Here is a 55685-nt window from a genome sequence, read left to right on the forward strand (position 1 = left end):
TGGCCACTGCGGCCTGACGCCAATTCGGCATGTCGGTCGACGAAGAGAGACGAGATCGCTTCGGCGGGTAGGACCCAAACGCAGCCGTTCATGGCTTATTTTCGCGTCCTCTACTCCGGACGCTTGTTCATCTAAGCTGCGACCCTTTACCCCTCCTAGAAGTGCCCGGTCCCGCCCCTGAGGTGAGCTGGGTCGCAAACCGACCAGAAGGCTTAGATTTCAATCGCAGGCTCTGTGGCATAGTTCAGCGCAAACGCGGGAGACTGAAAAGATCGCCTCCAGCACCCTTCGTCATACGAAACAGGCACTCTGAGCACGGCGCAGTGGTCTCAACGACTGGACAACGCGCTTCTATTGAAGCTGGCCACAAGCAACGTGGGTCACTCGCTCGGTCGCGGTAGCACTTTTACTGCGGCCCAATAGAACCTCTCCTTGCCGATCTTCGACACAGTGCCGACGCGGACGGTATCTCCCCTGTAGGCCGCACCTAGGCTACTGCTCATCACGAGCGGTGCATCCTCATCGGGAAGCCGGGTTCGCACGTTCACGTCCTGCCTCACGCGATACTCCTCACCCGGCTTTGGCACTTTGTCGGTGTCGATGATCGCTCCCGCCTGCGCATACCGGTTGACAGCCCACGTGTTACCGTCGCGCTGCCCAAGATAGATGTAGCCAGCGCTGCCCTCCCGAACCCGCGGAACCGGAAGGATGTGGTATTGTACCTCGTGTTTAGGCTTCGGTGAGGGGGCGGGCAGAGGAGCGATCTGCGGGTTTGACACCGGGGCTGTGACGACAGGGGGTTCGATGGGGCCTTCAGTTGCTGCGGTCGGCCCGGTTGTCGGCAGTGATGGTTGAGCACGGCTGTAATGGTAGCTCTGAACGTCAGCGAGAAAGACGCCGAGAAGGAGGAGGGTGGCACCGACCAAAAACAGGAGAACCTGTCGTTGGAGAGCGGCAAGGGGGGGGAAAGTGATGCCGAGCAGTGACATACCTCCGCCAAACACGGCTGCAACTAAGCAAGCCACGCCCGTGCCTACGAGTATCTTATCCATTAGCCCGCCCCCACGCGCCACGACATGATCCGACTATAGGCGCAGCCTGAAGTGGAGTCACTTATGGTGCCACATCGCTCAATGAGAAGTGTCCGGGACCGCCTTCTGTCTAACAGGGTCGTTGTAGCGGAGACCCAAAGTCGGCCATTCGTGCTGCATCGGTCGGTCCCCGAAACCTGCTGTCCATTCATGTCAGTGGCCCGGCCGTTTCGGCCCATCGTGCCAATAACTCGAACGGCTTGGTTTGGAACATTCCCGACGTTCGCACGCGACGTATCGAACGACAGCTCGTGTCAGAAGCCGACGTCGCACGTCGGTCCACCCGGCTCGTCGCCCGCCCAAACTGTGTTCATTCAAACTGGGCCGAAAATCGCGTTGCTTCGCTTACTCCCGCCGGTAGACTGTGAAGAGAATCGGCGCGTTGCGGGCGCGGCGATCACCGGGGGGCTTGAGGTTCTAGATGCGTTATTACGTCACGGTCGATGGTGGGGCAGATGGATTGTGGCTGAGCCTTGGTGCCGCGAAAAAGATCCGCGAGAATGCAATTGCCAATCTGAGGCGGTTTCGCGTCGAAAGCGGCTACGACTATGTTGGTCTTGAGATTTCCGGTGAGAGCATCGGATATTTCCAAGACCTGACCCTGGAAGGGATTGAGCGACGCGTAAAAGCGAAACGCAATTCTGGCGCCGGCGGGCTTCTGGCCTCGACGCGACTTGTCGTGTCGCCGTCGCCGGTTGATGACAGCAAGCTATTGTCTTCGCTGAACCTCGTTCTCGCGCTGGAAGCGGGCGACGCGTTCAGCTGGAAGGCTGGCTCGTCTAATTTCTCCAGCGTGATAACCGTGGACAAGGAGAAGCGGTCGCTCAAGATCAACGCGATCGTTCAGGACCTCCTGCAAGACCTGATGGTCGCTAATTCCGACAGCCTGCAAGCGGTCATTCACAAGATCAAGACACATCTGACAGAGGCAAAGCTCACTGAATTGGCTGCGCAGGCTGCGGGACCAGGAGAGGAACCAAAGGCGCCGTCGCCTGATGAAGTTGAAAAGCAGCTCGACACGATCGGCGAGCCGCTTTTCCTCGAGGCAAAAGCCAAGTTCGCGCGGTCGACGGCGGCCGCGCTGCCAAACGGATCGCTATTTTCCGCGTTCGATCCCGATCGATACGCCGCTTTCTCTTCGCTCGCGCGCAACGACCTTCACTCGACCATGGATGCCGCAGCCGCGCGCGCGCTCGGCGAATTTTGGACGCAATTTCTCGAAAAGACGTTTTCGGCGCAGTTCCTCACCACCGAAGAAGCCGTTAGGCTCGTGCGAACTGGCTCGTTTAGGCGCGCCCGCACAGAACGCCAGAATGGCGAAGGCCAAAAGCCGAAAGCCCGCGTCCGCCGTCACGATTTGTCGGAGGGCGACCTCACGAAGGTGATCGGTGACAAGCGCGTGGTCACAACCAGCGGCTGCTACGTGCTGTGCGTTCTAAACCGCTCGACACGCGGCGAGCATGGCGATCTCAGCATGTTGTTCGGCAAGTCATCGGACGACGCGCTGCGCCGGCTCACACTTTGCACGGAACAGCGATACCAGAAAATGATCCCTTTGGTCCGAAAGGGTTTTGTGACCCCGATCCGCTTATTCCTCAAGGCAGCTTAGGGGAGCGTTATGGCGACGACAAATTTCATTGGAGTTGTCGATCTCACCGTCCGCCTTTCAAGCATGAATCCGCTTGAATACATTAACCCCAACGAAGCGAGCCGACGATTCGAAAGACACATCATATCGGCTTGCACATATACTTTGAGCGCATCGGAAAATAAGGAACACCTGCAGAGCGCTGGAATTATAATCGATGGCATCACTGCTAAATATTTTCAATTTCAGAGTCGTGATGATTTAATCTCATTTGTGCTCAAATTGCGATCGCTCCTTATAAACGACAAGCTCCCCTGCAAAATTTGCGTGGCCAAAGGAACGCTGAGCAGCTCTCACCTTGCGGATACTTTTGAACCCATTCTTAGGCGGCTGGACGGCGGCGACGACACAGCCGCAGACATCCTGTTCAACGAACTCGGAACCGATAGTCGCGATGAGATCAAGGCGTTGTTCAAGCTCTATCGGGCGCCCCGTATCGAGGAAAATGCTGTCACACTCGGCGCTCAGTTGGAGGCCTTCAAAGGCTTTGGGTTGTTTGCAGACACCGCTTTGGTAGCCGAGATCGGCGGCGCCCAGACGTTCATCAATCACTCACCCAGGCGACTATTGCCGTCATCACGTCACTCGGACAATCTTGAGTATCTCGACTTTCAATTTCCGGGCGACGAAAGCGACGTAGTCGTCAAGCTGAAGCGCAAACCAGCCGAGGCGATCGAGGATGTCGATGATTACGATGAAGCCGATCAAGACGATGACGACCAAGCAGACCTAGTTGGCGCAGAAAGCGAAGCGGAGGAGATTGTTGAGGCGCCGCCTACCGGGTCGATCGTTCTGATCGACGATATCATGGACTTACTAACTCGCTCGTTTAAAGCCGATGAGAGCAACGGGATCTATTATGTCTCCATACTGACGACTATTGTTAGATCATCGCACTATAAGGCGATGAAGTATCTCCCGCGGTCGCGGAAGCTGGACGGCAGGCTGCATGCGGCGGGTTGGCAGCGGGTCCCGCCGATCTTTTTCACCATATTGGCACGACGCCCGCGCAACATGCTCAAGCGAATTAGCGGCTTCGATCTGGTTCTGGGTGCGTTGATCGACGAGATTTTCTCCGGCCTGTCGGGGCAGCGGGCCAGCGCAAAGTCAGTTGGGCAGGACGTCCGGAATGATGGATGGAACAGAACGACCTTCGCGACGGCAATCGCTGATCTGGAAGTGGCCTATGGTGAGAATATGCTGAGAAAGGTCTTGCGTTGTCCTTCTAACGTGCTGCGCGACGACCGGAAGCGCGAGGTTCTGTCTATTCTCTCTGAAAAGAAGTGAGCCTGCTTGGCCGGATGTTGATTGCTCTCGCTGCGATCGTTATCCTCTTCATCGGCGGCTACTATCTCTCCCTGATCGGCAGTACCGACACTTTCACCTGGCTACCCACACCGAAATATGTTGGGGAACTGGGCGCGAATATTGGAGTCGCCGGCTTTGACGCGTTGGTAGTCGGCGGGATTGCTGGCTTTGTCTCTGCGGAGATCGCCACCGATCGACAGCGCCGTCGGCGGGCCCATCGTTTGCAGTTGCGACGCGGACCCAAGCGGTCGCTGTTAATCAAGACCGAAGCGGACACCGGGCTGACGCACCTACCCCTTTGGGGCTTCTCGTTTTCCGGCCAGAAAGTTGAAGACGCTATTGTCGACAGCGCACGGTTTGGAGCGCCCAAGGCTGGTGAGACGGCATCGACGTTTAACAGGGTTGAGTTTCACGATTGTGTTATGACGAAGGTGAGTTTCTCCGGCCGAGCCGGCAGCAGCACACTAAGTGACAGCAGTTTCATCGATTCTGACCTCTTGAAATGTGACTTTCGAGGGACGACGATAACTGCCGACCAAGTAGCGGATGCATTTGACGGGTCGACGCTTCGCCAATGCAAATTTGATGGCGCCGTTATCACGGGTGTCCGGTTTGATGGGGCAACACTGGACAACTGTAGCTTCTGGCGCGCCGAGTTAGATGGCACGCTTCTTAGCAAGGCAGTCTATGATCCGCTGATTGCAATTGGGGCGATCGTGAACCACCCGACGGGCCGTGCTGGCCACGTCCTTGTCGTCAGTTGGTATCGCTATCAGAGACTGCGCTTCTCCGCCTGGCTTCGGCAACATGGCTTTTCCAATCAGCGCTAGGCTTGAACGAGCGCCTGCACCGGGCGAACGGCTGGACCGTGGTGACGGTCACGGAACTGCTCCCCGATGCGCTGTTCTTCGAGCATCTCGCCAATCGGCGATTCGTAGCTGGGCGCTTTACGCGAGGAAAATTTCGTGACCTTCCATCAGCGGCAGATCGTCATCCTTGACATACGGCGGTTGCAGCACATGGTCGGCTTCACGCCGGGCTATCTTGATCTGCGTCAGTCTGACACTGCCGGGGAGGCTGGCGTCCGTTAGGCGGCTGAGTCCGACGCGATCCGTCCCAGCGTCGTCTCCACGGCGCGCTGAATATCCGCAAAAAGGGCGGCTGCCGTGCCTTTCGCCGATGCTGATAGGCAGCCGTTGCGGAAGCTGTGGCGCCATAATGTATGATAGCGTTCGAGCGTGACAATCGGCGGGCTCAAAGCCGAAAGTCCGGTTTGCGCGACCCGAGTGGCGGGTTCCAGCAAAGGCTGGCGCTCACATCAACGACGCTGAATGTCTTGAGTTGGTCGTAAGCCGCCCTGCCCGCTGACAGCCAGCGAGACCCAATCCAAGACATTGGCGCCGGTTTTCTAGCTTCCCAGATTCTGCCGTTCGTTCACCCCGTCCCAACGGCAGCTTTCGGAGGCTGGAATAATTCTGTCGAATGGTGGGAGTGGTAGTTAGCAGACGTAGAAAGGGCGCTCTCGGCATGCACCGGAGCGCCCCGCTTCGTTGACCGATGTCGAATCAGGCGAAGCTGACGCTCACCCGCTGGCGACGGCGCATTGCTCCACCGATCAGCCCAAAGCCACTGATGAACATGGCCCATGTTGCAGGTTCGGGAACGGCGTTAGTCGAGGTCGCCGTAAGCCGAAAATTCGCGTCCTGACCTGGAAAGGGGATGAAAGTCGCGTTCGGGTCGTATGCGACGTACACGTTGCCGCCCTGGTAATTATCCGAACCGGAGCCAACGGTTGAATATTGCGAGTTAGTATACAGAAAATACTGCTGACCCGCATTCACGCTGAACGCCGGATCAAACTGGTATGCACCGCCGCTAACCGACGCTGATTGCGCAAGTAATCCGGGCGAGGCCGAAGAAAGGCCCTCAGGTGTGCCGGCGTATGCGCTTTGAAAGATGAAGGCGCTTCCTGAAGCTTGGGCTGGACCAGTCTCGTTGAAAAAGTTGAACGCAAGGCCGTTGAACGAGCCTGTTCCTGAAACAGTGAAGGACTGACCGTAAATTGCAACTCCGCCGTCGGACGTTCCCCCAGTATTTCCCGCGACTACGACCGCATGGCTCGCGCTCGCCATCAAGAACGCTGCGACCGAGCCCCATACTGTCTTACCCATGCTTACCCCCCTCCGACTCGGGCGAGGACCGCGCGAGCGAACAGCCCCTAACAGACGGTAAACAGCCGGTAAATGCGTGGCTGATGCAGGTTTGCGGCAACAGCTGCCGCAAGCCAAATGTCAGCTCATGGGGCGAAAGCCGACTGGCAGTTCGGCGGCCGGGTCGACCCATAGCCGGCCATTCAGCGCGCTCATCGCCGTCCCTGAACGCGGACGTTTGTTCATGTTGATCAACTGCTAATCTGAACGGGCCAGACGGTCGCCTCGAACAATGAACATATTTGGCTCCAACGGAAGACGGTACACCTACAAGCGTACCCGACGCCCGTTCATAGATCTCAATTGCGAGCTGCGGACTAACCTCTTGTCAACCAAATGCTTCGTCGCCCATCCTCCCGATCATGGGTTCGTCTTCGCCGTTCGGGCTCAGCCCTCGCGAGATCCAGGTCATGCGACTCGTAGATGCTGGCCTCGAGACGAAGGAGATAGCGCGGGAGCTCAACGTCGCGCCCGCCACGGTCAATAACCAAGTCCAGTCGGCGAAGGCGAAAATCGGGATCAGCAGTCGCCGCAAAGCCGCGCGCGTGCTTGTCAACGAATTCGACGGGCATGGTGAGCGGATAACTAGTGAACCGAAAACCCTTCCCGGCGATGCAGAAAAATGGCCAAATCAACCCGTTAGCAACGACGGGGAACCACAAGCGAGCGGACAGGCCGACCATCCCGCAAAGGAGTACGCCGTCTTCGACACTTCAGTCCTGATCCGGCCCGAGCCGGTCCCCGATCACGGGAGACGCAATCGATATGACACCCTGACGAGGGTGGGGATGATCCTGATGCAGGTCGCGCTCTGCGCGATCGCCACTGCCGTCATGCTTTGGATCTACGACCGAAGCTGAATCTCAATGACCTTTCACCGCAGGAACGCGGTCGCATTGGCGACCGCGAAGGGAGAAGCTATGTCCAAGAGAATGACCGGGGTCGATGTCGCTGTTGCCCGCAGCCTCCGCGATCTTGAAGCGGCGCATGACGCTACGATCGTGGCCAGCGCCAAGGTGATCACGACGATCATGGACGCGCGGCAGCACCACGGCTTTCGCCAGGGCGAAGGCTACGGCGCTCTGGCGCGCATAAACGGCGTGATCGGCAACTCCATCACCATGATGGAAGAGAGCCTCCGGGCGCATGGCGAAATTGCCGTCCTCGGCCGCGATCTCGGCCTGCCGATCACCGGCGCGGGCGATGTCTGTCAGAACGTCGTGATGCCGATGTTCACCTCCGGCCAGGCTGCCAATAGCGAAGCAGCCTGAGTGAAGAGCCGACCCTCCCTTGACGCAAACAGGTCCGACAGGGAGGGTCGGCCCCATGTCCCCTATGATCAGATCGGCGGTCGCGCTCGCGGTCCTGCTCCTGACCTTCGCTTATGCTCTCGTTCGCGGGGGCCGGCCGGAGCGACAGGCAGCCGGGATTTTCGCGGCCGCGGTTGTCTTGACATGGTTGTTGATCTCCCCGCTCGGCCGCCGCTTTCAGGGTCCAGAGTGGGGCGTTGGCGTTGCGGATACCCTGATGTTCGCCGGCTTCGTCTGGGTCGCTCTCACGGCGGACCGATATTGGCCAACGTCGCTGGCAGCGATTGCAGGCGTGGTCGTGCTTTTGCACATTGGGACAATCGTGAACCCCTTCACGCTGCCCACCCGCTACAAGGACGCAACGCAGCTTTGGTCGTATCCGGAGTGCCTGACAATCGTGCTGGGCACGCTTCGGCATCGTGCTCGCATCAATCGAGCGTCGCCCGAGCATCGGATAGGGTCTCTTCTACCCGGGAAGCGCTCTCGTGACCGAAGGGCGACCGGCCAGTCTTAGCCTCGTCCCGTACGATGACGGCGACGCGAGCGATTTTTGCAACGCCGTTGACCTCGCGAATAGGATGTATCGTTTCCGGCGGAAACGCGATGGCGCCTTTCTTGGCGGGCTCTTCGCCGATCCGGCCTGGGATATGCTGCTGGATCTGCTGATCTCCGAGCGGAAGGGGCAGTCGCCGTCTGTAAGCAGCCTCTGCGTCGCGGGAGCTGTGCCGGCGACGACAGCCCTCCGCTGGATCGCAACGCTTGAAGAACTCGGGCTTATCGTGCGGACCCCGAAGCCAAATGATGCCCGGAGCTCGCAGTTGCGCTTATCAGTGCGTGCGCGGCACGACCTGATCGCCCTGCTCAATCAGTTCTAGTTCGGCTCGGAGGCGATCGAGCGCCAATGTCATATGCGGGATTGCGAGGATTCCCTTGCCAACGCCGTCGAGCCGATCGATCAATGCTTCGAGCTCGATGGCAATCGTCGAGAGCAGAAGCTCCTCAGTCATATGCGGCCTTCATCGACATGATGGATGAGCTAGCAACCGATACAGCCAGTGCGAAAGATTTAGCGCCATTTTTGTTGCTGAGGGGAGATGTCCATGAACGGCGAGGACAAGGTCGCCTCAGCGGCGGCTCAGACAGATCACTTCGCCACTGGCAAAGTCGCATTGGCCGGCGTAGCAGCTCTGTGCAATGAGCTTCAGGCGTCCGGCCTGATTGACCAATATGCTTTGGGGCGCATCCGAGCGTTCTTGCTTATCTCGATCGAGAAATCGGTTGGCACCGTCAACCTGCGGGGTCATCTGACTCGCGAGGTCGCCCGTCATTTCGAGGATATGGGTCTTCGGCTCGACTGACTTTGATCATTGCGACGCATTTGGACCGATTGGTAAGCGCGCGACGGATTTCCAGTTAACTCACCGCTCACGTGTTCTTGGAGCGAATTTTGTATTCCGCGCGCTCAGTCTTGCATCAACACGCCCAGCCGACCGGCTCGCACATAGGTAATCAGGTCGCGAGCCCACCCGAGCTCATCATCTCTAAGGATCTTGTCCAGCTCGACCAAAGCGTGGCGCCGGTCTGCGCCTGCCATAGTGAGGAGATGGGCATGGACCCCCATCGGCATGACTGCCGTCCGCTCTAAGGTCTCGTGAGGCGGCATCAATGCTCCTTCCCCCGCAATGATGCCGCCTTCGATTAATCCGCACAACAACATTGGGCTCAGCCGCATGAGCAAGACCGATCTGGCTCCGTTCATGGACCTGGCGCCCTTCGTCAGCTGCGCGAGAATGGCCGCGGCACCCAGATCGGAGGCGGCTGAGACCCGCAATGTCACCAGCCGACCGACCTCTACACCACCTTCAGCGACAAGGACTTCCTGCTCGGTCCGAATGCGGCGCAGACGATCCTCTCGCAACGGCGCGACTGGCGAGCGCGACGCTGCGCTTGCCGCCGCCACAACCCACAAACCGATATTGAGCGCGCTATCCGCGTGTCCCAATTTGGGACTTGGGTTCATGGGGACCTGCATCAGCGACAAGCCGCCACTTAGAAGCATTTGAAACCGTTGCGCGCCGGCAATCGGCCATCCGGCGCGCAACGGCCTTCGATCAAGCCTTGAAGAGCGTTGAATAATCCATTGCTGCGAGGTCGGTGAGCAGATCCGGGCCGGTCGGCTCCCATCCCAGCCGCGCGCGCGTCCTCGCGCTCGACGCAATCATGTCGAGCGCGGCGAACGGCGCCATCCAGCCGAAATAGCGCTCGACCTCGTCGGCCGCGACCGAGCGGACCGGCAGCCCGGTACCCTTTCCGAGCGCCGCGGCGATTGCGCGTGCCGTGACGCCCTCCTCTACCGACGCATTGTAACGCGCGCCCGGCTCGCCCTTCTCCAGCGCGAGGACGTAAAGCTTCGCGACGTCGCTGACGTGCGCCGCAGACCATCGCGTCTGTCCCTCGCCGACATAGGCCACCGCCCCGGCTCGGCGCGCCTCGGCGACAAGCGGCGTGATCAGCCCGGCCTTGGTGGTGTCGTGCACCTGCGGCAGCCGGATGGTGCGCACATCGATGCGTCGCGCGATCAGCGCCGCGCCGGCGAGCTCCGTCGCGATGCGCGGATTAGCGTGGCGCGGGTTGAGCACGTCCTCGATCGCCGGGCCGCCATTCAGCGGCGTGCCGATGCCGACGCCCGAGGTGATCAGGATCGGTTTCTGGGTCCCCTCCAGCGCTTCGCCCATCGCGGCGATGTTCCGCTCGTCCTTCTTGGTATTCTCGAAGAAGGTCGCGAAATTGTGATCGAACGCGCAGTGAATCACTGCGTCAGCCAATGCCACGCCGCTGGCGAGCGTCTCGGGGTGGTCCAGGTCGCCGCGATGGACGTCCACGCCGGCCGCTTCGAGCTGACGGGCGCCGGCATCGGAGCGGGTGAGGCCGAGCACCCGGTGACCGCGATCGAGCAGTTCGGGAATGACGTGCGAGCCGATGAAGCCGGTCGCGCCGGTCAGAAACACGCGCATGAGAAATCTCCTTTTGGGCGGAGCGGCATATCGCGACCAGGTTGAACCTGTTAAAGTAGTGACGTTATCATGGTATAACGTTCAACAGGATCGATCATGGCTAGCGAGGCACCGAACCAGCTCGGCATCTATTTGCGCGATCGCCGGGCCCGGCTCGACCCAGCCGCGTTCGGGTTCGGCGGTGGCCGCAGGCGTACGCCCGGCTTGCGCCGTGAAGAAGTGGCGAGCCGTGCCAATATCAGCCCGACCTGGTACACGTGGCTGGAGCAGGGCCGTGGCGGTGCTCCATCGGCCGACGTACTCGACCGTATCGCCAAGGGCATGATGCTGACCGAGCCGGAACGCGAGCATCTCTACATGCTTGGCCTCGGCCGTCCGCCTGAGGCGCGCTACCAGCCGGTTGACGGCATCACCGCCCGGCTGCAGCGCGTGCTCGACGGGATGGTGCTGAGCCCTGCGATCATCAAGACGGCGATGTGGGACGTCGTCGGCTGGAACCGGGCGGCGACACTGTTTCTGACCGACTATGCCAAGCTGCCACGCGAGGAACGCAACATCCTCCGCCTGATGTTTGGCAGCGATCATGTCCGCGCTCGAAATGAGGACTGGGACGGCATGGCCCGCTTTGTGGTCGGTGCCTTTCGCGCCGACGTGGCGCGCGCGGGCGCCAGCACCAGCGCCGCTGTCATTGAGCTGGTCGTCGAGCTGTCGCGCATGAGCCCTGAGTTCGAGGCGCTGTGGCTGGACAACGAAGTGGTGGCGCATGGCGAGGGCATCAAGCGCATCCATCACCCAGCCGCGGGGCTGCTCGCGATGGAATTCTCCTCTTTCGCAGTCGAGGGACGACCGGAGCTTGGGATGATTATTTACAACCCCGCCTCGCCAGCGGACGCCGACCGCCTGCGCTTGCTTCTAGACGCTCCTGAAAGCTGACTAGAATCAACAATGTCAGTTCGGGGCATTCCGACCCATAGCCGGTCATTCGCCCGCCTCCAGGCGCTTCCCAAAATCGGACGCTCATTCAGCTTTAGGCTTGGCTCGGATTGACCCGCGTCCAGGTCTTAATCCGACCTTGCAACCGCCTTCGTCTGGCGACGTCCAGCTCCACGGACCATTCACACCGATCGCAACTCTTGGATGAGGTGATCGACAAATGCGCGAGCGGCAGGCTTCGCGCCTTGGCTGCTTGGAAACAGCGCGTGCGCCTCGATATCGCTAAGTTTCCAGTCTGGCAGCAGCTGCACAAGTGATCCGGCATCGAGGTCTTCACTGAATGCGGGCAGGCTAGCGACTGCGATACCCAAACCGGCTCGAACGGCACTTACTGCGACCTCAGCTCCGTTGATCGACACTTGCCCTACCGGTTGAACCTTAACCTGACGATCGCCCTGAATGAACATCAGCTCTTTGCCAGCCACCGGTCCCGCAATGACGAACATATGGTCACCAAGGGCTTCTGGAGTCTCGGGGACCCCATGCAATTCGAGGTAGGCTGGCGCCGCTGCGACGATCAGCGGCCAGCGCCCTATGAGGCGTGCCGTCGCACTCGAGTCCGGCAACTTGCCGAAGCGGATGGCGACATCGATCCCCTCCTGGATAAGGTCCTGCCGGCGATCGTCGATCGTGAGATCCACCTGTAAATTCGGATGTTGGGCCACGAATGCCCCGAGGCGCGGCACAATCGCACGCGAGGCGATGATTGATGCCACGCCGATACGAAGCGTGCCGCGAAGATTATCACTCCCACGGATTTCGTTGTCGGCCTCCTCGAGGGAGGCAAGGATCGGTTGGACGCGGGTCAGGTATGCCGATCCCGCATCCGTCAGCGTCAGAGCGCGGGTGGAGCGCGAAAACAACGTTGTGCCCAATTGCTCCTCGAGCAGCGCAATGATGCGCGAGGCCGTCGGCTGCGAGAGGCGCAGCTCGCGGGCGCCTTTGGAGAAGCTGCCGGTCCGCGCGATCTGCACGAACAGCCGCAGTGCCTGAAACTGGTCGCTCAAGCCGCCGATCCCATTAGCCATTACCTTAATCCTGTTTAGCCGGCCCCGCGTTATCCGCCTATCCTCACGTGCCGTCTGGCGGATGAAGCAATCGGCCAGCGTTCAGGGCAGCGGTTGATCACGGCTGGCCGGTTACACCTGGGCGGCACCATCGTCGGCGAAAAGCTCCGCCCCGTTCACGAACGATGCCTGATCCGACGCGAGGAAGAGCGCAGCCGCCGCGATCTCGCTCGGCCGTGCAAGATGGCCACGAAGCGTCTGCGCTGCCATTCTTTCGCGGACCACATCGCTCGCCCCGGCGAAAGCACTGGTGTCGGTAGGGCCGGGACTCAGGAGGTTCACCCGAATATTGCGGGGCGCAAGATCGCTCGCCCAGCTCCGCGCAAACGAGCGCAGCGCAGCCTTGCTCGCATTGTAGACGCTGCGACCCGCCCTGCCTTTCGCGCCGGCGATCGAGCCCGTAAGGACAATCGAACCACCGTCGCGCATGAGCGGCAACGCATGCTGCACGGTCATCAGCGTGCCCAGAACAGTCACGTCGAACACGGACCTGTAGTCGACAGCCGTAATCGAGCCGAGCACCCCGGGAATGGCGGCACCTGCGTTAGCGAAAACAATATCCAACCCCAAACCCGTCGCGGCTATCGTGGCAAAGGCGCGCTCCAGATCGTCCGCGTGGCCTATGTCTGCCGGAATGCCGGTGACGGTTGGGCCGAGGCGCGCCTCAAGCGCTTCGAGGCGGTCTTGGCCCCGCGCAACGGCGAAGACGCGCGCGCCTTCAGATGCGAAACGCTCGACCATCGCCAAGCCGATTCCGGACGTTCCGCCAGTTACCAGCACGACCTTTCCCTCGAGGGCGAGGATCTGGGAAACATTCTCGATAGATGTAGACACTGCCTGGTCCTTCCAGTCTGGAGCCGGCGTTGATGGGCTGCGGCCGATGGATCAGGCTGGCGGGCATTTGGTCCCGACCAGCCCGACTCGCGACGCATCAGACTTGGGCGTAACCACCGTCCACATGCAATTCGACGCCGGTGATGAAGCTGCTCTCCGTCGACGCGAGGAACGTTGCGACTGAGGCGATCTCGCTCACGTCGCCATTGCGCCCAAGCGGGGTTTCGCTGGCGAACTGCGCATAGAAAGCCTCGACTTGCTCGTCGCTGAAGCCAGCCTGCTCGGTCATGATCGGCGTGATGATCGTGCCAGGCGCGAGCGTGTTGACCCGAATGCGTCGCTCCTTCAGGTCGGTCGTCCAGGTGCGAGCGAAGGAACGAATTGCGGCCTTCGTAGCCGAGTACACGGTGAAGGCTGGCATCCCGAGACTTGCCGCGATCGACCCGTTGAGAATGATCGAGCCGCCGTCGACGACGAGCGGCAGGAGCGTCTGGACCGTAAAGAACGTACCCTTCAGATTGGTGGTCACGCTTCGGTCGAAGTCGGCCTCCGTCACGGTGCCGAACGCTCCGAGCGTTCCACCGCCGGCATTGGCGAAGATCACGTCGATCCGCCCGTACTTCCCCGCGATGTGAGAGCGCAAGCGCTCCAGATCGCCGAGGTCGGCAATGTCGCTTTGGAAGCCTTCGATCGCGCCGCCGATCTCGGCCACCGCCTCGTCAAGCCGATCCTGCCGGCGCCCCGTGATGATCACGCTCGCGCCTTCGGCCACGAACTGCTGCGCCGTGGCGCGGCCCATGCCGCTGCTGCCGCCGGTCACCACCGCTATCTTTCCGTTCAATCTATCCATGTCCTGGTCCTCCTCGGAAGCGAACCGCATTCCGTTGAGGCGAAAATGGCACGCTCATCGGCGAGCATAAGACCCGTCGTCTGAATAACAGTCATTCTTCATGACGACCGGGCGCCTGCACATGCGGCGGTATTCATTCGGTCTGGGTATCAATGTTATCCGAAACTACCGGCTACGCATTATCGACCAGATGCTGAACATTGAGGAAGCCCGAGAGGCTACAAGGCAACGCATTTCATCAGTGGAGTTTGGCTTCATGATCGACGAGAACGGCCCTCACTATTTTGTGGCATTTCAGACCCCCGGTCCGAACTGGGTCAGGGGCGTCAAATATAACGAGCAGCCCGACTTCTTCGACCACGTCGGCTACATGACCAAGATGGCCGAGAAGGGACTGACCATCCTGAGCGGGCCTTTCATGGAGCGGGCCGGCGGGCTCAACGGCGTGCTTGCGGATGGCGGTATGACGATTTTCAAGGCTGCAGATCTCCAAGAGGCGACCAAAATTGCGACGGACGATCCGACCGTGAAATCCGGCATGCTGAATGTGGATGTCAAAATGTTTTGGGTGCCATTTCACGAGTGACCAGCAGTGCGCTCTAGTAGCGATCGGCAGGGGCGGGTGCGGGGAAGACCCACAACCCGCCATTCAAACACGCTCAGCCCCATCCTAGAAGCGGACGCCGTTCATCCTCACATATCCGCAGCTAAAAGGCGCCGTGCAGCAGAAACGGCGCGGCTATTTGTAAACCGCTTCCGTCTTCGACTGGATGGCCCCAGCCAGCGCCTTCAGCGTCACGATGACGTGCCGAAAATAAGCGTCGTCAATGACCAGCTCCTCACCGGCGTCACCCCGGCTCTTGTCGCCTGCCTTCTCGACGTAGAGCTTATTAATGAGGCCGCTGTTATGGATGATGATGTCCCGCGATGCCTTGATCTCAACAAAAGCGCGCACCGTTTCCGGCTCCAGCTCGATCGACAGCACCTTCGCCGCTTTGTCGAGGTATTCTGACGGCTTGCCAAACATCAGCCCCTCGCTCTTGAGCGCAACGAAGCGGCTAATCACGTCTTCCCGGTCCTCGTGCTCAAGAAACAAGTCGAGTGGAATACCGCTCTTGTCTGCCAACACCGAAAGCTTGGCGGGAAAGGCGCTGGCGGCGATCGCCATACATTCCTGGATGAATGCCTCTACCCGCGACACCATCGAAACGATGTTCGTCTCAAAAACTCCGCGCTCGTGCTGTGCATAGAAGATCAGGCCGATATCTTCATCCCGGCGCCGGCTCGTGACCGTGCCTTTGCGCTTCGGCACCGGATAGGGTTTTTTTGCCTTGCTCTTTGAAGACCGAAGCTTGTCCCCGCGGGTCTTCAACTCCGGCCTCAGCAGCGCTGTAAATATCCATGCGTCGTTGAGATAGCGGTAAAGTCGGATGTGGCGCCTGTAGATCGCCTCCGCAACTGCACTGTTCCTTGCCACACCTTACCCCCTGTCGTCATCGCTAATCCTACGCTGTCCGAAGGTCCGGCTGCAAAGCAGCGGCACGCAGCTGTCGCATAGTCATCCAACGCCGCTCCCCGCGCCGGCGCGGTCGGACGCGGCGGAGGTGATGGTCGTCAGCATCTCAGGCCAGTTCTCCCTTACCAAGGCGTGCACGAGCTGCTCGCCACGTCGGGAAAGCCGATCGATCCACTCAGCCGGCATGGCCGAGAAGTTGGTGGGATAGCCGGCGACCTCCTCGCAGCGGACGAGATCATCGGGTGGATAGCGGAGGCTGGCGTCCCGCTGGCCCAGATAGGGTAGCAGGAACCCCTTCAGCTCGCCGCCGCGCACCAGATCGTAGAGCCGCGTCATGGCAAGATTCTGCGCTCTGGCAAAGACGCTCTCGAACGCCGCATTCATTCGCGACAGCATCGTCGAAGCGGGATCGGCCACGTCGAGTGCGTAGCCGGCCCTGCATGCGATGATCCGCTGGTGACTGCCGGTGTCCAGGCTGATCGTTGGATCCCGCCCCGGCCAGAACGGCGCAAGGCCGAGATTGTCGTAGACGCCACCATCGGTCAGTGTGATTCGGTGCCTCTCGGTACGCCCGCTCTTCTCGAACGGCATGTTAGTCTCGATGGCCGGTAATGCAGCCGGGTAGGCCGCGGACGCGGCGACCGCATCGGCGAGTTCCACCCCTTCCGAACCGGACGATCCATAGCGCCAGCAGTGTAGGCGCTTCGCAGTGAAGTAGAAGGCAGCCTTGGCCCTCAGTTCGCACGCCACGATCACAAGTCGAGGACGGTCGGAACGCAGGTCAGTCAGCTTCGCACCATCGAAAACCTTGCTGAAGGTGCGCCTCAGGATCGTCGTCCGGCTGAACCGCCGCAATATCGGAGATGCGCCAAGCCATCCCCAATTCGGTCGCGAGCGGACCACGGCAAGGGACCGTCGGACGATAAAGGCGGCAGTCCGATCGACGGCGAGCACCAATCGAGTTCCGATCGCCCGCACGCCTTCGTCGGTAGTGAGCGCGGTACGCACGGCTGGACGAAGGAAGCCCCGCGACAGCACCTCGCGCACTTGACGCTCGAAGGCAACGAAGTCGCCGGGGTGGCTGCAGTAGATTCCGGCGATAACGCTGCCGCCCGACACGGCGGACATGGTGGAGACGCGCTGCAGGATCCCGAGTTCGTGGAGCGCACGCAGGCAGCCAAGATGAAACGCCATCGCGCGCGAACCGCCACCGGAAAGCGCAAGCGCGATCCTCTCTCCGGGCTGACCGTCTAGATCAGGCATCGTCATAGGAGATCACCCCCTCGACCTGTCCGCGGTCCTGCCAAGCGGTTCGCAGCCAGGTTTCCTCGCATCCGCAGATTATCATGGCGTAGGGGGCGCCAGCAGGATCCAGCTGCTGGCGGAGGTACGTAAACACGGCCTCGTCGTCGCTGCTCGGTCGGGCGGCCGCGCCATCGGGATGGCTATGCCATTCGCCGACGTATCGCAGTCGCCCAGCCGTCGCGCCGGCAAGATCGTCGACGAGGGGGCGAAGATCCTGGGCACCGCGGACGAAATAGGTCGGCGCCTGCCGCGAATCTGGCGGCGCCGGCAACGCGGCGACGACGTGCAAGACGTTCCGCACGAGATCGAAGGTGCCGATCAGGATGCCACCAGTCTCGTTTGGCGCCGCCTTCTGGCGGTACGCCCGCATCGCGTCGATGACGCTGCCCGACACGGAAACGCGCAGCATGTCCGATGCGAAGCGGGACGTGGCTTGTACGTCGAGACGTATCGGCAGCACCGATCCGGTATCCGGATCGAGGCGCCACACCCATGCCGATGGCGCGACGTCTTCGAGCAAGGACGGCAGCCGTCCGGCGGCCAGACCGCTGAGCATGTGCACCTGCCACGGCGGCAGGGGACGAGAGAGATCCTGACACGCGTTGGCGTAACGGATCCGATCGGTGCGGGCCGTGGCGAGGTGACCTTCCAGCGCGGGGCACGCCGCGACGGCAAGGAAGTACTGCGCCTCGATCTCGTCCAGCAGAACGGTGCGGCCGTGCCCCTCGTCCAGCGCGACGAGGTCCGAGCCATCCGGTCCGAAGAAGAAGCTCGATGCGCGGCGAACATCCTGATCGGCAAGGTACCCGACGACGGCGGGCGAGGCGCTGAAGTCGACGACGAGATCCGCCTCCCGCATCGCGGCCAATATCCGACCCGTCTCGGCGCCGACACGCAGGACATCGGCGACGATCAGGTCGTTCCCGCCTTCCGCAAGGATGGCGTCGGCCTCGCAAGCGAGCACCTGCGCCTTGGGATGACCGACCGCCCAGTTGGCCTGCGTCTGTCGCACGGTGTTGTGCGGCAGTACGATATCGTTGTCGATGATCGTCCAGGTGCCCAATCCGGCGTGCGTGGCGTTCATAATCACGTTGGACCCGATCGCGCCGGCGCCGATAGCGACCAACCTAGCGTCCTCTGCACGGGCGGAGCCGGCGAACTGCCGCGCCGTTGCCCGATCAAGACGCTGGACGATGCGCCAGCTGAACAGCCTTATGGTTTTGAGGTCGGCCGGTTCGACGGCTCCAGGAAGAGCGGCCCCCGTCCTCAGCCTTCCTCCGTCTTCATAGGACGACGTCATCCCGAGCTTCTCGCCCAGTTCCGCCAGCGTTTCGGAGGGCGTGTATACCCAGGCCTCGTAGCTTTCATCCTCGCCTTCGTCGGTACGGCGCTTCGGTACGAGGAGCAGGAACAGCGCCCGGCGTTCCGACGCCGCGGCCAGTTGCTCCGGCTCGATTAGCCACGCCCGCAGCTCGGCCTTCAGGTTGAAGCCGAGCCTCGCGGTGAGTTCGACTAGGCTGCCCATATCATAGGGACGGTTGGCAAGCGCACCATGAACCTGCGACGGAAGCACTCGCTGGAAGATGTCGAGGCGGAAGTCCTCGGCATCCTTTCGCTCGCGCGACATGATCAGCGTCATCGATCCGCCGCCCTGATGCACCTTGTCAATGAACCAGGGACCGGCAATGCTGCCCGACGGGAACACGATGGTATCGGAGGTGGTGGCGATGAGCGGTTCGAGGACCTGCTCCTCCGCATGCAGGCTGCCGTCGGCCATGCCGGCGAACCACCACCTGATGCGCTCGACGAGCGCCTGGCCCGTCAGGTTGCGGGACAGATCGTGCCACCCCTCCTCCCAGATGCATAGACACAGCCCGTCGACCTCGTGATCGAGGTTGGTGTGGACCTGCCCCGACGGAAAGTCGTCGCGCAGCGACAGCACGCGCGGTGCGACGAGGTCGTCAGCCGACGCGAAGACGATGCGGACGGGCTCGCGATGCAGGATCGGTACCGCCCGATCCTGCGCGAGATCGATCTCCAGCTCGAGATCGACCACATCCCGCCCTTCGTCGCGATGTACCTCCCGGATCGTCGCGTACGGATGGTCGACCGAGTACCGCACGTACTGGACGAGGGCACGCGCCAGCCTGGATCCTGGCGCGTCCTCGCCGCTCACCGCTATCGTCCCGCCCGCGGAGCTGCACCGCCCAGGACGGTCGCCGCGCCGGCCGCCGCGATCTTCCTCCGCTTCGAACCGGTCGCACCAATCTCGATCACAAGCGGCTTCGGCTTGTTCTTGTCGGGATGCTCCATCGTGACGAGCCACTCCCCGCCAAGATCGCTGGCCACGTCCTTGTAGTAGTTGGCAGCCTGCCGATGAGGCGGCTGCTTGTCGTCGTCGTTCGTCGGGATAGGCTTGCTGGTCGAGATGAGCAGGCCGCCGGACTGCCCCTGTTCCTCGTAGAGCCACTTGAGCCGCTCAACGGGCACGGTCTTGTCCTTGCCCTTGTCGTCCGCAAGCGACAAGTAGCTGCAGTGGTGGGGGACGTTGTTGATGTCCCACTCCAGCCGATGGTCGTTCTTGTGATACCTGGTGATGCGGACGATGTCGTCGATCACTTCGTTCGGGACATCGGCGGACAGGATCATCTTCGTCGTCCGACCGCCGACGACGAACGTTGCCTGCATAAAGATCGCCGAGCCGTTGCGGTACTCCACCGAGTCGCCGCAGGTCTCGGCGAACGGCGAGTGCACGAAGAACTCGACGCCGTCGTGTCCGAGGTTGAACTCCGGACATAGCGTTCCAGCATCGGTGATCAGGTTGCGGCGGGTCTTGGGATCGATGCCGCGATCCTTGAGGAACTGATCCAGCTTCTCCGGTCGTCCGAAAACGCGGATACCCTCGCCTTCGATGAAGCGGTGACGGGCTTCGGTACGCAGCGTGCGGGCCTGACCCTTTACCCCCTCCTCAAGGATGGCGGTGGCGGGGACCCACATTGTCTCTATCTTGATGCGATCGCCGTCCTGGTACTTCTTGGCGTGCTCGAGGTGGAACACTTCCTTGGCCCTGGCGCAGTGGTCGGTGTCCAGATGGGTGAACGCGACTATGTCGATCGACTTGGCGCCATCGAGGCAGTCCCGCAGTTCCTTCTCAAGATCGCAACGCTTATCGTATTGGTCATTGGCGTTGCGCATGTCGGCAAAGTCGAACAGCGCGCGGCGGCCGTTCTCGAGTTCGATCAGGCAGCTGTCGGCATTGCCGATGGGGAAGAACCGAACGACGTGCATGCCAATCTCCTGGCGGCACGGGTCAGCCGCGAGCTGCGAACATAAGTCGAACGCTTCCTGATTCCAACCCGCGTCAGGAGGCCGCAGCAAACCTTTGCGCTTGGGCTAGTACCAACTCGCTGGCCAATTCGGCGGGTAGGCGATCTCGCGCGGCAGTCGCCAACCCGCGCTGCGCCTTTTCGGTCGCGCGGAGACTTACTGTGATCGCCACCCAAAGGGGTCAGGCCTCCTTGAACCACGCCAAGTGCCTGAGGCCCTACCCGGCCGAATGAACGAAGGGACGATTACGGCGAACGCCGCCCAAAAGCGCTCGGGCCGCTATCCACCACTTTGCTTGAGGCAGCGTGGTAGCGCGGCCTGAAGGCCGCATCGAAGCAAACGCGACGGTCGGACGTCGATCGTTAGCCAGTCGGCGATCTTCCGGACGACACGACAAAGGTCGAGGCGCAGCATGCTTCGATGCCGCGCGCCTCCCACTGCCGGGCGCGGGGAATGCTGACCGACACCACACTGAACGTCCGGAGTAAGAGTTCCCTGCGTGATTGATCAGTGTCGGAACAGCCGGGGTATCGGAGGGAGACGGTCGCGGTTGACCTTTTTCGAGTTGACCGCGAATCTCGCCGCGATCGCCCTGAACTCGACACCTTGGCCGCCGGGCGCCCGCCTCGTCAACAATACGGCGGATCCCATCCCCTACTCGATTCCGTTCTTTCAAAAACATTCAACTTGCCTCTGACGCCCGATCAGGCACATTGGTCCTGTTCCCGCAGAAAAGGCGGGAATGGGGCGTCGAAACCCCAAACCGTAGGTACTCGGTCACCGCTTACAGCGGAGGCCGGGTGGCATGCGCGCATGTCCAGCCGGCTTGCCGGTAAAGGCGCATGCGCCTGTGCCTACGGTCAGGTTTCGAACATCCGGCTTCGGCCGTCGCTCCGAGTGGACATAGGCGCGACGTATGGACCGAAGCCCAATCTTCACGCCCGGCTGCGGCTTATCCGGCGCTGCGAGGCTCGCTTTTTCACCGCGTGTGCGGCGGATCCCCCGATGCCGCCCATAGAACATGCAGCGACGTCCGATGATAGACATCGCGATCGCGGCAAGCGAGATCCGGATTTCCATGCCATCTATCGTGCGGAGGCTAAGAACCTCCTGCGCTATTTCATCCGACGGCTTGGAAATGCCGACGACGCTGAGGACCTGACCCAAGAAACCCTTACCCGCTACCTCCGCGCCACCCCTGGCACCCGGGTCGAGACGCCGCAGGCCTATCTGCGCACGATCGCGAACAACCTCCTGCGCGATCGAGCCGAAAGGAGTTCGACCAAACTCGCCAAGATGTCCGCCCCTCTTGATGAAGGGCTGGACCGCCCAGCTGCCGACGACGTCCATCGGGATGTCGCGAATAGACAGGAATTGGATTATTACCGCATGGTGCTGAGTAAGCTGAAGCCCATCACGCTTCAGATCTTCCTCATGCATCGGGTCGATGGTTACACCCATCAGGAGATCGCCGAGCGGCTCGGCAAAAACATCTGGAGCGTCAAACGTCAGATGGTGAAGGCCATTGCGCATCTCGACCGGCATCGAAGGCAGCCATGATCGGCTGGTACCGATCTGCGCGAACGCGTTGGCGCGAGAAGCAGGTCTACATCCGCGTGATGGAGATGCTCGACGAGCCGACCCGTGGGCCTGGCGTTGCGCGCTGGCTCGCAAAAGACCCGGAACGTAGCGCGATCTACAGACGGGTGTCAGCCGAAGTTGGCCGTGCCAGCGACGCCGCCTCTCGGCTGCCAGAACTGGGTGATCTTATCCACGCGGCCAGCGCGGGGTCCCATGGCAAGCGTCACGTGTTGCTCGCCGCGACCGGCCTTGCTGTGGCAGCTGCTGCGGTGGCCGGTGTCGGGCTTACGGTCCTTCAGCGAGACCAGCCCGCTGCGATCGACACTGGCCTGATCGCGAACGGGGTCGGCGACCGGACCATAATTCTGAAGGACGGCTCGAAAGTTACACTTGAAGGCCCCGCGCGGTTGGTCGCCGACTTCGCTGGCCGTGATCGCTCTATCCAGCTGCTGGCTGGTAGCGCCATCTTCCTGGTGACCCATGACGCGACGCGGCCCTTCGTGGTCCATGCCGGCGGCGGGGCGGTCACGGCCATCGGCACGCAATTTTCGGTTCGCGTCGATGGCCGTGTGTCTGTGCGTCTCATTTCGGGAGTGATCTCGGTCATGCTCCCCAGCACCTCGCCCATCGTGCGGAATCGGCCGATACGCATGACGCCCGGCCAGCAGCTCGTGTTCGATCGTCGGCCCGAAAACCTCCCCACCCCTGCTGCAGACAAGGTGTCTTCCAGGACCACGTTCGACAGCGTGCCGCTGTCCACTGTCGTCGCGGCAGTCAATCGCAGCTCCCCCGCTAGGATCGTGGTGGATGACCCCGCCGTCGGTGAGCGCAAGGTGTTCGCCGAAATCGACATCTCGGACGCGGGCTCCGTCGCGGAGAAACTTGCGGCCACTCTTGGGCTTGTCATCGACCGAACCGTCACCGGCGAAATCCATCTCCAACAAAATGTGACACAGATCCGTCAAAAGACCGCCACGCAAAGCTGATCCTCCCGTCTGACCCGGTGAAGCCCGCGATCGATCGCAATCGCGGGTCGAGCCAGGGGGCAGATCATGCGGTTTCATCGACGGATATTGTTTGTCAGCGCGGCCGTGCTTGCATTGGGGGCCAGCGGCGCCGGCGCAGCCCAGGCGGTTGAACATCGCTTCGACATCGCAGCACAGGATCTCAGATATTCGCTGCTTGCGATTGCGCGTGACGCCGGACTGGAGCTTGTCGCACCGAGCGATCTGATCGACGGATTGAAGGCCCCGCCCCTGCGAGGTCGCTTCACCACCCGCCAGGCGCTCGATATCCTGCTCGAGAAGTCAGCAATCGGTGCCGAGATACGCGAAGGCACCATCTATATCACGCGGCGCGACAGCGCATCGTCGACAGCGCCGCCCGGCATGCGCAGCGATCCAGAGGTCACGCTGACGGTAACGGGGACCCGTCTCCGCGGCGCAAAGCTGGCCTCGCCGGTCATCACCATCACTCGTCAGGACATTGTCGACGCGGGCAAGGGATCGCTGACAGCCTTTATCAGCACCATTCCCCAGAATTTCAACGGAGGGCAGAATTCGGGCGTGGGCTTTGGCGTTCCTGAAGCAAACGGTCAAAATCTCGGATCGGCGACGGGTCTGAACCTGCGTGGCATCGGTTCGGACGCCACGCTGACTCTGCTGGACGGGCATCGCCTGTCCTACAATCTCAACAACAATGCGATCGATTTGTCGACGATCCCGTTCGAGGCCGTCGACCGTATCGAGATCGTCGCCGACGGCGCCTCCGCGCTCTACGGCTCCGATGCCGTCGCCGGCGTCGCCAACATCCTCCTCAGAAATCGGTTCGACGGCGTTCGCTCGTCGGCGCGCATTGGATCCTCGACCGACGGCGGAAACTTCGCACAGCAATATTCGGCGATCGCCGGCAGCCACTGGTCGTCGGGCCAGATTTACGGGTCTTATGAGTTCTCGCGCACGACGGCAGTCCGCGTCGATCAGCGCGACTTTGTCGGCAACCGCTCGCCCGGACTGACGCTGCTGCCGTATCTCAGACATCATAGCGGGCTCGTGAAGGGGTCGCAGTCGCTGGGCGAGCGCGCGACGCTGACCATCGAGGGCCTGTATCACAAAAGGTGGAGCGATCGGTCCTATGCGCTGAACGCCGCGGGCGACTTTCGCGTGAGCGGTCAGGACTATCACTTCCTGAGCACATCCTTCGCCGTATCGCCTTCGTTGGACATCGATCCCGGCGCAGGCTGGGCGCTGTCCGTGGTCGGCCTCTATGGTCAGGATCGATCCCGCTACGACGGCACGCAATATGCCGCGAGCAGCGTCTCCAGCCGCACGATCGGCTGCTACTGCAATAAGGCGAGCACTGCGGAAGTCGCGGCGGACGGACCGCTCCTCCGCCTGCCAGCGGGCGACGTTCGCGTGGCCATAGGCGCCGGCTACCGCAACAACGACCTCCATGCCTACCGGAGCGTTGGCGCCGCCCAGAATATCTCGGTGTCGCAAAAGGCCTATTATGCGTTCGGCGAGGTCGGTGTGCCGCTGGTCTCGGAAGACCAGGATCTGGCCTTCCTGCAATCGCTCAGCGCAACCGCGGCTCTGCGATATGAACGCTATCCGGGCCTCGATGAGGTCGTTACGCCAAAGTTCGGCCTGATCGCGTCGCCGACGCGCGATGTCACGCTGAAAGGCTCGTGGGGTCGGTCCTTCAAGGCGCCGACCCTCTACCAGCAATATAACAGCTCGAACGCGATCCTGCTGACGCCTGCGACGCTCGGGGGCTCCGGTTTTCCGGCCAATGGGCAGGCGCTGTATCTCGTCGGCGGCAATCCCGATTTGAAGCCCGAGCGGGCGACGACGACGTCGGCAACGATCGCGCTTCATCCCGCGAGCCTGTCGAAAGCCAGCCTGGAGGTCAGCTATTTCCGGATCAAATATCGCGATCGGGTCGTGTCGCCGATCGCCTTCCTGAGACAATCTCTCAGCAATCCGATCTACGCGGACTTGATCCGCCTGGCGCCGAGCGTGAGCGCGGTCAGCGCGGCGGTCAGCGCGGCCCAGCTCTTCTCGAATGCCACCGGCGCGCCTTACGACCCGACCAAGGTCGTCGCGATCGTCAACAACAACAGCACCAATGCCGCGCGCCAGGCGATCGACGGTATCGATCTGCTCGGCCGTTACGCGTTCGATCTTTCGCCATCCACGTCGGCGACACTCTCGGCCAACGGCTCGTACCTGCACAGCAGCCAGAAGCTGAGCGCGCTCCAGCCGGAGACGATGCTGGCGAGCGTTCTGTTCAACCCCCCGCATCTGCGTGGCCGAGGCGGCGTCGTGCTTGATCACGACAGTCTGACACTCAGTGGCTTTGTCAATTATACCGGCGGCGTGTCCGACCGGCGCACCACACCGTCCGTACGGGTGGGCTCGATGACCACGGTCGATCTCGCTGCACGCCTCGAGCTGAACCGCTCTCCTATTGGCGGGATCGAGCTGTCGGTCGCCGTAGACAATGTCTTCAATCGGAAGCCCGATCTGATCGCGACGAGCGTCGGCTATGAATCGCCCTATGATTCGACCAATTATTCGCCGCTTGGTCGCCTGGTCAGCCTAACGGTCGCCAAGTCATGGTGAGGCTAATCAAGGCGCTCATCCTCATGGCGGCGCTGGCCTGTGCCGCTGCCTATGCCCCGACCGCATGGTCGCTGCCACCCGTCGCTCTTGCCGGCGATTCAGCCTGTGCCGACTTGCTGCCAGGACCCGGCGCAGCGGTTCGTCGCGCCAGCATGATCGATGATCTGCTCGGACTGCGCGACATGGGCTTCTCCCATCTTGCCGACCTCGACCGCGTGATGAGCATCTCTCCCGACGGCCGCGAGGCGGCGTTCGTGCTGTCGAGAGCTGACCCGAAGACCAATGCTTATTGTCAGGTCGTCATGGTCGTGAGCACGGATGGCTCCGGTCGCCGCCGGGTTCTCGACATCGTCGGCCAGCCCGATCTCAGCCGGACGACGATCAGGGGCCTGTCCAATCCCAGTGGCCTCCCGGCCCAGAACGTGCCGCGATGGTCGGCCGATGGCAGCTCGCTGGCTTATCTGAAGCGGGTCGGCGCCATAAGCGAAGCCTGGCGGGTCAATGTTCAATCCGGAAAACGAGATCGCATATCAGCGCCCGGCGTCGATGTGGAACGTTTGGCCTGGCTCGCCAAAGGCAAGGCGCTTGCGGTCGGCTACCGGGACGGGCGGGCGGCGGCATCCTCCGAACTGGAGCGCGAGGGGCGCAGCGGATATCTCTTCGACGAACGCTTCGCGACCTACACCGGCAACAAGCCGCTCCAGCGCGCCAATCTGCCCCTCGCGTTTCAGGCGGTCGATCCGGATACCGGCCGGGCGCAGGCGCTCACCGAAGACGAACGGGCATCGATCGGCGGGCCGCGCATCCTCGACAGCGCGGCCCGCGCCCTGCTCGCGGCCGAAGCCGCGGGCCGAAAAGCATGGACCGCACAGGAGGATGGCAACGACTTCATGAGCCCGGTCCGGATCTGGTCGCAAGGCAAGGACGGCAAGAGCGTTCGATGCGAGGACGATGCGTGCATCGGCATGACGTTACGACACTTCATCACCGCGCTGTGGCTGTCGCCGGACGGGGGCGCCGTCTACTGGATGCGACGCACCGGCTGGGCCGATGGCGACATCGCGCTCTATCGCTGGCGACCGGGTGAGAAGATCAGGAAAATCCTCCAGACTTCGGATCTCCTGATCGACTGCCAGCCGGCCGCGACGGGCATCTATTGCCTGCACGAGGCATCGCAGAGGCCGCGGACGCTCGTTCGCATCGACGAGCAGACCGGCCGCTGGCGGACGGTCTGGGACCCCAATCCGCAGTGGCAGGATCTCGATCTGGGCTCGGTGCAGCGTCTCCACTGGCGCAACGATCTCGGTTTCGAAATTTACGGCGATCTCGTGCTTCCACCGGGCTATCGCACGGGCACGAAGCTCCCTCTGATTATCGTCCAATATACGTCGCGCGGCCTGCTTCGGGGCGGAACCGGCGACGAATATCCGATCTTCTCATTCGCTGCGCGCGGCTATGCCGTGCTCAGCTTCAACATGCCGCAGCTCTATTATTCGTACATTCCGGGCGGACACTGGTCGACACCGGCAGCGGCGGAGCGGGAAAGCACCAAAGGCTGGCGCCAGCGCTGGAGCGTCCTCTCGGCGCTCGAGAATGGCATCCAGCTCGTGATCGACCGGGGCGTTGGCGATCCAAACGCGCTCGGTATCAGCGGCCTCAGTGATGGCTCGACGACGGCACAGATGGCGCTCGTCCAGAAACCCGACCAGTTCAAGGCAGCGTCCTTGTCCGCCTGCTGCCTGGAGCCGGAGGTGATGATGATATTCGGCGGGACCGCATTGTCAGACGAGCGGCGCGCATGGGATTTCCCGCTTGCGAATGATGCCGAGCGCGCGCGTTGGGCGCCGCTCTCGATCTCGCTGCACCCGGAAGCTGTAAAAACGCCCGTGTTGCTGTCCAACGGCGACAATGAAATCCTCGTCGGCGTCGAGACCTACATGGCGCTGCGGCAGGCCGGAAAGCCGGTCGAGATGTACATCTATCCCGACGAATATCATTTGAAGACGCAGCCCGCGCACCGGCAGGCAATCTACCGCCGCAACCTGGCCTGGTTCGATTTCTGGATCCGCCGTCGCGAGGATCACTGCCTGGCGAGCGACGCCGAATTCGGCCGGTGGCGAAAGATGCCCGGCGCGCCGCCGGCGGACAGGCTCGAACAGGTCGGCGTCTCATGCGCTCCATGATCGGAGCCATGCTTCCACGTCGACCAGTTTGATCAGCCGAAAATAGGCGAGATCTCGCACCGGTCGATCGTCGTGCGTCGCTTGCTCGATCGCCTCGGTGTCGAGCAAGCCCTGGCCGGCGAGCAATCCGCCGAGCAGCATGTCGCGAATGGTCGCTCGGTGGCGCTCGAAGATTTCGATGATGAACGGGTCAGGCGTCCCCTTCGAGTGTCTCGCGAGAATCAGATCGGGCAAGGCATCTGTATAAGCCTGGCGTACGGGCGCGCGATTGAGCCCGCCCTCGAGCCAGACCCAGCTGGGCACGGACAGGCATAGCTCGACCAGGGGTTGCGACAGGAGCGGCGCGATGCATGGCAAAACCTCTTCGCGGCCATAGCCGTCGAGATGGTTCTGGATGTTGAGGAGCAAGGCGATGTGGTTCTGCTTGCCCGGTGGCAGGTGCAAAGCCGCCTCCAGCCACGGATGCGACATGCCGGCAGCTTCATCGCTGGCCCCGGCGAGGAAGGATCCATCGATCGGCCAACGATAGGCTGACCTGCGGCGTCGCGCACGCGCGATGCCGCGTCGGCAAACCTCCCAAGCGCCCGCTCCTGTGAGAGCTGCGATATCGAGCGCGGTGCGCCAGCTTCGCCTGCCGATGCCGTCCGCCAGCAGCCGGTCGGCAAGCGGCGCCACGGACCGGAGATAGCAAAAGACATTGTCCCCACCTGCCCCGCTGAAGAAAGCATTGGCGGCCTCGGCGCGGGCGACCTCCAGATTGTGGCGGTCGCCCGTTTGTCCGAACGATCGGGCAACCGGTCGCGGGAGGTGCGCGGACGCCGATCGGTGCAGATCGATCTCGGCCGGATCCTCGTTAAATTCGAAAAGGTGGATCCCGAGATGATCGGTCAGTGCTTTGGCATAGTCCCGCTCGTCGCCGGCCGGGTCCGAGGTCGCCAGCGTAAGACAGGACAGGTGCGCGCCCTGCGCATGGGCCGAGGCGGCAATGATCGACGAGTCCAGACCGCCCGACACGCCGAGCACGATCCGGCCGTATCGCTGGGCCCAGGTCCCGACGCAGAAATCGGTGATCGTACGGATCTGTGCGGGAAGCTCGCGATAGTCATCATTGCTGTGATGCGCATAATATCGGGATGGGTCCCAGAGCATCTCGGCGCGACCGTCTGGGGTCAGCCGGAACCCGGGGAGCAGCTCGGTCACTCCGGCGAGACCCGTCTCGGGCGTGCGAAGCTGGTCTGCTTTGAGGTGGCGGTCGATCATGCCCCAATTGATCGCGGGGCGATGCGCGGAGGCCCGAAGCAGCAGGTCCACATCGGACGCTGCGTACAGAAGCGCACCGTCGCGCAGATGATAGAGGGCAAGCCGTCCCAGCGGGGCCCTGACGATGCAGGATGGACCACCGTTCTGCGCCGCGATCACGGCGACATAGCTTCCCCAATACTCGTCGATCAACGTCGCGCCGCCCGATCGTGCGCAGTCCAGGCCGTCGGTCGCGCGAAGCTCCGCCAGGCCGCGAGCGGTCATGTCAGTCGTAAAAATGTCGCCGATGATCATGCCGTCGCACGGAGCGCCGATCGACTGGACCTGAGCGCTGTCGGTCGCGCAGATCAGGTCCGACCGGTCGATCAACCATCTGAGCCCCGCCCCATCGATCGCGGCTCGAATGCGTAGCAGCTGCGAGGCCCCTATCCCCGCCGCGCCGAGCACGATGAGATAGCGCTCGCCCTTCATAGAGAGAGGATCGGCTCGAAATTGCGCACATGATCGTAGCGATCATTGATAAGATGATCGCGGCTCTGGACCCAGCAATGCGCACGGAACGGTCGCGCCGACACACCGATGATGCAGGTGACGGGAATGGACCGCTTCCGGCAGAAACGCAGGAGCGCCAGCCCCCAGGCGAAGCATTGGTCGTGCGATGCGCCAACACGGATCGCGCGCAAATAGGCTTGGGCTGCCCGCTGTGGGTCTCCGCCCGGCTCACCGTTCGGCATGCGGAGGATCCGATCCCTGACCATGGCGCGCAACGCCCGGCCAGGGGCCAACGTGATCCGCGCGCGCGCCACCGCGAATTCGTACAAAAGGCAGCTCGTATCGACGGGTCGGCTGCGATCGCTCTCGCTATGATCGAGCAGGCTTTCGCGCGCGATCTTGGGGGCGGGCTCACAAGAGAAGCCGAACCTGTCGGGCACGAGGACACCGGAGCGGAGAAGAACCGATCCCTCTTCGACAAAAGCGCCCGCCAGAAAGGCGTCGAACGCCTCTGCTGCCGTCGTGGAAAGGCAGAAATAGCGGTTGCAGGGTGCGTCCAGGAAGATCGTTCGCCCCCCGGTCCGCGCAAAGTGCAGCCCGTCTCGAAGCGTATAAGCCATGGCAAAAAGCGGATGCGCCGGCGAACCGGCGCATCCACCTCCTTCATTCGGTGTCGAGACCGGCGATGCCGAGCTGACCGGCGGTATCGCCGTTCACGCCGCCAGGCCCCTTGGTTTCGCTCGTGACCGATCCCAGATCGATCAGGACGTCATCGGCGTTGGCATGATCGTTTTTCATCGAAAGCTTCCTTCCGGCCGCGGGATTGCGACGCTCGAAGGGTAGGCCCGTGCCGACGAAAGACCTCTCTTATATAGTCTCGATCTGAGACCGTATATGTCGATGGTCCTGACATTAATGTATTGACGTGTTCAACAACGCCAGATCGGCAATATTATAAACTGGTTCTGACACCTGTGATGACCTTGATGGCATTTGCAATCCGTGCCGATCGGCGCAGACGGCGCCGATGATATTCGGATACAGCTCTGCGAACAGTGCCGGCCGGACCAGTTTTCGCGATATGCGCGATCGACTCGAGCTCTTGTCGGATGCCCTTGATGAACTTCGGCTCGCACAAACGCGCCGCATGCAGACGCAAGGACGCGTTCGCAATCGCATGTATGATTTCGGCATTGCCCGACGCTGTCGCAAATGCACCAAACAGGTTTGCGCTCGAGTGCGCAAGCGCGTCCGCATGATCACTCTGGCCGATCGTGGTCGATATTGACGCCTGGGTAGCGGGCGGCAGAGGATCGCGAAGCGCGAGACGCAGGAGTTCGGCATGCCACGTATAGAGGTGCCAGACGTCATCCGCAGACAGAATTGGAACGTTAAAGCCCCCACCCTGGCCCGCCAGGAGAACGCGCTCTCCCACCAAGCGATGGACCGCATCGCGCACCGGCGAAACACTCGTTCCAAGCTCGTCGGCCAGTCGCTGCAGCGGCAGCAGGTCGCCCGGATGATAGGCGCCGCCCATCAACAGGTCGCGCAACCGCCGATAGACGCGTTCCCCCGCGACCGGCTCTGGTGACATCGCGGTTCAGGCTGCACCGAGGCGGCTAGGGTCGCCGCTGGTCGGACGAAGCTGGCGGGTGACCGCTTCGACATAGTAATTCCCGATGAACTCGACGCAGCGCCGATTCAGATCGGACGGGTCGTCGAGAAGCAGATGAAGCGGAAATTTCATCCCGTTCTCCATAAACATCAGCGGTATGAACAGATGCGATGCGTTCAATCCCAGTGCGAAGGCGCACCGCAAATGGTTTTCGATCGCGGACTTTGGATTGCCCGACTCTATCTCCCGCAACCATCGAACGCCGATACCGACGCGGCCGGCAAGCTGGCTCTGGGTCATCCGAGCCCGTTTTCGGCGCTCTTCGATCATTCTTCCGGAGACAGATTTGAGCTGCTCTATTTTCTCCGGGCGATAACTTTCAGCAACAGGATGAAGGGCCATGTCCAGGACTCCCTGAAACCCGCCCGGAGCTCGTCTTTCCAGTCCAATCGCGCCGTGACTCCAAACATATGGGACGTCAATTCAAACAATTCTCATTATGGCGACGAACATCACGGTTCATTTAGAAATTGATGAGCTAATGGAGAACGTTGTGTCTCTCCGTAGCAAGCATCGGTAGCGACGTTTGTGGCCTTTGTCCGTAACGCGTGTAGATATGGTCGCCGCCACTCGCGGCATATTGTCCAGAGGCTTCGTGTGTCGTCGCGTATCGAAACATCCTTCAAGATATCTCCGAGAATATCGTAGGTGATTCGTTTAATTCGACCGCTCAAAGCAAAAGCTGTAATCCAACGGGATTTCTCTACGCCTGAACAGGAAGTCGGGGAGCCGGTTGTGGACTGGTGAGTTCCTTCAGCGGCTGCGCCACTACCCTGGCCCTTGTCGGCACACCTGCGCGCCGATCATCACATCGACATCGACGCTGAGTACAACGAGCCAGTCCGATCATCCCGAGCTCTTGTTGGCACTTTCGCGTCGGTGATGACCGCATCTGGGGTCATTATCAACATGGGAGAATGCTGATGTCAGCATCGAACCGATGGGGTTTCGCTTTGGCGGTCTCGATCGTCGCCTTCGCCTCCGTGCACGCGCAAGCCCCGGGTCCGACGTCAGACGCGCAGAAGGCTGCGCCGCGAAGAGCGATATTTGCCCGCCAGGGCTCGTTCCACATCGCGCAACCCACACCTTCGCCGACGATAAGTGTCGGCAGCGCGACGCGGATCGATCTCTCGCTGCGCGAACCGCTGGTCGCCGCGACCAAGGGTGGTCGGTGATGCGCACGTCCTTCCATCTGGCGCGCGCCGCGGCCTTCTGCCTGGTTGCGTCGGCAACCCAGAGCCCGTCGCTGGCGGAGCCTGTCGGCAGCGAGGCTGAACTCGCCCAGACGTTGTCGGCCGCGCAGGCCAAGCTCCATCAGAGCTTCAGCAATCTGCAGTTCGAGGAATTCGGGCCGGCACCCGTCAAGGGCCCGCTTTATCAGGCGATCGCCGGAGGCAAGGTCCTCTATTTTGCGCCCGAGAGTGAACACATCCTCTTCGCCGCAATCTACGACAAGAATGGGGTGAACCAGACCGCACTCGCGCAGGAAGCGAGTGTTCGCAAGAAGCTCGGCGGCATCGATCCTGCCAAGGCGCTGGCGATCGGCCCTGCTGATGCGCCGACCGTGATCGAGTTTACCGATCCCGACTGCCCTTATTGTCAGGCGCTCGAACGCTTCTGGGCGAGCAAAGAGGTCGAGGGAAAACGTGTCCGGCGCTTGGTCTATTTCGTCAGCGGCATCCATCCTCAGGCGGCAGCCAAGGCCGAGCACATATTGTGTGCACCTGACCGCCAAGCAGCGTTCAAGGCGCTCTACGCGGGCAATGCGCCGCCCACACTTCTGACCTGCGCTGAAGGCCACGCGAAGGTCGAGGCCGACGCAGCGCTCGTCCGGTCGATGGGCATTTCCGGCACGCCGACGCTCATTGTCGCTGGGCGGCTCGTGTCGGGATTTCAGCAGGCCGAGCTCGAAGCGTTCCTGGCGGAGCCGAAGAAGACCGCCGAACTGCCGCGCCAGTCCCACGGGATTGCTGCGGTCGCTCCGCAGCTTTCCGGCGGTCCGCCCGCACCATCCGAGCAGCTTCCGGTGCCAGCAAAGCGCTGATCGCCGGCGACCCGAATACCGATGGCGACGCGCTCCACGGGGAGCCGTCCAACGCCGCCGTCGGCCGCCACCAACCTTCGGCGGGTGGCCATGCAAAAGCCGGACGGCTCCCCATCGAGCGGAGGGTAAGTCATCATGGTCAGGAAAATCGGTCGGCACGTCATCTCGGTCGCCAATGTCGGCGTGCCGTTGGCGGCATTCGCTTTTGTCGGCGGCGGCGCGCACGCATTCACGGCGCCTGCGGTCGGCGATCTCGGATATGACATCTACGACATTGTCGTAAACAAGGGCGTGAAGGGACCGCTTGGCTTCGTTGGCGGCGTCGCGGCCTTCCTGTTCGGCGTCTCGCGGCTCTTCTCGAACGTGATGGTCGGCATCCCGACCATCGTCGCTGCGGTCTGCCTCATCAAATCGGACACGATCCTCCAGACCTTCGGGATGGTGATCTGACGTCGTCGCGGGTGCCGGGCCGCGCGAGGCGGCCCGTGCCCGCTCCCGAGCCGGGCCTTCCAGTCCCGGATCCTGACAACCCGCTCGGTCGGGCTGTCTTGAAGCAGGAGGAGAAGAGCGTTGGACGAGCGTCTGCCCCAATATCTTCACCGTCCCGTCCAGATCCTCTGGTTCGGTTCGGACGAGTTCATATTGGTCATGTCGACCATCTTCGTCGCCGTCATCGTCGGTGGGGTGATCGGCTGGACTTTGCTCGGCGCTCTTCTCCTTTTCATCCCTTGGAAGCGGACCAAGCCGCGCGGGTTCATCCCGCATCTCGCTTGGCGCTGGGGCCTGCTTCGTTTCCGTCATTATCCGGGTCCGACCCAGACCCGCTTCTACGAGTGAGGCGCGAGATGCTTTTCTCCAAGCGCGCGTCGGTCGCGGCGGACCCGCTGCTGGGCAAGCCGGCGAGCTGGGGCATCCATCGCTATCTGCAGGGATCCTCCAATCTCTTCGAGGAGAACCGACTGCTCAAGGCAGCGATCCTAGGTCTGTTCGGGATCACCGCCGTGCTCGGGCTCGTCATCTACACCTCGAACCAGAACCAGCGGACGGTGGTCGTGCCCTTTGGCACCGGCGGCGATCTCTATGTGACCGGCAGCACGCCGTCCGACGCCTATCTGCGGGTCATGACGCGCAACGTGGTCGCGCTCGCCGGCACTTATTCGGCTTACTCCGCAGACCGCCAGTTCCAGGAGCTGCTCTCGATCACGCACCCTTCCGCTTATGGAGGGCTGCGCGACAGCCTGAACCAGATCCTCGACGAGCTTGCCGACAATCCGACGCTGTCGATCGCGAGCTATATTCGACCCGATCAGCCGGTCATGACGACGTCGAGCTCGATCCTCGTGCCGATCGAGAAGGTCCGCGTCATCGGCGGCGTCATCCGCAAATTCCGCGGCAATCTGCGGATTGGCTACGTAATCGAGAATGGTCGCTTCTGGCTCACCTCCCTGCACGAGGAGAATTTCGATGCCGATCGTTGATGCCGCCGCCCCCCGGCGCACTCGCGTCAGGCTGGCGCTGCTCGGCGCCCTCGTCGCTTTCATCCCGTCGGTCGCGACGATCGCCCAGCCGATCACCGCGCTGCCCGACCAGACAAGCAGCCTGCGCCTGTCCAATCACGATCTCAATCATGTCGTCTGTCAGGGCGGCGAGATCGAGGACGTCAAATATTCGGCCGAGAAGGCGATCGCGGTCGAGCGCGGCGGCGCCGATGCCTGGATCAAGTTTTTGGTGAAGGAGATCGACAGCGAGGGGATCGCCACGCGCACCTTCGCGACCGAACCGTCGGAATTCTTCATCACCTGCAATGGCGCGGTCTATCCGCTCTATGCCGAGCCCTCCGACATCCCGGCGCAGACCGTCATTCTCGTGCCGGGCGCCGTCCAGCGCGCCCGAGCCAACAGCGAGTTGCTGGGGCCGCTGGTCGAGGAAGAGCGGGCGGTCTCGATCACGCTATCGATGCTGCAGGACCGGATTCCGGCCAGCTTCTCTGAAGTCGCGCCGGCCGCGCATGAGCTGATGCTCCCGGCCTATCCCGAGCTGCTCCTTCGCGAGCGCCGCCGCATCTCGGTCAATGGGTCGGGCCTATCGGCGAGCGAGTATCTCGTGCGCGCGAGCACCGCGCACCTGCTCGATGAGCGCGCATTCCTGCTGTCCTCGCTCGGCGCCCACATCTTCACGGTCACGCTCGATCGAATCGACCTGCGCGCCGGCGACACGGCGCGGCTGATCATCGTTCGTCGCGGAGGTGGGCAATGAACCCAGACGACGACGACCGCGACCGCGGCGATTTCGAGCCCGGCGCGCCCCGCGCGCAGGCCGATGCCGGCGAGGCCTCCCCGGCTGTCGGCTCGGAGACGCTGCGCGCGCGATGGGCACGCCTGACCTCGACCCAGCAACTGCGCGCCAAGCAGGTTGGCGTTGCGGCCGCGATCGCAGTACTCGGTTACGGTCTTTATTCCGCGAGCGGTTCGGACGCTCCGGTCGAGACAGCACCGGCCGCATCCAAACTCGACATGGGTGCAGGCCTTCGCGGCGACAGCCTGGAAGTGAAGTTGCGCGGCGATCTGCGCAAGGTGCTCGACGGCCAGCAGATGCTCGGCGAGCGGGTGACCGCGATCGAGGAAGGCAAGACGCCGCTTGCGGGACACGGACCGTCCGGCTCGCCTCTGGCGAGTGATGACGGCCCCTTGCCGCCCGCCCTGCCGGGTAGCCCGCCCGAACTGCCGATCCCACCATCGCCCGCCGAGATTGCCAGTGCGGACGGCAGCCTGCCGCCACCACCCCCGGGCGCGCTGACGCCGCCAGCCCCGCCCCCGCCGCCCGTCGAGAAAATCGTCGGCGCGATCGGGCAGGCGACCACGCCGATGGTCCCTAAGGAGGGCGCCCCCGGCACCGGGACCGGCTCCAAAAAAAAGAGTCGGACGATCTATTTGCCGCCTGGTTTCATGAAGGCGCGACTGCTGACGGGGATCGACGCGCTCGCCAGCCGCGACGCGACGTCCAACCCGGAGCCGATCATCGCCCGGGTCCAGGCGCCGGCGGTACTGCCCAATGACGTCAAGGCGAACCTCTCCGGCTGCTTCGTCATCGGCAACGCGACGGGCAGCCTCGCGAAGGAGCGCGTGGAGATTCAGCTCGTGTCGTTAAGCTGCGTCGATTTCGACGAGCATTCGGTCGTCGACCAGCCGGTCAAAGGCTTCTTTGTCGATGCGGACGGCAAGAAGGGCCTCTCGGGCAAGGTCGTGACCCGCGCCGGCGCGGCGCTGGCGCGGACTTTCATCGCCGGCACGCTGAGCGGCATGGCGCAGACGGTCGAGAATACCTTTGGGCAGACCTCGACCTCGGCGCTGGGCACGGTCCGCACGCTCGACGCTGGCGACGCGGCCAAAACGGGCATCGCCGGCGGGCTTGGCCGGTCATCGGACAAGCTGACCGACTTCTATCTCGACCTGGCCCGCCAGGCCGGCCCGATCGTCGAGGTCGGCGCTGCCAAGGACGTGGTCGTGGTCATCCAGGAGGGCGTCACCCTCGAGATCAAGCCATCGGCGGGGAGCAAATTCTGATGGAAAGCCGTCCCTATCGCGGCCGCATGCACCCCGCGCTGCGAGGCCTTGCGCTCCTGTCGTCGCTCACTTTGCTGCCGTCCTGCACGACGGTCGGATCGATGATGTCGCCTTATTCCGAGAAGTTCAGCTGCAAGAATGAAGACCACGGACAATGCATCCATCCGGACGAGGCCTATGCCGACGCTGTCGCCGGTCGCGCATCGCATTCAGACCCTCGGGTCACCAACGATCGCAAGCTTCTTCGCGACGGTGACGGGGAAAAGGCGTCAGCTCCTAGCGGCACCGACGCGGCTCACCACAAGGCGGATGCGCCGCCGGCGACGGCATTCGTCGGCTACCGCGACAGCGTCTACCGCGAGCTCCAGGGCCTGATTGACGCGCCGGTCACGCCGATGCTGAGATCACCCCGCACGGTGCGAACATTGATCCTGCCTTATGCCGATCGGCAGCGGCCGGACCGGCTCTACATGCCGCGCTACGTCTATTCGATCCTGGAAGCGCCGAGCTGGGTCGTCGGTGACTATCTGGTCAATCCGGTCTCGCCCGCGGCCACCGCTCCGGTGCTGGGTCAGGTCCAGGACAAGCCGACCGAGTACACGCCCGCCGCCGACAATGCGGAGCCGCAGCCATGATGGCGTTCGGAGCGCATCATGGCGGAGGGCTGACACTTGCGCGGCTGCGTCAGAGCGTCGCGCGTGATCGCTTCTCCGATTTCCTGCCGATGGTCGCCTGGGACGAGGGCGAAGAGGCCTTCCTCTGCATCGACGATGGCTTCGGTTATGCGTGGGAGCTCGTGCCCTCGGCCTATATGTTCGCGCACGTTCACCAGGCCCTGCTCGGCCTGCTCAACATCCACTTCGCAGCCGGCACCGTCCTCCAGATCCACAGCTTTGCGGATCCGCAGATCGATGCTGCGCTCGATGCCTTCCTCGACCTCAAGGCGCGGCCAGACCCGCTGATCCAGGCGTCCGCGCGGCGGACCGCCGACTATCTGCGTGGCGGGCGCCACGGTCTCGGTGCGCTCCACGGCATACCCCTGCGCGACTTTCGGACGATCCTGTCCGTGAAGACGCGGCGCCCGATGCCCCGCGATCTCAAGCGCCAGATCGAGGAGCAACTCGATAAGCTCGGCATCGTGAAATTGGCGCCCGAGGCCGTGATCGCCTTCTACCGGCGGATATTCAACGGCGTGTTCGCAAGCGCCCCGGGCGTGTTCCACGCGAGCCTGTCGGCAGATGGCTCGGCGCCCCCGATCCGCAAGCAGATCATCGATGCGGGACCCGACCTGATCTTCGATGGGCCGGAGGTCATTCTCGGCAATCAGGTCGCGCGCTGCCTGACGCCCAAGTCGCCCGCACGTCGCATATCGGCCGAGCGCGCCAATCGGCTGACCGGCGGTATGCGGGGCAGTGCCGAGGATAGCGACCAGATCGGGGGCCCGTTCCTCTACACGCTCAACATCCTGTTCGATCATTCGGCGTTCGAGATCCACAAGCGCGCGCAGGTCCTATCAGCCCAGAAAGCGGCCGGCAGCTTTGCGGTCGAGGTCGGTAAGCAGATCGAGGAGATTGGCTGGATCCTCGACGAGGCCGGCAACAGCAAGTTCGTCCGCGTCATTCCAACGGTCTGGGTGTTCGGACGCGACGCCGCGCATGCCCGCGACATGTCGGCGCGCGCCAAGCGCCTATGGGAAAGCGAGCCCCTGCCTTTCATGATGCAGGAGGAAAGCTACCTCAATCCCATCCTGTTGCCGATGAGCCTGCCGTTCGGTCTCTATCCCGACACGCGCACGATGCGGATGCTCGAACGCGATTTCCGCGTCCCCGTGAAGGCGGCAGTCCTGATGACGCCGATCCAGACCGACTTCCGCGGCGGCGGGCGCCCTGCCCTCCTTTATGCCGGGCGCAAGGGCCAGCTCGTCACGCTCGACCTGTTCGATCCCCGGATCAACAATTACAATTTTATCGTCTCGGCCGAAAGCGGTGCCGGCAAGAGCTTCCTGCTGAACAATCTGTGCCAGCAATATTATGCGCAAGGCGCACTCATTCGCATCATCGATATCGGCGGGAGCTATCGCAAGCTCTGCACGCTTTGCTCGGGTCGCTATATCGACGTCGGCGAAGAGCGGCTCGTGCTCAACCCGTTCGACATGGGCTTCGCGCTCGATGGCGAGGACCAGCAGTCGGCGATTTCGATGGCGGTCGCGATCGTCGCCGAGATGGCAAATGCCGCCACGCGCAAGGGCGTGTCGACGTCGGAATGGAATCTGCTCAAGTCCGCGGTCCAGTGGACGATCAGCGAAGGCCATGCCGAGGAAGGGATCGACGCCGTTCGCGCCTGGCTCGGCGCCTATCCCGATCTGACGACGACCGAGCTCGACCGGGTCGACCATCTTGTCCCCGTCGCGCGCGAGCTCGCCTTCAACCTGCGCGATTTCGGCAGCGAGGGCGCTTACGGCCATTTCTTCAACGGGCCGTCGACCTTCAACATCAGCCAGGACGAGTTCGTCGTGCTCGAGCTCGAGCGCCTGAAGGCGATGCCGGACCTGTTCAACGTCATCGTCATGGTGGTGGTCAACGCCGTTACCCAGGAGCTGTACCTCTCGGCGCGCGATCGCCCGCGCTTCGTCCTGTGCGACGAAGCCGCGCAGTTCATGACCAAAAGCGAGGGCCAGGATCTCTCGCGCCTCGCCGAAGCCTTCGGGCAGGGCTACCGCCGCGCGCGCAAATATCAGGGCAGCTTCGGCATCGTCCTGCAGTCGATGAACGACCTGATGCTGTTCGGCGGCACAGGCCAGGTCATCCTCGAGAATGCGGCGACGCGGTTCCTTCTGCAGGGCTCGACCTACGACAAAGCGGTCGAGAACAAGATCCTCGATTATTCGGGGTTCGTGCTCGACCTGCTGAAGTCGGTCCGCAACTCGAAGCCTTATTATTCCGAAGTCTTCATCGACTCTCCGCTTGGGCTCGGCATCGCCAGGCTCGTCGTCGATCCTTTCTCCTACTGGATCAATACGAGCGCCCCCAATGAGGTCGCGGCGTTCGAGGCGAAATTGCAGGCGGGTCGATCCCCGCTGGAAGCAGTCTGCGAACTGGCCGGTGTCGATCCGGCCGAGATCCTTGGCCGAACTCGGCAGGCAGCGGCGTGACCGCGATGGCGCACAAGCCCCATCCCGACCAACTCGCGTTGGATCCGTCAAAGGACGCCGCTCTCGAGCGGATAATCGAAGCGCGCGTCGCGATCCGCGCCGAGGCCGATGCGATCCACTGGCGCCTGCGTCTGGTCCTGATCGAGACGTTCCTCATGACGAGCCTCGTCCTGGCCGCCGGGCTCGCGCTCGACCAGCCGAAAGGACTCGTCATGCGCGGCGCGGCGGTCGTCGGCGCCGGATGCTTGTTGACCGGCGCCCTGCTGATCGGCCTCAGCGCGGTGACCGGCCTGCTGCTGTCGCGTGTGCAGAGGTGGTGGCGACCATGAGGGGCATCCTCTCGCCTCAACCGGCCCCTTCGACTGCGCGTCTGCTCGTCGGAAGCCACCTCCTGCTCCTCGTCCAGGCGGGACTCGTGCTCGGCAGCTGCGCGCCCCGCGGCACGATCATCTTGACCCTCATCGCGGCAGTGACCGTGATTGCCGCCGTCGCGCTCGTCGCCGCGATCATAGGTGAGCCGCCGTCGCCACCAGAGCCTCTCGGAGGCCGTCGCCATGGCTGACCGGATCGCCCGCTATAGACGCCACGAACAGGGGCACGGCCTTGCGGCTATGGTAGCACTCGCATGGTCGTTGTCGTGCGGCACTGCGGCCTCAGCCGCGACCTCGACGATCGGCCGGACCTGGCCGATTGCCGAGCCGGACGCGCTGACCGAGATCGAGACCAAGGCAGCCGCCTTGCCCAGAGATCTGGCGCCGAAATTCGGGCCGCGGTCGGGCTGGTCGGCGATGAAGGCCGCGAGCCTTGGCCCCGTCGTGACAACCCGCACGCGCCAGGTCGTGCCCTTCTACACGCTGGATGCCGATATCGTCCTGCCCGAAGGCCGAGTGCTGTTCCGCAAGGGCTACACGTTCAATCCGCTGGCCTATGTCTCGCTGCCGCAGCGGCTGGTCATCGTCCATGCGGCCGAACTCGACTGGGCGTTGCGAACTGCGAGCCCCACCGACTGGATCCTCCTTGCGGGTGGCGGAGCAGCCAATCCTGACCCGATCGCGCTGGGTAGCCGGGTCGGCCGCGCCCTGTTCCTGCTCGAGGACCGGGTCAAAGTGCGGCTTGGACTGAGCGTCGCGCCCGTCGTCGTACGGCAGGTCGGCCAAGCCCTCGAACTGTCCGAGATCAAGCCGCCAAAAGCATCCGGAGCGATGTGATGAATTGGCTCGCCTCACTCCCAAGGGTGATCGCTGCCGCCATATTGTTCTGGCTGGCGCCGCTCACGCCGGCACAGGCCTCGTCCTGCCCGGCGGGCGCTGTCTTCAACCCCGTCACCAAAGTCCGCTGGACGTGCATCTTCCCGATCACGATCGGCGGCGTGCGCGTCGGCACGTTCGACAAACTCTCGACGGAGCTGGACGCGCAGTCTTCGTCGAAGCCGTTATGCGCCTGCCGCAACGGCCCAAGCGTCTGGTTCGGGGTAAAGGTCAGTTTCTGGTCGCCCAATCGCATGATCGACGTCGTGACCGAGCCCGGCTGCATGATGGCGTTGGGGACTGACCTTCTGCCGACCCACGGCCGGCTCCAGGGCAGCCAGTCGGGCATCGCGGACGGCACGAACACCCGCAAGATGTTCGCCCAGATGCATTATTACATCGCGCCCGTCTGGGCGATGCTCGACATGTTCACCGATCTCCCCTGCCTGGAGGATGACGGGTTCGATGTCGCCTTAATGACTGAAGTGCTGCCGACCTGGCAGTCCGGCACCCTGGGGGCGATCATCCAGCCTGAAGGCATATTGTTCGGCAATCCTGCCGCCGGTCTCGCCTGTATGGCGGACAGTGCGGCGGCGGCGGCCGGCAAGGTCATCGACCCGCTGTTTTGGTGCATGGGCAGTTGGGGTTCGACCTACCCGATCGCAGGCGACATCCATTTCGATGACTCGGTCGAGGCCTGGGCGGGGCTCGCCGCGCGCGGCACCTATATGATGGGGCGGCTGGGTGCTGCGACTATCAGCTCGGCTGATGGCTGCTCGTTCAAGCCCGCGCCGATCTGGACCAAGTCCCGTTACAAATATCAGCTGATGGAGCCCGTCAAAGGCGGCTCGTGCGTCAATGTCGGCCGGCCCGGCGCGCTCTGGTCGTCGGCCATTCACGCGCCCGGCCAGGACAATGCGCAATTCATGCTCTTCGAAAAGGTGATCTGCTGTGCCGGCATTTCCGCGCAGTAAGCGCTCACCTCCTCCCTGTCCTGCGTCGCTCCGGTCCCATGACCGGTCTGCCCGCCACAGCCATAATGGCTGCCGCGAGCGGCGCGAGACCGGGGCGGCGTCCACCTCCCCCCAGGACGCCGTCCCACCCCCGGTCAGCGCGGCCGCCCCGAGTATAGCGGCGCAGCGACGAGCCCCCCTCGCCCGCGTCGTGGCGGCGGCCGCGCTGACCACCCTCGATCAACAGGCGGCATTTCGCCTGCTTTGGTCGATCGAACCGTCTTTGCCGGCGTCCGACCTGTTTCGATTGGGACGCGGCAGCCGAGCGCACCGGCCGATCGCCGCAAGTCCCCGGCAATGAGGCGGTCGGTGGTGATCGCCCTGTTCTGCACGTGCATCAGCCAGCCGCTCTGTGCGCAGACGGTGGAAGATCGCGCGCGCGCCGCAGCGGCCGCGGCGGCCACCCGGAGCGGCTCCAGCGATGCTCTGCGCAGCAACTATCTGACGCCGGGCCTGAGCGGACAAATGATCAGCACGGTGGACGGCAGCCGAAGCTTCGCGCCTTCGCTCGCCTGCCGGAAAACCCGGACCCTGCTCGAAATCCTTGCGCAGCCAGCATCGACGGGTGACCTCGCGAACCTGCACATATCGCAGGACACCGATTTCGATGGCAGTTTCGACCGGATCCAGAGCCTCAGCCAGAACATCTCAGGCATCTGCGCCAACGGCGTGGTCTCGTGCCACCCCGGAAGCTGGAACCAGTGCCATTACTTCGAATGGGGGCTCGACGCCGGCCACGCGCTGAAACTGGCCGAGGTCGAGATGCCGCAGCTCGCCGGCTGCTACTGCATCAACAATAGCTGCGGGACCAACCTCGCCTGGGCCAACATGCCCGATATCCTCAAAGATCTGGGCGGCGGCATGGTTGCCGCGCTGACCACCGCTGATCCTCGTATCGGAGTTGCCGAGGCGCAGATCAGCGGACCGACGATCGCCTATGTCGGCGCCCAATCGACGGCGTGCGCGACGAGCCCAGATTTAAATCAGACCGCCTACCGCGCGGCGCCGGCGGCCCTTCAGGGCGATGCCGCAGCGATGACTGTGGGCAATCGCGTGTTCGAGGCGCTTGCCGCGTCGCCTGCAGGCTCCGGCAAGGTCGAGCAAGCACGGCAGTGCACGGTCGAGCGCGAGATCACGCTCACCTCGGCGACGTTCGACGATATCGTCAGCATATCCGGCTCGGTGCAGAGCGTCGCCAGCTGCGGCGCGGACTGCCGCCGCTATCGCGTGGGCGGCACCGGCAGCTGCAACAACCCGCCCCCGACCTTCGCGCTTCGCTTCCTTGCCAACAAGCCGGAGCGGATCGTGTCGGCAAAGATCGTCGAGCTGCATACCGCCGACTGGCTCCAGGCACGTATCGATGGCCAACCCGTTGCCTATGCCGCCAAGCGGCCGTGGCTCACCAACGCGCTGCCCAGCGGGGATTGCGGCGTCGGCGACCTTTACCACGCAGCGCCGGATTATGATTTCACGCCGGCGCTGAAGTCTGGAGCGGTTACGGTCGACGCCCGGATCCGCGCGACCGGCGCGAACAAGACGGGCTATATGATCCTCGAAGTCCGCGTCGATCTGCGCTGCGACTTAGCCGAGCGACTGGTCGATCTCTGTTCCGGCTATGCGGCCGACACCGCCTGCCGGTTGCGCGACGAGGATGTCGACGGCGTCACGACGTTTCGCAACGGCGTCGGCACGGGCCTGCGGCCGCTCACCTCCACGCGCATGTTCGGCAGCGACAGCTGCGCGGTCCAGCTCACGCGCGACTTTTTCCTGCGCGCCCGGACTTACGTCTGCGTCGTCGACACCGGCAACCCGCCCCAGCCCGATCTGAGCCGCGGCGCCTATATTATCGATCACTCGACCGAGACCGTGCTCGCTGACCAGACCCGCAGCGCCAGCGGCGAGGTCAGGCAGACGAGCCGCGCCTTTGCGTTGCCGGATCGTGGATCGGTCCCGGCGTGCGAGGCCATCTGCAAGACGCGGGCGCCTCATGTCAGCACGGCCGCAGCGCCTGCGGGCGTCGTGGGGGCGCAGCAGAATGATCCCAGCGGCTGGGACATATTCTATCATGCATGCTTGCCGGGAAGCATTTGCCCGACCGCCCCCGGCGAGCAAGTCGTCAGTACCTGTGGTTGTCTCGATGACTTTCCCGAAGCCGTCGTCATGATGCAGTCGGTTCGACTGGCGGGCGCGGACATGGTCTGCACGAGCGCCACGCAATGAGCGGTCTGGCGCGCCAGGTGAGGACTTCGTTGATCCTCATGGCCATGACTGGCGGAGCTCTTCCAGGAGTGGCCTTAGCGCTATTCCCTGCGGCGCGCGCGTCGACACCGATTGGTATCGCGGCTGCGGCGGCGCCGGCAGTTCCGACGACACCCTTCGCTGCTCCGGCGAGCCCTGCACGGAGTCCGGCGGCAGACCTGCTGTGCGCGGCCGATCTCAACGGCAATGGGGATGCCGCTGATCCGGGCGAAATCGCTGCGTGCGTGGCCACCTCGTCGGGAACAGCGCAGTGTCCGATCCAGCAGACAGCCTGCACGCTCGACGGCTCGGGTGTCTATGTCTGCCCATATGGGCCGGACCATAACTGCGACGTCGTCGCTTCGGGTGGCCCGCCGACCTGCTCACCCCATGCCTGCATCGATACGAACGCCAACCCGATTCAGGACGAGTTGGCCGTCGACGATCCAGGCATTCCTGCCGACGGGGCGATAGATGCCGACGGAAATTGCACCGCCACTATCATGATCTTCGCCGGCCGCGCGGTGCGATGCCGCCCGGCAGGCCTCAAGACCAGCTTCCAGAATTGCTGCAAGGACAAAGGTGAGATCGTGAAAGACGGCATGGGCTCGTCTCTCTTGTCGCTCTCGACGAAGATCGCGGTCGCCAAGGGCGTCTTCACCGGCATGAAAGCGGCGTACACCGCCTATCAGGCGGGCGCGACCGCAAGCGCCGCGGCGAGCGCTGGCGCCAACGCCATCATCGTCGGGCTGGATCCGACGTCCATCGCGATCAGCCTCGCCGTCAATTTCATGATCGAGGTGCTGCTCCAGGGCTGCGACCAGCAGGATATGGACACGGGCATGATGCGCGGCTCGGGCATGTGCCACGAGGTCGGCGACTATTGCATCTCGAAAATCCTCGGCGTCTGCCTCCAGAAGGCGCGCGGCCATTGCTGCTTCAACACCAAGCTCGGCCGGATCCTGCAGGAGCAGGGGCGCCCGCAACTCAAGTCGTTCAACGGCATCGGCTGGGGGACGCCCAAGACCCCGCTGTGCCGCGGCTTCACGCCTGAGGAGTTCCAGGCGCTCGACTTCAGCAAGATCGATCTGTCCGAATATTATTCGGACATCGAGGCGCGCACCCAATCCCAGGTCCAGATCGACATGAAGGGCAAGATCGATGCCTATCTGCATGCGGTCGGTCGCTGAGATGCGCGCGCCGCTTTCTGTCGCTGTGCTGGGCGGCGTCTTGCTCGCGCATCATTCCACAGCCCAAATTCCACCGGGCGGCGCGGGCGCGAGCATCGCGCGCCAGGGCGACGCCGCGTTGGATAGGCTGCGGGGCGCCATCGTGAAGGCAAAAAAGCGCGATGCCCGGCCGGGCCCGCTTCCCCAGCTCTCGCCGCAGGGTCTCGCTCAGGCAACACGGGCCCTGCAGCACCGCATGCGTTCCCAGGCGATGGAGACGAGAGGGCGCGCCGCGCTGGATGCCGGGCGGCTCGATCTCGCCCGGCAACGCGAGGCAATGTCGAAACGGCTCGGCCAGGCGCTCGGCCTCGACGCGCCCGATGTCACGACGCTGGCGCGAGCGACAATGCCGCCGACAAAGACCCTCTGGGTGCCCGTTCTCTTCGTGTCGTCATCGATGCCGACGACGACGCTGCGGACCTATGCGGCACAAGTCGCGAAGGCGAAGGGCGTGATGGCATTTCGGGGCATGCCGGGAGGTCTCGCGAAGGTCGCGCCGATGGCAAAATTGTCAGCCGAGATCCTGCGCGTCGATCCCGGCTGCGAAGGCCCGGCCTGCACGATGCGCGACGTGCAGGTCATCGTCGATCCGATCGTCTTCCGACAGCATGGCGTGGCTCGTGTGCCGGCGCTCGCGATGGTGCCCGGCGATCCAACCCAGGCTTATTGTGAACGCGACGAGGAGAGCCCGCGCGGCGCCCACGTCGTATATGGCGATGCCGCGCTCACCGGACTGCTCGACGAGATTGCCCGCCTCGGCGGGAGAGAGGAGGTGCGCGATGCTCAGGCTCGCCTGGTCTCTCGGTAGACGTGCGTGGCCCGAGATCAGGCTGCTGCCGCTGCGCGCCGCAGTGGCGCTGGGCGCGTCCGGACTTGGTCAGCCGCCGCGCCCGCGCCAGCTCCTGAAAGCCTATGGCATCGTCCTGCCGATCGGATTGGCGACGTGGTGGGCAATCCCGCAGCTGACCTGGGTGATGAGCCCATCCATCGATGCCTGGGCGATCCGATCCGCACCCGGCGTGATCCACCGCGGCGACCTCGTCTCCTTCATGCTGTCCCATCCGCTTGCCGGCCCCAAGCCCGTAGCGGTGACCAAATATGCGCTCTGCTTGCCAGCCGATCGGCTCGATTTCGTCGAGAAGCCGTCGTTCGTGCCGGGGAAGCTCGACGGCTATTATTATTGCAATGGCCGGCTGCTCGCCGTGAGCAAGCCAATCGGTCGTGATGGCCGTCCTCTCGCGCATTTCAGGCCAAGGGCGCGGCGGATCCCTGCCGGTATGGTCTTCGTGGGATCGCGCCACCCGTCGAGCTTCGACAGCCGTTATTATGGCCCCGTCTCGATCGGGCGGCTGATCCGGATGGAGCGGGTGCTGTGAGGGCGGCGCTCGCAATCGCGGCTGTGCTCCTGGCAACCGCAACCGATGCGCAGACGCCACCGGACCGTCTCAAGCAGGGTTATTGGTGGTATGCGCCGAATTCAGCGCTGCCCAAACCCGAGCCTGTGCCGCACGAGCCTGCCAAGCCCGTCATTCCTGCGATGCCAGAACTGGCCCGTTGGTCGCCCCCCCGGATCCGCAAGCTCATCGAAGACCAGCGCGATTATGCAGCCACCGTCCTGACCATTGAGGCCGTCGCGGACTTCTGGAAGCTCGAGGACTTTGCGCGTCGCAAAGCGCGCGCGTTCGCTGGTGTCACCCAGATCGCGATGCTCCAGCATCCCGAGCTCAATTCGAAATCGGCGAACCCGATGGTCGGCGAGGCGCGCGACCAACTCGCGGGCGCCAAGGACGACGCCCGACGGCGTTATCTGCGTTCTCACGCCGGCGAGTTCGCGCTTGTGATGTTTAGTCGGACGACGTGCGGATATTGTCGGGTGCAGTGGCCGATCGTCCAGCGACTTCAGGAGGAGATGGGCTGGCAGGTCACGCTGATGGACCTTGACCGGCGCCCTGATCTGAGCGGCCGCTATGGGATCGAGATCACGCCGACGACGATGATCATACGCCGCGGCAGCCAGCAGCGCATGATCGTCGCCAGCGGGGTTGAGGCCTATCCCAATCTCGCGCAATTGACCTATCAGGCCGTGCGCCTGCTCACGGGAGACATTCGTCCGGAGCAGTTCATGACCGGAGCGGGCGAGGAAGGCGGCTTCTTCGATGCGCTCGGCCTTGGCCCCGTCGCCGCCTCCGATCCAGCCGTCGAGCCAATGCGATCGAGCCCCAGCGGACCCGATGCCGCCGAGGGCGAGCGATGATCGACAGCGGATCAGCCCCCTCGCGGTTGAAACACCGACGCTCGTCCGCGCGAGCAGGCGTGTCAGCTGGCGATGTGCGCCTGCACGCCCCGAGATTGCAGCAGGCCCACCGCCTTGCGATCGAAGCTGACGAAGACATCACCGCCAAGCCATTTGCCTTCATGCGCGATCGCACCGTCGGCAAAGTCGCCGCCAGCCTCGAACAGCGCGAGCCCCGCTTCGACGACCGGCACATCGGCTTTGACATTCTCCGACCCGATCAGTGTCCGGATCGCAGCAACCACCCGCTCGCGAGGCTCCTTGTAGCTGCGCGTCATCACCCAGACGAATTCGCACAATGCCGGTATCGTCAGAGCGACAAGGTCCGCCCGTTCCAGCACCTCCCTAGCGATCGGCGACTGCACGTCATCATCATCAGCGAGCGCGCGAATGAGGATGTTGGCGTCGGCAATGATCCTCACCGCTCGCCCGCCCACCCCGCGGCGATTGCTTCATTCATGTCTTCGATCGACACCGGCTTGCGCCCGCTCCGCTTGAGCATTCCGAAAGCGTCGGAAATCTTCCCCGTGTTGCGGACCGCGCGCAAGCGCAGCTCGCCGTCCGGCATTTCGGCCACGTCAATCTGCTGGCCCGGCGCAATCTGCATATGCCTCAGCAACTCCTGCCGCAGCGTGATCTGGCCTTTCGCGGTCACCGTGAGCATCGTCATCTCGCATCGCTCCTTGCAGGGAACAGATGTAATGCAAAATCGCCTTACCTGCAACAACGAGCGACTGACGCTCCCTCAGCGGCCGTGCCCGACTTTCCAGGATATAGAACAGAGAACGACGCGGCCTGGTGCGGGCGCATTTTCTGTCGACGGGGTTCGCCGCAGCCGCAGTTCCCCGACGGGTGAAGCCACGATCAGGAGTTGGTCGCCCGAACCGGCATTCAGGTGGCGAAGCACCCCCTCCGGCAATTTCAGCCATGCGTCCGCCATGATGGTCAATGTCTTCACGAAGTTTCTCCGCTCTGCTTTCTCTCCAAAGACGGTTTCCGGGCATTTCGGTGGCGGTGCGTTACGATGACCCGCCTCGTCATGCTGCTTGGCCTGCCCGGGATCGTGATCGGCGCGACGGCAGCGGACGCGGAGGCCGGCATCCGCTTGTCCGGACCGAGCGATGCTCGAGGCGCTGCCATCCACCCGGTCGCCGATGCGGCCACGATGCGCGCCTGGCTCTCGAGGGTTCCGGCCACGCGCGACTTTCCGCCCGATTTCGCCGCGACGCTGCGCGGCCAGGCGCCCGCCTTCATCATCGAGATGACGACGACGCCCGGCTGCACGCCGTGCGCGGATCTCTGGGCGAAGCTCCAATCGCTCCATCACCACTATGGGCTTCATCTGGCCGTGGTCGGGCGTGAGGAAGCCATGCTTCGATCGGGTCGGTTCGGCCTGCCCTGGGTCGGGCATCCCGTCGCATGGGCGCGTGCGGCCGACGATCAGACCCGCATGGTGCCGGTCGCGATCGGGACCGACCATGCGGCCAATCTGGCGCGCAATATCTACCTGGCCTTCAAGATGATGACCGGCGTGCGCGCCGCGGTCGGCGTCCGCGCCATGGCAAAATATACCGGCATCGTGGGCGTGTCCGCGCCCCTGCCCCAAGCGTCCCGGAGGTGAGCATGGCGGGCTCATGTCCTTGTTCCCTCCTGTTTCGAGGACATCCGCCATGGTCCGTCGATCGCCGCGCCTGAACTCCATCCAAAGCGGGCTCATGCTCATCCTGAGCATCGCGTTCGCCACGCCCGCCGCCTCGCAAAGCTGGGCGGAGACCTGGTTCGACAGCGCGACCTACACGTCCCCCGGCAGCTTCGAGGACCAGACCCGCGGCTATCTGACGGCCGGCGGCATGTCCGGCCGGATCGACGCGCACAATGACTATCTGATGAGTCTGACGCTGCCAAAGGTGAAGGCCGGCTGCGGCGGCATTGACATGTTCCTGGGCGGCATGTCGTTCCTCGATCCCGAGTATCTCGTCCAGAAGCTCGAGAGCATCCTACAGGCCGCCCCCGCCGTCGCCTTCCAATATTTGCTGGAGACGCTCGACGAAAAGATGGGAAATATTCTCTCCAAAATGGAGGCGGCGACGAATTTTCTCAATTCTATTCAGGTCAATGACTGTCGCCTCGCCAACCGGATGGTTCAGATCGCCAAGGGCGACGACAATATGTCCGGGATCATCGAGGAGATGACCGGCTACAAGTCGGTCCGCGCCGGCTTCTCGAAGAGCTTTCAGCAGAGCCGCGAACGGATCCAGGCGAACAACAACAATCCGACCGAGGATCTGAAGGACGCGCTCGCCAATTGCCCGGCGGAGGTCACCGACATTTTCCGGACCGGGTCACTGCTTGCGCATGCCGCGGCCCGCGTTGGCGCTGGCGACTGGGCGGGGGTGATGCGGGCCCGTGTCGGCGACGTCTATATGCGCTGGAACGATACCGACCGTGTGCCTTTATTCTCGGCGATCCCGGCATGCCCGCGTCAGGATACCGAGTCCCCCGACGATTTCCTGAGCGGGCGCGTGCAGCGCCGTGCACTCAATATTCCTGCGACCGCTTCCGATTGCGCGAACGACGGGGGCAGAGGCGCGCTGGCGCTCGCCCGCGCCCGCATGGAGGCGATCGCGAGCAAGATCCGGACCCGGGCGGCGCTGACGGCGGATGAGAAACAGTTCGTAGCCAATGTCAGCACATTGCCCGTCTATCGGATGCTCGAATGGGGCGTGCGCCAAGGCGTCTCGACCTCGGTGATCGCGGACACGGATGAGCTGGTCGCGTTGACGCTTGCGTACCAAATGCTCAGCGACCTCACTCGCTCGATCGATTTCGCGCTGAGCAATGCCGAGCGCGGCGCGTCGGCGGCGGGCGCCGCTGACGCGGGCAGCGCCAACATCTGTCAGACCCGGATCCTCACGAAGGGCATCGAGCAGCTCCGCGACCTGCGCGAGGAGGTATTGCGCCAGCGCGCCCAGATGCGTCAGTCCTATCTCGCGGCGCTCGGCTCGGCCAATCTGTCCGCCAGCTATGCCGGACTGATCCGCCAGCGCGACCGGGATGCCCGCGAGGCCGCCGGTGCGGCGGCCAACCGGGAGCACTGAGCATGCTGCCGCGCCTGCTCCGCGCATTCATGCCGATGCTCACGATCGGGTTCGCGACGCCGGCCCTGGCCATCGATGCCAGCTTCTACACCTATAACGGTTTCTCAGAGACCGTAGACGCCTTCCGGTTGGTCGCGATGATCTTCGCCGATCCGCGCTACGAGACGCTTGTCGTCATCATCGCCGTCGTCGGCATCTCGCTCGGCGCCTTGCTGGCAAGCATCCGCGGCCAAGGCATGGGCTTGGTCGCGTTCGGCTTCCAGATGCTGATTGGCATCGGGCTGTTCGTCGGCATGATCGCGACGACCGGCACCGTCCATATCTACGACAAGGTCCGCAACGCCTATCAACCCGTCGGCGATGTCCCGAACCTGCTGGTGCTCGTCGCCGGCACCACCAATCTCATCGAACGCGCCTTGGTCGAGACGATCGATGACAATACGCTCGATCCGACCGCCAAGGTCGAGTTCGGCGCGGGCGGGCACATGTTCGATCTCTTCTTCAATGCGGTCGCGCCGCGTGGCCCCATGACCGACACGTTCCTGGACGCGACGATCAAGGACTATGTCCGCCAATGTTATCCGGTCGCGCGCGTCTCGGCGGCATACGGCGTGGACGATGATCGCCTGTTTCGGACCGCGAGCGACCTGCCGGCAGCGTTCGCCGCGATGGCCGGCCCCGCCACCTTCTCCACCGTTTATACGGCCGCCGACAAAGGCGGCACGACCGTCAGCTGCTCGGACGCCTGGGCGCATATTTCCGAGCGACTCTCGGATCCGGCCTTGTTCGACGCCTATAGCGCCCAGGTCTGCCAACGGACCGGGTTCGACGTGACGCAGGCCGTGCAGCTTACGCGCTGCCGCGCACAGCTTGGCGAGCTGGGGCAGACGATGATGGCCACGCCCTTGTCGTTGCAGACGCTGATGAGCGACGTCTTGCTGGGCAACAGTGTGGGCGACGTCCTGTTCGAGGACAGCCCAGCCTCGGCCGCGCGGGTGATGGCCAATCGGGCGATCATCTCCTCGGGTCTCGCGACAATGTCGGTCGCCAATGAGTGGCTGCCGACGATCCGTGCGGTCGTTTTCGGAATCATGCTGTTCATGGTCCCCGTCGCGCTGCTGTTCATCCTGACGCCGATCAACCTCAGGGTGGCGAGCTTCGCGCTTGGCCTGTTCGTGTTTGTCGCTCTGTGGGGCGTTATCGACGCCGGCATCTACCAACTGACCCTGGGCCGGGCGATGAGCGCGCTGGCCGAGATGCGGGCGAACGCCGTCGGTGCCAATGCATGGCTCCTTGCGCCTTCATCCGCACAAAAAGCCCTAGCCATCTTCGGAAGCTTCCGCACGGCTGCGGCCGGTCTCGCTGGCGCCTTCGTCTTCACCGTCTTCCGCTTCTCGGGCAATATCTTCTCGGCCGTGACCGGCGGAGCGCTCGGGGTGACGGGCCAGGCGAGCGCGGCCGCCTCGCCTCTCGCCACTGGCGAAGGCTATGCGTCCGCGCTGGAGGCGCAGGGGTCCGCCGCCGGGACGATGGCGCGCCGGGGCGCCGCAAGCAGCTTCGGCGATTTTGGCGAGCGCACCAGCTTCGACCGGAACAGGAGCTTCGGGGCTGCCAGCACGTATCTGTCCGAGCGGCCGGGCGGCGCCGCGGGGATCCCGGCCTTCGGGATGGGCGGTATCGACGCCGCGCGCGAGCTCGGCGGTCTGGCGCCCGCGCTTGTCGGCGGCGACTTTTCCAGTCCCGCCACCCAAGCCGCGATCCGCGCCAATGCGACGACATCAGCGATCCATCAGTTCGCGGAGAAGGATGCGTTGCGGTCGCTCGGCACCCGCTATTTCGGTGACGGCCAGTCCGGCGAACTGACCTTCGCCTCGTTCTCGCAGAACCTCGTCCAATGGCGCGCGTTCGGCGACACGCGCGCTTATGGCATGATGTTGGAGGGGGCGGCGCGGCATTTCGAACGCGCCGGTTATGGCAAGGACGATGCCCAGCTGAAGGCGAGCGGAGTCATCGCCGATGCTTCAGCCGATCCGACATTTGCGAAGCTCGTCGCCAATGCCTTCGATCAGAAGGGCATGCTGGAGAATGACCTGACTGCAGCCCAGATCCAGGCCGGAGCCATGGCTGGGCGAAGGGATTATGCAGGCGAAGCGGTGGCGAACGTCGAGCGCCGCAATGTCGCTACCGAACAGGGTCACCGGACCGGCGGCAATGCCGGTCAGCGCCAGGCCGCGGGGATGCTGGGCCTATCCGTAAGCGAGACCAGCCGCCGGATCGCCTTCATCAACGCGCTTTCTGGAGAAGCACGATCGACCGCTATCTCACAGCTCGGGCGCGCGACCGGTCGCGACGAGGCGGGCGTGGTGCGTGCATTGGAGACCTACAACGCTGCCACCCAACTCGGCACCGCCGACGGTGCGACGATGGAGACCGCGCGAGAACATAGCAGCGTCTACGCACGAACGCGCGAGGCGGCCGGCTTCGATGTCGCGGAGAGAGCCGGAAAGCTCGATGCGCAGCGCGAGGTTGGGCATGACGGCACCCGTCAGGCGGCGCGGATCGGCGAACAGCGGCGTCAGTCAGACCATGCCGGGTTTGCGGAAGGCGCGCAGGCCGCCGGTACGTCAGTCCGCGAAGCCGCTCGGCTCGACGCTTTCATCGGCGCGTTGCGCTCCACCGCGGGAAACCAGCTCGATGTGGCGGAGGGAGGTGCGACCGGGATTGCCGATCGTGCCCGCAACGACCGCATGTCGCAGATCGTGGGCAGCGAGCGTCTGACACGAGCGCAGAGTCTGTTGCGAGATGCAGGCGTCAAACTCTCGAAACGGCAGATCGCGATGGATCAGAACGGCGAATTCAGCCTCAATTTGACCCCGAATATTGCCTCGCAAATGTGGCGAGCTGGCCTGATTAACGAAAACCAGCTCGGCGCGATTGCCAATGGCGGGACCGCCCGGTTCAGCTTCGCGCATAACGATCTTCTGGTCTCCAGCAGCACGGACTTCGAGCGTTCGGCGCGCAACGACACCAGCACAAGGTTCGAAGCCGGCAAGCAGGCCGGCCCTGACACTATCGAACATTTTCTCGGCGGCGGCGCAGACGGACTTGCCGCGATGGCGAATTGGCTCAGGGGGGGCTTTGAGATGGATCGTGCCGGCAACTGGCGGCTCAAGCCCCAGGTCGCGGATACGCTCCAGCGCGACGTCCAAGCGATCATGATTCAAACGGGATGGTCGAGAACGCTTACTCGAAGCGCAGAAGACAGTAACTCCGTCGGTACCGACATCGCAGCCACTGTGTCGGCCGACGCGAGGCATGGGAATTCTGTTAAGGGCGGAAACCAAGGTCGGATCGGAGTAAGCGGCGGTGCTGGCGGCTCTGTCAGCTTGGTAACGTCCGACCGAGGTGCCACCAACGAGCGCGCCGCCGGCTCACTTGATATCGTCAACTACGATGTCCGTGCGGCAATCTCGAACGCCGAGCGTGCCGCTTCCCGATCAAACAGCCCCGCTTCGGCCTTCTCGGCAAGTTTGTCTGAGCAAATTCTTGGAGCCCGCGGATTGCGCAACCGGTACATCGAAGATGCCGATTCCGGCCGGGGGTCGTTCGATCTGACCGCCCCAGTCACATCGATCGAACAAAATTCAGTCTTACGCTCCGGCAGGTTCTCAAACGACCTTGCGAGCGGACCGTTCGATGGCGATCCCGAATTTAAAGAGCGTCGCTAGTGCCCAGCATGACCATGATCGTGCCGACCCCAGTATGTCGGCGACCTAGGATCGAGCGGGTCCATCATCGGGTCAACATATCCGCCAACCGATCGCTTGGGGAAAAGCTCTTCACGGGGCGTGCTCACCCACTCCCAACGATAATAATCCATCCAGTCGCCGATATAGCCAAGCCCGAGAACAATAAGCGGCACGAGAGGATAGAATGCGACGTTCAGATAGCCAGCGGCGGCACTCGTGTAGAAGGTATCGAGGCCAGGGCTGAACCAGGAGGCCAGCTTCCCGCCCCAATACAGAGCAGCGCAAGCCCACCAGAGCTTTGCGTACCAAGGGCGCCAGATCCATTGCGACATGCGAGGCCTTGGTCGGGCGGAATCCACCGTTTCCGTGCTCGAATCGGATGCTACGCTGTCCGGGTCCATAGCCGTGTCCTTTCGCCCTCGGATCCTATCAAATCGCGGGGCAAAGCGGGACTGCCAATCGCACGCCCCCCCCAAAATCGCCGCCGATCATCAAGCAGAATGGCGATCGCCCAACCACTGCCCCCTCCCCCTCCTCCACCCGCGCAGTCCGCCAATGTCGTGCCTGATCGTCGGCGATTGCATCGCGCTGGGAATTGCCGCCGCGATGAACGTCATGGCCCCCGGACAATGCGACGTGCACGCCCGCGTCGGCGCGACGTCCGGTGCGATCAAAGCCCTCGTTCCCGGCAGGCGATACGATGTCGCGATCATCTCCGCCGGCTCCAACGATCCCGCCGGCCACGCTCTCGATCGCGACTTGTCGCGACTGAG

The 55685-nt window shown here is 63.2% G+C and carries 56 protein-coding genes and 1 pseudogene (1 of these 57 running past the window's edge); 35 read left to right on the forward strand and 22 right to left on the reverse strand.

Annotated elements, in window-relative coordinates; all coding sequences use genetic code 11:
• Positions 1–380 precede the first annotated feature (380 nt).
• Positions 381–1052 (reverse strand): hypothetical protein, encoded by a 672-nt coding sequence (locus Q4F19_RS13540; RefSeq protein WP_303543414.1) that lies wholly within the window; start codon positions 1050–1052, stop codon positions 381–383.
• Between the two features lie 460 nt (positions 1053–1512).
• On the opposite strand from Q4F19_RS13540, the gene Q4F19_RS13545 reads away from it, so the two are divergent.
• The 4 genes and pseudogenes from Q4F19_RS13545 to Q4F19_RS13560 form a co-directional block, all read left to right on the forward strand.
• Complete coding sequence (locus Q4F19_RS13545; protein WP_303543416.1) at positions 1513–2700, forward strand: hypothetical protein; 1188 nt, start codon at positions 1513–1515, stop codon at positions 2698–2700.
• A 9-nt stretch (positions 2701–2709) separates the two neighbouring features.
• On the forward strand, positions 2710–4026 hold the full coding sequence (locus Q4F19_RS13550) for a hypothetical protein (protein ID WP_303543417.1): 1317 nt from the start codon (positions 2710–2712) through the stop codon (positions 4024–4026).
• Positions 4023–4877 carry a pentapeptide repeat-containing protein gene (locus Q4F19_RS13555; protein WP_303543419.1) on the forward strand — a complete coding sequence of 285 codons (855 nt, stop codon included), beginning with the start codon at positions 4023–4025 and terminating at the stop codon, positions 4875–4877. The genes Q4F19_RS13550 and Q4F19_RS13555 overlap by 4 nt, the downstream gene beginning before the upstream one ends.
• A gap of 2 nt (positions 4878–4879) precedes the next feature.
• Positions 4880–5002 (forward strand): annotated as a pseudogene (locus tag Q4F19_RS13560) (phenylalanine 4-monooxygenase); the annotation flags it as partial.
• Here the strand turns inward: Q4F19_RS13560 and Q4F19_RS13565 are convergent.
• Both Q4F19_RS13565 and Q4F19_RS13570 read right to left on the reverse strand, forming a co-directional pair.
• Positions 4995–5264 carry a hypothetical protein gene (locus tag Q4F19_RS13565; RefSeq protein WP_303543793.1) on the reverse strand — a complete coding sequence of 90 codons (270 nt, stop codon included), beginning with the start codon at positions 5262–5264 and terminating at the stop codon, positions 4995–4997. The pseudogene Q4F19_RS13560 and the gene Q4F19_RS13565 sit on opposite strands and share 8 nt — an antisense overlap.
• Before the next feature lie 348 nt (positions 5265–5612).
• Complete coding sequence (locus Q4F19_RS13570) at positions 5613–6218, reverse strand: PEPxxWA-CTERM sorting domain-containing protein (protein ID WP_303543421.1); 606 nt, start codon at positions 6216–6218, stop codon at positions 5613–5615.
• A gap of 401 nt (positions 6219–6619) precedes the next feature.
• Between Q4F19_RS13570 and Q4F19_RS13575 the strand changes: the two genes are divergently transcribed.
• Together Q4F19_RS13575 and Q4F19_RS13580 are read left to right on the forward strand one after the other, a co-directional pair.
• A complete protein-coding gene (locus Q4F19_RS13575) occupies positions 6620–7117 on the forward strand; it encodes a helix-turn-helix domain-containing protein (protein WP_303543424.1) in 498 nt (165 codons plus the stop codon).
• 72 nt (positions 7118–7189) lie between these two features.
• Positions 7190–7528 carry a hypothetical protein gene (locus tag Q4F19_RS13580; protein ID WP_303543425.1) on the forward strand — a complete coding sequence of 113 codons (339 nt, stop codon included), beginning with the start codon at positions 7190–7192 and terminating at the stop codon, positions 7526–7528.
• Between the two features lie 866 nt (positions 7529–8394).
• Here the strand turns inward: Q4F19_RS13580 and Q4F19_RS13585 are convergent.
• Entirely contained in the window at positions 8395–8574 is a 180-nt protein-coding gene (locus tag Q4F19_RS13585; RefSeq protein WP_303543427.1) for a hypothetical protein, read from the reverse strand.
• 93 nt (positions 8575–8667) lie between these two features.
• Here Q4F19_RS13585 and Q4F19_RS13590 point away from each other — a divergent pair, with 93 nt between their 5' ends.
• Complete coding sequence (locus tag Q4F19_RS13590; protein WP_303543429.1) at positions 8668–8925, forward strand: hypothetical protein; 258 nt, start codon at positions 8668–8670, stop codon at positions 8923–8925.
• A gap of 104 nt (positions 8926–9029) precedes the next feature.
• Here the strand turns inward: Q4F19_RS13590 and Q4F19_RS13595 are convergent, their stop codons facing one another.
• On the reverse strand, positions 9030–9668 hold the full coding sequence (locus Q4F19_RS13595; RefSeq protein WP_303543431.1) for a hypothetical protein: 639 nt from the start codon (positions 9666–9668) through the stop codon (positions 9030–9032).
• A 10-nt stretch (positions 9669–9678) separates the two neighbouring features.
• Positions 9679–10581, reverse strand: coding sequence for an SDR family oxidoreductase (locus Q4F19_RS13600; RefSeq protein ID WP_303543433.1), 903 nt, complete (start codon positions 10579–10581; stop codon positions 9679–9681).
• Positions 10582–10677: 96 nt separating this feature from the next.
• Here Q4F19_RS13600 and Q4F19_RS13605 point away from each other — a divergent pair, with 96 nt between their 5' ends.
• Complete coding sequence (locus Q4F19_RS13605) at positions 10678–11514, forward strand: helix-turn-helix transcriptional regulator (protein WP_303543435.1); 837 nt, start codon at positions 10678–10680, stop codon at positions 11512–11514.
• Positions 11515–11696: 182 nt separating this feature from the next.
• Here the strand turns inward: Q4F19_RS13605 and Q4F19_RS13610 are convergent, their stop codons facing one another.
• From Q4F19_RS13610 to Q4F19_RS13620, 3 genes are all read right to left on the reverse strand, one after another.
• Positions 11697–12602, reverse strand: a complete 906-nt coding sequence (locus Q4F19_RS13610; protein ID WP_303543436.1) for a LysR family transcriptional regulator — start codon at positions 12600–12602, stop codon at positions 11697–11699.
• A 111-nt stretch (positions 12603–12713) separates the two neighbouring features.
• The gene (locus Q4F19_RS13615) at positions 12714–13475 is read right to left on the reverse strand and encodes an SDR family NAD(P)-dependent oxidoreductase (RefSeq protein ID WP_303543438.1); all 762 of its coding nucleotides are present in this window, start codon (positions 13473–13475) and stop codon (positions 12714–12716) included.
• Between the two features lie 97 nt (positions 13476–13572).
• A complete protein-coding gene (locus tag Q4F19_RS13620; protein ID WP_303543439.1) occupies positions 13573–14325 on the reverse strand; it encodes an SDR family oxidoreductase in 753 nt (250 codons plus the stop codon).
• Positions 14326–14425: 100 nt separating this feature from the next.
• On the opposite strand from Q4F19_RS13620, the gene Q4F19_RS13625 reads away from it, so the two are divergent.
• Positions 14426–14911, forward strand: a complete 486-nt coding sequence (locus Q4F19_RS13625; RefSeq protein ID WP_303543441.1) for a YciI family protein — start codon at positions 14426–14428, stop codon at positions 14909–14911.
• A 153-nt stretch (positions 14912–15064) separates the two neighbouring features.
• Here the strand turns inward: Q4F19_RS13625 and Q4F19_RS13630 are convergent, their stop codons facing one another.
• From Q4F19_RS13630 to Q4F19_RS13645, 4 genes are all read right to left on the reverse strand, one after another.
• Positions 15065–15802 carry a hypothetical protein gene (locus Q4F19_RS13630; RefSeq protein ID WP_303543443.1) on the reverse strand — a complete coding sequence of 246 codons (738 nt, stop codon included), beginning with the start codon at positions 15800–15802 and terminating at the stop codon, positions 15065–15067.
• Positions 15803–15883: 81 nt separating this feature from the next.
• On the reverse strand, positions 15884–17110 hold the full coding sequence (locus Q4F19_RS13635) for a patatin-like phospholipase family protein (protein WP_303543445.1): 1227 nt from the start codon (positions 17108–17110) through the stop codon (positions 15884–15886).
• Complete coding sequence (locus tag Q4F19_RS13640) at positions 17097–19322, reverse strand: Mov34/MPN/PAD-1 family protein (protein WP_303543447.1); 2226 nt, start codon at positions 19320–19322, stop codon at positions 17097–17099. The genes Q4F19_RS13635 and Q4F19_RS13640 overlap by 14 nt, the downstream gene beginning before the upstream one ends.
• 2 nt (positions 19323–19324) lie before the next feature.
• Positions 19325–20434, reverse strand: coding sequence for a ComEC/Rec2 family competence protein (locus tag Q4F19_RS13645; RefSeq protein WP_303543449.1), 1110 nt, complete (start codon positions 20432–20434; stop codon positions 19325–19327).
• A gap of 589 nt (positions 20435–21023) precedes the next feature.
• On the opposite strand from Q4F19_RS13645, the gene Q4F19_RS13650 reads away from it, so the two are divergent.
• From Q4F19_RS13650 to Q4F19_RS13670, 5 genes are all read left to right on the forward strand, one after another.
• Positions 21024–21170 (forward strand): hypothetical protein, encoded by a 147-nt coding sequence (locus Q4F19_RS13650; RefSeq protein ID WP_303543451.1) that lies wholly within the window; start codon positions 21024–21026, stop codon positions 21168–21170.
• A 116-nt stretch (positions 21171–21286) separates the two neighbouring features.
• Positions 21287–22033, forward strand: a complete 747-nt coding sequence (locus Q4F19_RS13655; RefSeq protein WP_303543453.1) for an RNA polymerase sigma factor — start codon at positions 21287–21289, stop codon at positions 22031–22033.
• A complete protein-coding gene (locus Q4F19_RS13660; RefSeq protein WP_303543456.1) occupies positions 22030–23040 on the forward strand; it encodes a FecR family protein in 1011 nt (336 codons plus the stop codon). Before Q4F19_RS13655 ends, Q4F19_RS13660 begins: the two co-directional genes overlap by 4 nt.
• Before the next feature lie 66 nt (positions 23041–23106).
• Complete coding sequence (locus Q4F19_RS13665; RefSeq protein WP_303543458.1) at positions 23107–25677, forward strand: TonB-dependent receptor; 2571 nt, start codon at positions 23107–23109, stop codon at positions 25675–25677.
• Positions 25671–27860: an Atxe2 family lasso peptide isopeptidase gene (locus Q4F19_RS13670; RefSeq protein WP_303543460.1), complete on the forward strand. Its 2190-nt coding sequence runs from the start codon at positions 25671–25673 to the stop codon at positions 27858–27860. Before Q4F19_RS13665 ends, Q4F19_RS13670 begins: the two co-directional genes overlap by 7 nt.
• Here the strand turns inward: Q4F19_RS13670 and Q4F19_RS13675 are convergent.
• The 5 genes from Q4F19_RS13675 to Q4F19_RS13695 form a co-directional block, all read right to left on the reverse strand.
• Complete coding sequence (locus tag Q4F19_RS13675) at positions 27846–29591, reverse strand: asparagine synthase-related protein (protein ID WP_303543461.1); 1746 nt, start codon at positions 29589–29591, stop codon at positions 27846–27848. The genes Q4F19_RS13670 and Q4F19_RS13675 overlap by 15 nt on opposite strands.
• Entirely contained in the window at positions 29588–30232 is a 645-nt protein-coding gene (locus Q4F19_RS13680) for a lasso peptide biosynthesis B2 protein (RefSeq protein ID WP_303543462.1), read from the reverse strand. Before Q4F19_RS13680 ends, Q4F19_RS13675 begins: the two co-directional genes overlap by 4 nt.
• Positions 30233–30275: 43 nt before the next feature.
• Complete coding sequence (locus Q4F19_RS13685) at positions 30276–30410, reverse strand: benenodin family lasso peptide (RefSeq protein ID WP_303543463.1); 135 nt, start codon at positions 30408–30410, stop codon at positions 30276–30278.
• A 154-nt stretch (positions 30411–30564) separates the two neighbouring features.
• Positions 30565–31206: a GntR family transcriptional regulator gene (locus Q4F19_RS13690; RefSeq protein WP_303543464.1), complete on the reverse strand. Its 642-nt coding sequence runs from the start codon at positions 31204–31206 to the stop codon at positions 30565–30567.
• Positions 31207–31212: 6 nt separating this feature from the next.
• On the reverse strand, positions 31213–31629 hold the full coding sequence (locus Q4F19_RS13695) for a helix-turn-helix domain-containing protein (protein ID WP_303543465.1): 417 nt from the start codon (positions 31627–31629) through the stop codon (positions 31213–31215).
• Positions 31630–32210: 581 nt separating this feature from the next.
• On the opposite strand from Q4F19_RS13695, the gene Q4F19_RS13700 reads away from it, so the two are divergent.
• The 17 genes from Q4F19_RS13700 to Q4F19_RS13780 all read left to right on the forward strand — a co-directional run bounded on the left by Q4F19_RS13700 (position 32211) and on the right by Q4F19_RS13780 (position 48026).
• Positions 32211–32462 (forward strand): hypothetical protein, encoded by a 252-nt coding sequence (locus Q4F19_RS13700; protein ID WP_303543466.1) that lies wholly within the window; start codon positions 32211–32213, stop codon positions 32460–32462.
• Positions 32462–33331, forward strand: coding sequence for a DsbC family protein (locus Q4F19_RS13705; RefSeq protein ID WP_303543467.1), 870 nt, complete (start codon positions 32462–32464; stop codon positions 33329–33331). Before Q4F19_RS13700 ends, Q4F19_RS13705 begins: the two co-directional genes overlap by 1 nt.
• A 135-nt stretch (positions 33332–33466) precedes the next feature.
• Entirely contained in the window at positions 33467–33781 is a 315-nt protein-coding gene (locus Q4F19_RS13710) for a hypothetical protein (protein WP_303543468.1), read from the forward strand.
• Positions 33782–33901: 120 nt separating this feature from the next.
• Entirely contained in the window at positions 33902–34168 is a 267-nt protein-coding gene (locus Q4F19_RS13715) for a type IV conjugative transfer system protein TraL (protein WP_303543469.1), read from the forward strand.
• A gap of 8 nt (positions 34169–34176) precedes the next feature.
• Complete coding sequence (locus Q4F19_RS13720) at positions 34177–34809, forward strand: TraE/TraK family type IV conjugative transfer system protein (protein WP_303543470.1); 633 nt, start codon at positions 34177–34179, stop codon at positions 34807–34809.
• Positions 34796–35587 (forward strand): type-F conjugative transfer system secretin TraK, encoded by a 792-nt coding sequence (locus Q4F19_RS13725; RefSeq protein WP_303543471.1) that lies wholly within the window; start codon positions 34796–34798, stop codon positions 35585–35587. Before Q4F19_RS13720 ends, Q4F19_RS13725 begins: the two co-directional genes overlap by 14 nt.
• Positions 35584–36894, forward strand: a complete 1311-nt coding sequence (locus Q4F19_RS13730; protein ID WP_303543472.1) for a TraB/VirB10 family protein — start codon at positions 35584–35586, stop codon at positions 36892–36894. Before Q4F19_RS13725 ends, Q4F19_RS13730 begins: the two co-directional genes overlap by 4 nt.
• Positions 36894–37529, forward strand: a complete 636-nt coding sequence (locus Q4F19_RS13735) for a TraV family lipoprotein (protein ID WP_303543473.1) — start codon at positions 36894–36896, stop codon at positions 37527–37529. The genes Q4F19_RS13730 and Q4F19_RS13735 overlap by 1 nt, the downstream gene beginning before the upstream one ends.
• On the forward strand, positions 37526–40045 hold the full coding sequence (locus tag Q4F19_RS13740) for a TraC family protein (RefSeq protein ID WP_431312403.1): 2520 nt from the start codon (positions 37526–37528) through the stop codon (positions 40043–40045). The genes Q4F19_RS13735 and Q4F19_RS13740 overlap by 4 nt, the downstream gene beginning before the upstream one ends.
• Positions 40046–40050: 5 nt before the next feature.
• Positions 40051–40374, forward strand: a complete 324-nt coding sequence (locus tag Q4F19_RS13745; protein WP_303543474.1) for a hypothetical protein — start codon at positions 40051–40053, stop codon at positions 40372–40374.
• A 282-nt stretch (positions 40375–40656) separates the two neighbouring features.
• Positions 40657–41253: a conjugal transfer protein TraW gene (locus Q4F19_RS13750; protein ID WP_303543475.1), complete on the forward strand. Its 597-nt coding sequence runs from the start codon at positions 40657–40659 to the stop codon at positions 41251–41253.
• Positions 41253–42266, forward strand: coding sequence for a TraU family protein (locus Q4F19_RS13755; RefSeq protein ID WP_303543476.1), 1014 nt, complete (start codon positions 41253–41255; stop codon positions 42264–42266). Before Q4F19_RS13750 ends, Q4F19_RS13755 begins: the two co-directional genes overlap by 1 nt.
• A 348-nt stretch (positions 42267–42614) precedes the next feature.
• Positions 42615–44525, forward strand: a complete 1911-nt coding sequence (locus Q4F19_RS13760) for a hypothetical protein (RefSeq protein WP_341850192.1) — start codon at positions 42615–42617, stop codon at positions 44523–44525.
• A 110-nt stretch (positions 44526–44635) separates the two neighbouring features.
• A complete protein-coding gene (gene traN, locus Q4F19_RS13765) occupies positions 44636–45733 on the forward strand; it encodes a conjugal transfer protein TraN (protein WP_431312407.1) in 1098 nt (365 codons plus the stop codon).
• A 1-nt stretch (position 45734) separates the two neighbouring features.
• Positions 45735–46580: a type-F conjugative transfer system pilin assembly protein TrbC gene (locus Q4F19_RS13770; protein ID WP_303543478.1), complete on the forward strand. Its 846-nt coding sequence runs from the start codon at positions 45735–45737 to the stop codon at positions 46578–46580.
• Complete coding sequence (locus tag Q4F19_RS13775; protein ID WP_303543479.1) at positions 46552–47148, forward strand: S26 family signal peptidase; 597 nt, start codon at positions 46552–46554, stop codon at positions 47146–47148. Before Q4F19_RS13770 ends, Q4F19_RS13775 begins: the two co-directional genes overlap by 29 nt.
• Before the next feature lie 23 nt (positions 47149–47171).
• Positions 47172–48026, forward strand: a complete 855-nt coding sequence (locus Q4F19_RS13780) for a conjugal transfer protein TraF (protein ID WP_303543480.1) — start codon at positions 47172–47174, stop codon at positions 48024–48026.
• A gap of 62 nt (positions 48027–48088) precedes the next feature.
• On the opposite strand, the gene Q4F19_RS13785 is transcribed toward Q4F19_RS13780, so the two are convergent.
• The 3 genes from Q4F19_RS13785 to Q4F19_RS13795 all read right to left on the reverse strand — a co-directional run bounded on the left by Q4F19_RS13785 (position 48089) and on the right by Q4F19_RS13795 (position 49023).
• Positions 48089–48487 carry a type II toxin-antitoxin system VapC family toxin gene (locus Q4F19_RS13785; RefSeq protein WP_303543481.1) on the reverse strand — a complete coding sequence of 133 codons (399 nt, stop codon included), beginning with the start codon at positions 48485–48487 and terminating at the stop codon, positions 48089–48091.
• Positions 48484–48735, reverse strand: a complete 252-nt coding sequence (locus Q4F19_RS13790; protein WP_303543482.1) for an AbrB/MazE/SpoVT family DNA-binding domain-containing protein — start codon at positions 48733–48735, stop codon at positions 48484–48486. The genes Q4F19_RS13785 and Q4F19_RS13790 overlap by 4 nt, the downstream gene beginning before the upstream one ends.
• Before the next feature lie 75 nt (positions 48736–48810).
• The gene (locus tag Q4F19_RS13795) at positions 48811–49023 is read right to left on the reverse strand and encodes a hypothetical protein (RefSeq protein ID WP_303543483.1); all 213 of its coding nucleotides are present in this window, start codon (positions 49021–49023) and stop codon (positions 48811–48813) included.
• Positions 49024–49089: 66 nt separating this feature from the next.
• Between Q4F19_RS13795 and Q4F19_RS13800 the strand changes: the two genes are divergently transcribed.
• The 3 genes from Q4F19_RS13800 (at position 49090) to Q4F19_RS13810 (ending at position 54891) form a co-directional block, all read left to right on the forward strand.
• Complete coding sequence (locus tag Q4F19_RS13800) at positions 49090–49686, forward strand: hypothetical protein (RefSeq protein WP_303543485.1); 597 nt, start codon at positions 49090–49092, stop codon at positions 49684–49686.
• 94 nt (positions 49687–49780) lie between these two features.
• Positions 49781–51163, forward strand: coding sequence for a conjugal transfer protein TraH (locus Q4F19_RS13805; RefSeq protein WP_303543487.1), 1383 nt, complete (start codon positions 49781–49783; stop codon positions 51161–51163).
• A gap of 2 nt (positions 51164–51165) precedes the next feature.
• Positions 51166–54891: a conjugal transfer protein TraG N-terminal domain-containing protein gene (locus Q4F19_RS13810; RefSeq protein ID WP_303543489.1), complete on the forward strand. Its 3726-nt coding sequence runs from the start codon at positions 51166–51168 to the stop codon at positions 54889–54891.
• Here Q4F19_RS13810 and Q4F19_RS13815 read toward each other — a convergent pair.
• Complete coding sequence (locus tag Q4F19_RS13815; RefSeq protein ID WP_303543491.1) at positions 54888–55313, reverse strand: hypothetical protein; 426 nt, start codon at positions 55311–55313, stop codon at positions 54888–54890. The two genes, Q4F19_RS13810 and Q4F19_RS13815, sit on opposite strands and share 4 nt — an antisense overlap.
• A gap of 154 nt (positions 55314–55467) precedes the next feature.
• Between Q4F19_RS13815 and Q4F19_RS13820 the strand changes: the two genes are divergently transcribed.
• Positions 55468–55685, forward strand: the 5' portion of a protein-coding gene (locus Q4F19_RS13820) for a hypothetical protein (protein ID WP_303543492.1). 268 nt of this gene lie beyond the right edge of the window; 218 of the gene's 486 nt are visible here — the first part of the coding sequence; it begins with the start codon at positions 55468–55470; its stop codon lies off the right edge, out of view.

The organism is Sphingomonas natans, from assembly GCF_030546695.1.
Taxonomy (GTDB): Bacteria; Pseudomonadota; Alphaproteobacteria; order Sphingomonadales; family Sphingomonadaceae; genus Sphingomonas_I; species Sphingomonas_I natans.

Excerpts from the sequence above, each read along its gene's own strand:
- Q4F19_RS13580 (WP_303543425.1), top strand. The coding sequence starts at position 7,190 with ATGACCGGGGTCGATGTCGCTGTTGCCCGCAGCCTCCGCGATCTTGAA.
- Q4F19_RS13620 (WP_303543439.1), bottom strand. The coding sequence starts at position 14,325 with ATGGATAGATTGAACGGAAAGATAGCGGTGGTGACCGGCGGCAGCAGC.
- Q4F19_RS13735 (WP_303543473.1), top strand. The coding sequence starts at position 36,894 with ATGGAAAGCCGTCCCTATCGCGGCCGCATGCACCCCGCGCTGCGAGGC.
- Q4F19_RS13605 (WP_303543435.1), top strand. The coding sequence starts at position 10,678 with ATGGCTAGCGAGGCACCGAACCAGCTCGGCATCTATTTGCGCGATCGC.
- Q4F19_RS13665 (WP_303543458.1), top strand. The coding sequence starts at position 23,107 with ATGCGGTTTCATCGACGGATATTGTTTGTCAGCGCGGCCGTGCTTGCA.
- Q4F19_RS13590 (WP_303543429.1), top strand. The coding sequence starts at position 8,668 with ATGAACGGCGAGGACAAGGTCGCCTCAGCGGCGGCTCAGACAGATCAC.
- Q4F19_RS13550 (WP_303543417.1), top strand. The coding sequence starts at position 2,710 with ATGGCGACGACAAATTTCATTGGAGTTGTCGATCTCACCGTCCGCCTT.
- Q4F19_RS13565 (WP_303543793.1), bottom strand. The coding sequence starts at position 5,264 with ATGGCGCCACAGCTTCCGCAACGGCTGCCTATCAGCATCGGCGAAAGG.
- Q4F19_RS13755 (WP_303543476.1), top strand. The coding sequence starts at position 41,253 with ATGAATTGGCTCGCCTCACTCCCAAGGGTGATCGCTGCCGCCATATTG.
- Q4F19_RS13805 (WP_303543487.1), top strand. The coding sequence starts at position 49,781 with ATGCTCATCCTGAGCATCGCGTTCGCCACGCCCGCCGCCTCGCAAAGC.
- Q4F19_RS13540 (WP_303543414.1), bottom strand. The coding sequence starts at position 1,052 with ATGGATAAGATACTCGTAGGCACGGGCGTGGCTTGCTTAGTTGCAGCC.
- Q4F19_RS13655 (WP_303543453.1), top strand. The coding sequence starts at position 21,287 with ATGTCCAGCCGGCTTGCCGGTAAAGGCGCATGCGCCTGTGCCTACGGT.
- Q4F19_RS13815 (WP_303543491.1), bottom strand. The coding sequence starts at position 55,313 with ATGGACCCGGACAGCGTAGCATCCGATTCGAGCACGGAAACGGTGGAT.
- Q4F19_RS13710 (WP_303543468.1), top strand. The coding sequence starts at position 33,467 with ATGGTCAGGAAAATCGGTCGGCACGTCATCTCGGTCGCCAATGTCGGC.
- Q4F19_RS13575 (WP_303543424.1), top strand. The coding sequence starts at position 6,620 with ATGGGTTCGTCTTCGCCGTTCGGGCTCAGCCCTCGCGAGATCCAGGTC.
- Q4F19_RS13675 (WP_303543461.1), bottom strand. The coding sequence starts at position 29,591 with ATGAAGGGCGAGCGCTATCTCATCGTGCTCGGCGCGGCGGGGATAGGG.
- Q4F19_RS13625 (WP_303543441.1), top strand. The coding sequence starts at position 14,426 with ATGACGACCGGGCGCCTGCACATGCGGCGGTATTCATTCGGTCTGGGT.
- Q4F19_RS13670 (WP_303543460.1), top strand. The coding sequence starts at position 25,671 with ATGGTGAGGCTAATCAAGGCGCTCATCCTCATGGCGGCGCTGGCCTGT.
- Q4F19_RS13740 (WP_431312403.1), top strand. The coding sequence starts at position 37,526 with ATGATGGCGTTCGGAGCGCATCATGGCGGAGGGCTGACACTTGCGCGG.
- Q4F19_RS13725 (WP_303543471.1), top strand. The coding sequence starts at position 34,796 with ATGCCGATCGTTGATGCCGCCGCCCCCCGGCGCACTCGCGTCAGGCTG.
- Q4F19_RS13585 (WP_303543427.1), bottom strand. The coding sequence starts at position 8,574 with ATGACTGAGGAGCTTCTGCTCTCGACGATTGCCATCGAGCTCGAAGCA.
- Q4F19_RS13600 (WP_303543433.1), bottom strand. The coding sequence starts at position 10,581 with ATGCGCGTGTTTCTGACCGGCGCGACCGGCTTCATCGGCTCGCACGTC.
- Q4F19_RS13660 (WP_303543456.1), top strand. The coding sequence starts at position 22,030 with ATGATCGGCTGGTACCGATCTGCGCGAACGCGTTGGCGCGAGAAGCAG.
- Q4F19_RS13705 (WP_303543467.1), top strand. The coding sequence starts at position 32,462 with ATGCGCACGTCCTTCCATCTGGCGCGCGCCGCGGCCTTCTGCCTGGTT.
- Q4F19_RS13700 (WP_303543466.1), top strand. The coding sequence starts at position 32,211 with ATGTCAGCATCGAACCGATGGGGTTTCGCTTTGGCGGTCTCGATCGTC.
- Q4F19_RS13690 (WP_303543464.1), bottom strand. The coding sequence starts at position 31,206 with ATGTCACCAGAGCCGGTCGCGGGGGAACGCGTCTATCGGCGGTTGCGC.
- Q4F19_RS13790 (WP_303543482.1), bottom strand. The coding sequence starts at position 48,735 with ATGACGATGCTCACGGTGACCGCGAAAGGCCAGATCACGCTGCGGCAG.
- Q4F19_RS13810 (WP_303543489.1), top strand. The coding sequence starts at position 51,166 with ATGCTGCCGCGCCTGCTCCGCGCATTCATGCCGATGCTCACGATCGGG.
- Q4F19_RS13685 (WP_303543463.1), bottom strand. The coding sequence starts at position 30,410 with ATGAAAAACGATCATGCCAACGCCGATGACGTCCTGATCGATCTGGGA.
- Q4F19_RS13800 (WP_303543485.1), top strand. The coding sequence starts at position 49,090 with ATGACCCGCCTCGTCATGCTGCTTGGCCTGCCCGGGATCGTGATCGGC.
- Q4F19_RS13545 (WP_303543416.1), top strand. The coding sequence starts at position 1,513 with ATGCGTTATTACGTCACGGTCGATGGTGGGGCAGATGGATTGTGGCTG.
- Q4F19_RS13645 (WP_303543449.1), bottom strand. The coding sequence starts at position 20,434 with ATGCACGTCGTTCGGTTCTTCCCCATCGGCAATGCCGACAGCTGCCTG.
- Q4F19_RS13695 (WP_303543465.1), bottom strand. The coding sequence starts at position 31,629 with ATGGCCCTTCATCCTGTTGCTGAAAGTTATCGCCCGGAGAAAATAGAG.
- Q4F19_RS13635 (WP_303543445.1), bottom strand. The coding sequence starts at position 17,110 with ATGACGATGCCTGATCTAGACGGTCAGCCCGGAGAGAGGATCGCGCTT.
- Q4F19_RS13775 (WP_303543479.1), top strand. The coding sequence starts at position 46,552 with ATGCTCAGGCTCGCCTGGTCTCTCGGTAGACGTGCGTGGCCCGAGATC.
- Q4F19_RS13745 (WP_303543474.1), top strand. The coding sequence starts at position 40,051 with ATGGCGCACAAGCCCCATCCCGACCAACTCGCGTTGGATCCGTCAAAG.
- Q4F19_RS13770 (WP_303543478.1), top strand. The coding sequence starts at position 45,735 with ATGCGCGCGCCGCTTTCTGTCGCTGTGCTGGGCGGCGTCTTGCTCGCG.
- Q4F19_RS13680 (WP_303543462.1), bottom strand. The coding sequence starts at position 30,232 with ATGGCTTATACGCTTCGAGACGGGCTGCACTTTGCGCGGACCGGGGGG.
- Q4F19_RS13610 (WP_303543436.1), bottom strand. The coding sequence starts at position 12,602 with ATGGCTAATGGGATCGGCGGCTTGAGCGACCAGTTTCAGGCACTGCGG.
- Q4F19_RS13720 (WP_303543470.1), top strand. The coding sequence starts at position 34,177 with ATGCTTTTCTCCAAGCGCGCGTCGGTCGCGGCGGACCCGCTGCTGGGC.
- Q4F19_RS13750 (WP_303543475.1), top strand. The coding sequence starts at position 40,657 with ATGGTAGCACTCGCATGGTCGTTGTCGTGCGGCACTGCGGCCTCAGCC.
- Q4F19_RS13730 (WP_303543472.1), top strand. The coding sequence starts at position 35,584 with ATGAACCCAGACGACGACGACCGCGACCGCGGCGATTTCGAGCCCGGC.
- Q4F19_RS13570 (WP_303543421.1), bottom strand. The coding sequence starts at position 6,218 with ATGGGTAAGACAGTATGGGGCTCGGTCGCAGCGTTCTTGATGGCGAGC.